Source organism: Proteus sp. G2618, from assembly GCF_009915995.1.
GTDB lineage: Bacteria > Pseudomonadota > Gammaproteobacteria > Enterobacterales > Enterobacteriaceae > Proteus > Proteus terrae.
Genome location: NZ_JAABNI010000005.1, coordinates 115,343 through 173,013, shown reverse-complemented (window position 1 = coordinate 173,013; position 57,671 = coordinate 115,343). Strand labels below are relative to the sequence as shown.

57 protein-coding genes and 2 tRNA genes (2 of these 59 running past the window's edge) are annotated in these 57,671 nt (G+C 39.9%); 42 read left to right on the top strand and 17 right to left on the bottom strand.

Annotated elements, in window-relative coordinates; all coding sequences use genetic code 11:
- The 6 genes from rnr to rplI all read left to right on the top strand — a co-directional run.
- Nucleotides 1-1,233, top strand: partial view of a ribonuclease R gene (gene rnr / locus GWJ01_RS02060; RefSeq protein ID WP_161710633.1) — the end only. It extends 1,260 nt beyond the left edge of the window; only the last 1,233 of its 2,493 coding nucleotides appear in the window; its start codon lies beyond the left edge, outside the window; it ends in the stop codon at nt 1,231-1,233.
- A 102-nt stretch (nt 1,234-1,335) separates the two neighbouring features.
- Complete coding sequence (gene rlmB / locus GWJ01_RS02055) at nt 1,336-2,067, top strand: 23S rRNA (guanosine(2251)-2'-O)-methyltransferase RlmB (RefSeq protein ID WP_161710649.1); 732 nt, start codon at nt 1,336-1,338, stop codon at nt 2,065-2,067.
- 163 nt (nt 2,068-2,230) lie between these two features.
- Nucleotides 2,231-2,629, top strand: a complete 399-nt coding sequence (gene rpsF / locus GWJ01_RS02050) for a 30S ribosomal protein S6 (RefSeq protein WP_023583607.1) — start codon at nt 2,231-2,233, stop codon at nt 2,627-2,629.
- Between the two features lie 8 nt (nt 2,630-2,637).
- Nucleotides 2,638-2,958, top strand: coding sequence for a primosomal replication protein N (priB, locus tag GWJ01_RS02045; protein ID WP_109394705.1), 321 nt, complete (start codon nt 2,638-2,640; stop codon nt 2,956-2,958).
- 4 nt (nt 2,959-2,962) lie between these two features.
- On the top strand, nt 2,963-3,190 hold the full coding sequence (rpsR, locus tag GWJ01_RS02040) for a 30S ribosomal protein S18 (protein WP_000135199.1): 228 nt from the start codon (nt 2,963-2,965) through the stop codon (nt 3,188-3,190).
- Nucleotides 3,191-3,230: 40 nt separating this feature from the next.
- On the top strand, nt 3,231-3,680 hold the full coding sequence (gene rplI / locus GWJ01_RS02035) for a 50S ribosomal protein L9 (RefSeq protein WP_023583606.1): 450 nt from the start codon (nt 3,231-3,233) through the stop codon (nt 3,678-3,680).
- An 82-nt stretch (nt 3,681-3,762) separates the two neighbouring features.
- Here rplI and GWJ01_RS02030 read toward each other — a convergent pair whose 3' ends face one another.
- Together GWJ01_RS02030 and GWJ01_RS02025 are read right to left on the bottom strand one after the other, a co-directional pair.
- Nucleotides 3,763-4,416, bottom strand: a complete 654-nt coding sequence (locus GWJ01_RS02030; RefSeq protein WP_231135717.1) for a LysM-like peptidoglycan-binding domain-containing protein — start codon at nt 4,414-4,416, stop codon at nt 3,763-3,765.
- A 68-nt stretch (nt 4,417-4,484) separates the two neighbouring features.
- On the bottom strand, nt 4,485-6,179 hold the full coding sequence (locus tag GWJ01_RS02025; RefSeq protein ID WP_109401979.1) for a hypothetical protein: 1,695 nt from the start codon (nt 6,177-6,179) through the stop codon (nt 4,485-4,487).
- A gap of 237 nt (nt 6,180-6,416) precedes the next feature.
- On the opposite strand from GWJ01_RS02025, the gene GWJ01_RS02020 reads away from it, so the two are divergent.
- Genes GWJ01_RS02020 through zinT form a run of 3 tightly spaced genes read left to right on the top strand, consistent with a single transcriptional unit; the run spans nt 6,417 to nt 7,453 of the window.
- Nucleotides 6,417-6,665, top strand: a complete 249-nt coding sequence (locus tag GWJ01_RS02020) for a type B 50S ribosomal protein L31 (protein WP_023583603.1) — start codon at nt 6,417-6,419, stop codon at nt 6,663-6,665.
- A gap of 10 nt (nt 6,666-6,675) precedes the next feature.
- Nucleotides 6,676-6,801 (top strand): type B 50S ribosomal protein L36, encoded by a 126-nt coding sequence (ykgO, locus tag GWJ01_RS02015; protein WP_006535739.1) that lies wholly within the window; start codon nt 6,676-6,678, stop codon nt 6,799-6,801.
- Nucleotides 6,802-6,805: 4 nt separating this feature from the next.
- Nucleotides 6,806-7,453: a metal-binding protein ZinT gene (zinT, locus tag GWJ01_RS02010; RefSeq protein WP_109394699.1), complete on the top strand. Its 648-nt coding sequence runs from the start codon at nt 6,806-6,808 to the stop codon at nt 7,451-7,453.
- A 218-nt stretch (nt 7,454-7,671) separates the two neighbouring features.
- Here zinT and GWJ01_RS02005 read toward each other — a convergent pair whose 3' ends face one another.
- Entirely contained in the window at nt 7,672-9,120 is a 1,449-nt protein-coding gene (locus GWJ01_RS02005; RefSeq protein WP_109394697.1) for an NAD-dependent succinate-semialdehyde dehydrogenase, read from the bottom strand.
- A gap of 260 nt (nt 9,121-9,380) precedes the next feature.
- Here GWJ01_RS02005 and GWJ01_RS02000 point away from each other — a divergent pair, with 260 nt between their 5' ends.
- On the top strand, nt 9,381-10,001 hold the full coding sequence (locus GWJ01_RS02000) for a peptidylprolyl isomerase (protein WP_006535733.1): 621 nt from the start codon (nt 9,381-9,383) through the stop codon (nt 9,999-10,001).
- 141 nt (nt 10,002-10,142) lie between these two features.
- Entirely contained in the window at nt 10,143-10,883 is a 741-nt protein-coding gene (gene cysQ, locus GWJ01_RS01995; RefSeq protein WP_075672801.1) for a 3'(2'),5'-bisphosphate nucleotidase CysQ, read from the top strand.
- 53 nt (nt 10,884-10,936) lie between these two features.
- On the opposite strand, the gene GWJ01_RS01990 is transcribed toward cysQ, so the two are convergent.
- Nucleotides 10,937-11,497 carry a YtfJ family protein gene (locus tag GWJ01_RS01990; protein WP_109394691.1) on the bottom strand — a complete coding sequence of 187 codons (561 nt, stop codon included), beginning with the start codon at nt 11,495-11,497 and terminating at the stop codon, nt 10,937-10,939.
- Between the two features lie 283 nt (nt 11,498-11,780).
- On the opposite strand from GWJ01_RS01990, the gene GWJ01_RS01985 reads away from it, so the two are divergent.
- A complete protein-coding gene (locus GWJ01_RS01985; protein WP_006535730.1) occupies nt 11,781-11,987 on the top strand; it encodes a DUF1107 domain-containing protein in 207 nt (68 codons plus the stop codon).
- A 79-nt stretch (nt 11,988-12,066) separates the two neighbouring features.
- On the opposite strand, the gene GWJ01_RS01980 is transcribed toward GWJ01_RS01985, so the two are convergent.
- Both GWJ01_RS01980 and msrA read right to left on the bottom strand, forming a co-directional pair.
- Complete coding sequence (locus tag GWJ01_RS01980; RefSeq protein WP_109394689.1) at nt 12,067-13,446, bottom strand: hemolysin family protein; 1,380 nt, start codon at nt 13,444-13,446, stop codon at nt 12,067-12,069.
- A 150-nt stretch (nt 13,447-13,596) separates the two neighbouring features.
- Nucleotides 13,597-14,223 carry a peptide-methionine (S)-S-oxide reductase MsrA gene (msrA, locus tag GWJ01_RS01975; protein WP_193528592.1) on the bottom strand — a complete coding sequence of 209 codons (627 nt, stop codon included), beginning with the start codon at nt 14,221-14,223 and terminating at the stop codon, nt 13,597-13,599.
- Nucleotides 14,224-14,361: 138 nt separating this feature from the next.
- On the opposite strand from msrA, the gene tamA reads away from it, so the two are divergent.
- Genes tamA through GWJ01_RS01960 form a run of 3 tightly spaced genes read left to right on the top strand, consistent with a single transcriptional unit; the run spans nt 14,362 to nt 20,281 of the window.
- Entirely contained in the window at nt 14,362-16,104 is a 1,743-nt protein-coding gene (gene tamA / locus GWJ01_RS01970) for an autotransporter assembly complex protein TamA (RefSeq protein WP_109401978.1), read from the top strand.
- Nucleotides 16,101-19,928, top strand: a complete 3,828-nt coding sequence (tamB, locus tag GWJ01_RS01965) for an autotransporter assembly complex protein TamB (RefSeq protein WP_202611067.1) — start codon at nt 16,101-16,103, stop codon at nt 19,926-19,928. Before tamA ends, tamB begins: the two co-directional genes overlap by 4 nt.
- 5 nt (nt 19,929-19,933) lie before the next feature.
- Entirely contained in the window at nt 19,934-20,281 is a 348-nt protein-coding gene (locus GWJ01_RS01960; protein WP_023583593.1) for a gamma-glutamylcyclotransferase family protein, read from the top strand.
- A gap of 88 nt (nt 20,282-20,369) precedes the next feature.
- Here the strand turns inward: GWJ01_RS01960 and GWJ01_RS01955 are convergent, their stop codons facing one another.
- The 3 genes from GWJ01_RS01955 to fbp all read right to left on the bottom strand — a co-directional run bounded on the left by GWJ01_RS01955 (nt 20,370) and on the right by fbp (nt 24,063).
- Nucleotides 20,370-21,998: a sulfatase family protein gene (locus tag GWJ01_RS01955; protein WP_109394683.1), complete on the bottom strand. Its 1,629-nt coding sequence runs from the start codon at nt 21,996-21,998 to the stop codon at nt 20,370-20,372.
- A 330-nt stretch (nt 21,999-22,328) separates the two neighbouring features.
- Nucleotides 22,329-22,856: an inorganic diphosphatase gene (gene ppa, locus GWJ01_RS01950; protein ID WP_098941362.1), complete on the bottom strand. Its 528-nt coding sequence runs from the start codon at nt 22,854-22,856 to the stop codon at nt 22,329-22,331.
- A 199-nt stretch (nt 22,857-23,055) separates the two neighbouring features.
- A complete protein-coding gene (fbp, locus tag GWJ01_RS01945) occupies nt 23,056-24,063 on the bottom strand; it encodes a class 1 fructose-bisphosphatase (protein ID WP_109394679.1) in 1,008 nt (335 codons plus the stop codon).
- Nucleotides 24,064-24,228: 165 nt separating this feature from the next.
- Here fbp and mpl point away from each other — a divergent pair, with 165 nt between their 5' ends.
- Entirely contained in the window at nt 24,229-25,608 is a 1,380-nt protein-coding gene (gene mpl, locus GWJ01_RS01940) for a UDP-N-acetylmuramate:L-alanyl-gamma-D-glutamyl-meso-diaminopimelate ligase (RefSeq protein ID WP_161710632.1), read from the top strand.
- A 58-nt stretch (nt 25,609-25,666) separates the two neighbouring features.
- Here the strand turns inward: mpl and argR are convergent, their stop codons facing one another.
- On the bottom strand, nt 25,667-26,137 hold the full coding sequence (gene argR / locus GWJ01_RS01935) for a transcriptional regulator ArgR (protein WP_006535714.1): 471 nt from the start codon (nt 26,135-26,137) through the stop codon (nt 25,667-25,669).
- 448 nt (nt 26,138-26,585) lie between these two features.
- On the opposite strand from argR, the gene mdh reads away from it, so the two are divergent.
- Entirely contained in the window at nt 26,586-27,524 is a 939-nt protein-coding gene (gene mdh, locus GWJ01_RS01930; protein WP_088493988.1) for a malate dehydrogenase, read from the top strand.
- Nucleotides 27,525-27,626: 102 nt separating this feature from the next.
- On the opposite strand, the gene GWJ01_RS01925 is transcribed toward mdh, so the two are convergent.
- Complete coding sequence (locus tag GWJ01_RS01925) at nt 27,627-27,893, bottom strand: helix-turn-helix domain-containing protein (RefSeq protein WP_075672811.1); 267 nt, start codon at nt 27,891-27,893, stop codon at nt 27,627-27,629.
- A gap of 186 nt (nt 27,894-28,079) precedes the next feature.
- Between GWJ01_RS01925 and GWJ01_RS01920 the strand changes: the two genes are divergently transcribed.
- Together GWJ01_RS01920 and GWJ01_RS01915 are read left to right on the top strand one after the other, a co-directional pair.
- On the top strand, nt 28,080-28,430 hold the full coding sequence (locus GWJ01_RS01920; protein ID WP_098941361.1) for a DNA-binding protein: 351 nt from the start codon (nt 28,080-28,082) through the stop codon (nt 28,428-28,430).
- 82 nt (nt 28,431-28,512) lie between these two features.
- Nucleotides 28,513-28,929, top strand: coding sequence for a DNA-binding protein (locus GWJ01_RS01915; RefSeq protein WP_023583583.1), 417 nt, complete (start codon nt 28,513-28,515; stop codon nt 28,927-28,929).
- A gap of 49 nt (nt 28,930-28,978) precedes the next feature.
- On the opposite strand, the gene ispB is transcribed toward GWJ01_RS01915, so the two are convergent.
- Entirely contained in the window at nt 28,979-29,950 is a 972-nt protein-coding gene (gene ispB, locus GWJ01_RS01910) for an octaprenyl diphosphate synthase (RefSeq protein ID WP_075672813.1), read from the bottom strand.
- A 262-nt stretch (nt 29,951-30,212) separates the two neighbouring features.
- On the opposite strand from ispB, the gene rplU reads away from it, so the two are divergent.
- The 3 genes from rplU to cgtA all read left to right on the top strand — a co-directional run bounded on the left by rplU (nt 30,213) and on the right by cgtA (nt 32,101).
- Nucleotides 30,213-30,521 (top strand): 50S ribosomal protein L21, encoded by a 309-nt coding sequence (rplU, locus tag GWJ01_RS01905; protein WP_006535707.1) that lies wholly within the window; start codon nt 30,213-30,215, stop codon nt 30,519-30,521.
- A 19-nt stretch (nt 30,522-30,540) separates the two neighbouring features.
- On the top strand, nt 30,541-30,798 hold the full coding sequence (rpmA, locus tag GWJ01_RS01900) for a 50S ribosomal protein L27 (RefSeq protein WP_006535706.1): 258 nt from the start codon (nt 30,541-30,543) through the stop codon (nt 30,796-30,798).
- 130 nt (nt 30,799-30,928) lie between these two features.
- Nucleotides 30,929-32,101, top strand: a complete 1,173-nt coding sequence (gene cgtA, locus GWJ01_RS01895) for an Obg family GTPase CgtA (protein WP_109401976.1) — start codon at nt 30,929-30,931, stop codon at nt 32,099-32,101.
- 86 nt (nt 32,102-32,187) lie between these two features.
- Here the strand turns inward: cgtA and dacB are convergent, their stop codons facing one another.
- Nucleotides 32,188-33,630: a serine-type D-Ala-D-Ala carboxypeptidase gene (gene dacB, locus GWJ01_RS01890; protein WP_161710631.1), complete on the bottom strand. Its 1,443-nt coding sequence runs from the start codon at nt 33,628-33,630 to the stop codon at nt 32,188-32,190.
- A 409-nt stretch (nt 33,631-34,039) separates the two neighbouring features.
- Here dacB and greA point away from each other — a divergent pair, with 409 nt between their 5' ends.
- Complete coding sequence (gene greA, locus GWJ01_RS01885; RefSeq protein WP_069369849.1) at nt 34,040-34,516, top strand: transcription elongation factor GreA; 477 nt, start codon at nt 34,040-34,042, stop codon at nt 34,514-34,516.
- Nucleotides 34,517-34,637: 121 nt separating this feature from the next.
- On the opposite strand, the gene yhbY is transcribed toward greA, so the two are convergent.
- Complete coding sequence (gene yhbY / locus GWJ01_RS01880) at nt 34,638-34,931, bottom strand: ribosome assembly RNA-binding protein YhbY (RefSeq protein WP_036914752.1); 294 nt, start codon at nt 34,929-34,931, stop codon at nt 34,638-34,640.
- 145 nt (nt 34,932-35,076) lie between these two features.
- Between yhbY and rlmE the strand changes: the two genes are divergently transcribed.
- From rlmE to GWJ01_RS01800, 16 genes are all read left to right on the top strand, one after another.
- On the top strand, nt 35,077-35,706 hold the full coding sequence (rlmE, locus tag GWJ01_RS01875) for a 23S rRNA (uridine(2552)-2'-O)-methyltransferase RlmE (RefSeq protein ID WP_098941358.1): 630 nt from the start codon (nt 35,077-35,079) through the stop codon (nt 35,704-35,706).
- A gap of 47 nt (nt 35,707-35,753) precedes the next feature.
- A complete protein-coding gene (ftsH, locus tag GWJ01_RS01870) occupies nt 35,754-37,700 on the top strand; it encodes an ATP-dependent zinc metalloprotease FtsH (RefSeq protein ID WP_075673624.1) in 1,947 nt (648 codons plus the stop codon).
- Nucleotides 37,701-37,782: 82 nt separating this feature from the next.
- The gene (folP, locus tag GWJ01_RS01865) at nt 37,783-38,625 is read left to right on the top strand and encodes a dihydropteroate synthase (RefSeq protein ID WP_109394671.1); all 843 of its coding nucleotides are present in this window, start codon (nt 37,783-37,785) and stop codon (nt 38,623-38,625) included.
- A complete protein-coding gene (gene glmM / locus GWJ01_RS01860) occupies nt 38,622-39,959 on the top strand; it encodes a phosphoglucosamine mutase (protein WP_075673622.1) in 1,338 nt (445 codons plus the stop codon). The genes folP and glmM overlap by 4 nt, the downstream gene beginning before the upstream one ends.
- Before the next feature lie 165 nt (nt 39,960-40,124).
- Complete coding sequence (gene secG, locus GWJ01_RS01855) at nt 40,125-40,469, top strand: preprotein translocase subunit SecG (RefSeq protein ID WP_036939352.1); 345 nt, start codon at nt 40,125-40,127, stop codon at nt 40,467-40,469.
- A 58-nt stretch (nt 40,470-40,527) separates the two neighbouring features.
- Nucleotides 40,528-40,617: transfer RNA gene (locus GWJ01_RS01850), tRNA-Leu, on the top strand.
- 60 nt (nt 40,618-40,677) lie between these two features.
- Nucleotides 40,678-40,754, top strand: a tRNA-Met gene (locus GWJ01_RS01845).
- A 202-nt stretch (nt 40,755-40,956) separates the two neighbouring features.
- Nucleotides 40,957-41,409 carry a ribosome maturation factor RimP gene (gene rimP / locus GWJ01_RS01840; protein ID WP_036914691.1) on the top strand — a complete coding sequence of 151 codons (453 nt, stop codon included), beginning with the start codon at nt 40,957-40,959 and terminating at the stop codon, nt 41,407-41,409.
- Between the two features lie 20 nt (nt 41,410-41,429).
- A complete protein-coding gene (gene nusA / locus GWJ01_RS01835; RefSeq protein WP_006535691.1) occupies nt 41,430-42,938 on the top strand; it encodes a transcription termination factor NusA in 1,509 nt (502 codons plus the stop codon).
- Between the two features lie 22 nt (nt 42,939-42,960).
- Nucleotides 42,961-45,717: a translation initiation factor IF-2 gene (gene infB / locus GWJ01_RS01830; protein WP_109394669.1), complete on the top strand. Its 2,757-nt coding sequence runs from the start codon at nt 42,961-42,963 to the stop codon at nt 45,715-45,717.
- Nucleotides 45,718-46,019: 302 nt separating this feature from the next.
- Nucleotides 46,020-46,421: a 30S ribosome-binding factor RbfA gene (rbfA, locus tag GWJ01_RS01825; RefSeq protein ID WP_006535687.1), complete on the top strand. Its 402-nt coding sequence runs from the start codon at nt 46,020-46,022 to the stop codon at nt 46,419-46,421.
- Complete coding sequence (truB, locus tag GWJ01_RS01820) at nt 46,421-47,374, top strand: tRNA pseudouridine(55) synthase TruB (RefSeq protein ID WP_109394667.1); 954 nt, start codon at nt 46,421-46,423, stop codon at nt 47,372-47,374. The genes rbfA and truB overlap by 1 nt, the downstream gene beginning before the upstream one ends.
- 123 nt (nt 47,375-47,497) lie before the next feature.
- Entirely contained in the window at nt 47,498-47,767 is a 270-nt protein-coding gene (rpsO, locus tag GWJ01_RS01815; RefSeq protein WP_023583571.1) for a 30S ribosomal protein S15, read from the top strand.
- Between the two features lie 250 nt (nt 47,768-48,017).
- Entirely contained in the window at nt 48,018-50,147 is a 2,130-nt protein-coding gene (gene pnp / locus GWJ01_RS01810; protein WP_075673619.1) for a polyribonucleotide nucleotidyltransferase, read from the top strand.
- Between the two features lie 112 nt (nt 50,148-50,259).
- On the top strand, nt 50,260-51,147 hold the full coding sequence (gene nlpI / locus GWJ01_RS01805; protein ID WP_109394665.1) for a lipoprotein NlpI: 888 nt from the start codon (nt 50,260-50,262) through the stop codon (nt 51,145-51,147).
- A 171-nt stretch (nt 51,148-51,318) separates the two neighbouring features.
- Nucleotides 51,319-53,175 (top strand): DEAD/DEAH family ATP-dependent RNA helicase, encoded by a 1,857-nt coding sequence (locus tag GWJ01_RS01800; RefSeq protein ID WP_075673617.1) that lies wholly within the window; start codon nt 51,319-51,321, stop codon nt 53,173-53,175.
- 212 nt (nt 53,176-53,387) lie between these two features.
- Here the strand turns inward: GWJ01_RS01800 and GWJ01_RS01795 are convergent, their stop codons facing one another.
- Nucleotides 53,388-54,038: a helix-turn-helix transcriptional regulator gene (locus GWJ01_RS01795; RefSeq protein ID WP_036939330.1), complete on the bottom strand. Its 651-nt coding sequence runs from the start codon at nt 54,036-54,038 to the stop codon at nt 53,388-53,390.
- 187 nt (nt 54,039-54,225) lie between these two features.
- Here GWJ01_RS01795 and GWJ01_RS01790 point away from each other — a divergent pair, with 187 nt between their 5' ends.
- The 3 genes from GWJ01_RS01790 to GWJ01_RS01780 are packed head-to-tail and all read left to right on the top strand — an operon-like array spanning nt 54,226 to nt 56,849.
- Nucleotides 54,226-55,188: a sugar phosphate isomerase/epimerase family protein gene (locus tag GWJ01_RS01790; protein WP_109394659.1), complete on the top strand. Its 963-nt coding sequence runs from the start codon at nt 54,226-54,228 to the stop codon at nt 55,186-55,188.
- A 36-nt stretch (nt 55,189-55,224) separates the two neighbouring features.
- Complete coding sequence (locus tag GWJ01_RS01785) at nt 55,225-55,602, top strand: RidA family protein (protein WP_109394657.1); 378 nt, start codon at nt 55,225-55,227, stop codon at nt 55,600-55,602.
- Between the two features lie 11 nt (nt 55,603-55,613).
- The gene (locus GWJ01_RS01780; protein WP_109394655.1) at nt 55,614-56,849 is read left to right on the top strand and encodes an MFS transporter; all 1,236 of its coding nucleotides are present in this window, start codon (nt 55,614-55,616) and stop codon (nt 56,847-56,849) included.
- A gap of 137 nt (nt 56,850-56,986) precedes the next feature.
- On the opposite strand, the gene GWJ01_RS01775 is transcribed toward GWJ01_RS01780, so the two are convergent.
- Together GWJ01_RS01775 and btsR are read right to left on the bottom strand one after the other, a co-directional pair.
- The gene (locus tag GWJ01_RS01775) at nt 56,987-57,361 is read right to left on the bottom strand and encodes a YjaA family stress response protein (RefSeq protein ID WP_109401973.1); all 375 of its coding nucleotides are present in this window, start codon (nt 57,359-57,361) and stop codon (nt 56,987-56,989) included.
- Nucleotides 57,362-57,384: 23 nt separating this feature from the next.
- Nucleotides 57,385-57,671 carry the end of a two-component system response regulator BtsR gene (gene btsR / locus GWJ01_RS01770; RefSeq protein WP_023583566.1) on the bottom strand. 430 nt of this gene lie beyond the right edge of the window, so 287 of the gene's 717 nt are visible here — the last part of the coding sequence; its start codon lies beyond the right edge, outside the window — the gene reads right to left on this strand; its stop codon occupies nt 57,385-57,387.

Sequence of the window (57,671 nt, the reverse complement as noted above, 5' to 3'; positions counted from 1 at the left end):
CGCGAACAGCGCGGCGCAATTGGTTTTGAATCAGAAGAAGCGAAGTTTATCTTTAATGCCGAGCGTCGTATTGAGCGTATCGAGCCAGTTGTTCGTAACGATGCACATAAATTGATTGAAGAGTGCATGATCCTTGCTAATATCGCAGCCGCTCGTTTTGTTGAGAAAAATGAAGAACCTGCACTTTACCGTATTCATGATAAACCAAAAGAAGACAGCGTATTGAATCTACGCTCTGTCTTTAATGAATTAGGTTTAACGCTGCCTGGCGGCTTAACACCAGAGCCAGCAGATTATGCGCGTGTCATGAAAGAGGTTGAAGACAGACCAGATCGTGAAATGCTACAAACCATGATTTTGCGCTCAATGAAACAGGCGATTTACGATCCTGAAAATCGTGGGCACTTTGGTTTAGCATTAAAATCTTACGCACACTTTACTTCACCAATTCGTCGTTACCCTGATTTAGCCTTGCATCGTGCAATTAAATATCAGATTGCGAAGGAAGAAGGTCACGGCTCACAACGTTGGACACCAACGGGTGGCTACCATAGTGATATGGACACCATGTTGCAATTAGGCGAGCACTGTTCTTTAACTGAGCGTCGTGCTGATGAAGCAACACGAGATGTTGCTGATTGGCTGAAATGTGACTTTATGTTGGACCAAATTGGTCAACAATTTACGGGTATTATCACCAGCGTAACGGGCTTTGGTTTCTTTGTTCGCTTAAATGATCTGTTTATTGATGGTCTGGTGCATGTTTCTACATTAAATAATGATTACTATCAGTATGATAATGTAGGGCAACGCTTAATTGGTGAGTCTTCAGGACAAGTCTATCGCCTTGGTGATGAAGTTGAAGTGAAAGTTGAAGCAGTTAGTATGGATGAACGTACTATCGACTTCTCTTTAATTTCAACAACACGCACCGCGCGTAATCCGGGTAAAACAGCCCGTGTTCGTGGTTTAAAAGGTGAAAAAGACAAGAAAAACGCAAGTTCGAGTAAGTCTCGCCGTCGTGATGCAAGCAAAGATAAAAACTTTGAGCCAGATAGTGCCTTTAAAAAAGGTAAATCATCAGGTCGAGGTAATGCGAGCAAAGACAAAGCCGTAAAAGACCAAGTTGCGAAAGATAAAGCAAGTAGCAAACGTAAGAAAGCATCATCACAAACCAAAAAGATAGAGGCAAAACTTAAAGCTAAACGCGCAGCCAAACGCGATAACGCATAACGTTTTATTCTTCTGATTCTTTTTTAAAAGGCGGAGACTCCGCCTTTTATCTGTTTTGTGCCTTTTATTTTTTAATGAGTAAGCACCGCTATGAGCGAAGAAATTATTTATGGTATTCACGCAGTAACCGCATTACTTGAGCGTGATCCTGCACGTTTTAAAGAAGTTTATGTATTAAAAGGGCGTGAAGATCGCCGTTTAACACCGGTTATTCATGAATTAGAAGCACAAGGTATTCTGGTTCAAATCGCTAATCGCCAATGGTTAGATAGCCAAACTGAAGGTGCTGTTCACCAAGGTATTATTGCTAAAGTAAAACCAGGTCGTCAGTATCAAGAACAAGATTTACCAGACTTATTAGCTAAAGTCGGTACACCTTTTTTATTAGTACTCGATGGCGTGACGGATCCCCATAATTTAGGGGCTTGTTTACGTAGCGCAGATGCAGCCGGTGTGCATGCTGTTATCGTTCCGAAAGATCGCTCCGCACAATTAAATGCAACAGCCAAAAAAGTGGCTTGTGGTGCAGCAGAAAGTGTTCCTTTAATTAAAGTGACTAACCTTGCTCGTACACTACGTTTTCTGCAAGAAGAGAATATTTGGATTGTTGGCACAGCAGGTGAAGCAGACCACACTTTATATCAAAGTAAACTAACAGGCCCAATGGCATTAGTAATGGGTGCTGAAGGTGAAGGTATGCGTCGCTTAACGCGAGAGCATTGTGATGAGCTGATTAGTATCCCAATGGCGGGTACGGTATCATCACTTAACGTTTCTGTGGCAACCGGCGTTTGCTTATTTGAAGCGATGCGCCAGCGTATAATGGTGAAATAATCGCTTAGTTTATTTTATTATCTATACTCCCTTGAGTTTTATTGGCCGCGGGGGTATAGTTACGCGTCAATTTTTTCAGTCACAACTTAAACAAGTTCCTTGCCTCCATGGGTGGTGACTGACCCTGACAGGAGGCTGATAAATCCGTAAGGAGCAATATCAAATGCGTCATTACGAAATCGTTTTTATGGTTCATCCTGACCAGAGCGAACAAGTTCCGGGCATGATCGAGCGTTATAAAACCGCTATCACTAATGCAAATGGTCAGATCCACCGTCTAGAAGACTGGGGTCGTCGTCAATTAGCTTATCCAATCAATAAACTGCACAAAGCACACTACGTTCTGATGAACGTTGAAGCTCCGCAGGAAGTGATTGATGAACTGGAAACTACTTTCCGTTTCAACGATGCCGTTCTCCGCAACATGATTATGCGTACTAAACACGCAGTAACTGAAGCTTCTCCAATGGTTAAAGCAAAAGACGAACGCCGTCGTGATATCGCTGATGACCTAGATGATGAAGATGAAGTTGATGATGTAGCAGAGGATTCTGAAGAGTAATTAGTGCTGTGACGGCTAATAATCATTTGGTGCTAACTGGCACAGTGTGCAAAGCATTAATTCGAAAAGTTAGCCCCGCTGGGATCCCGCACTGTCAATTTGTTATTGAACATCGTTCAGTACAAGAAGAGGCGGGATTAAAAAGACAATCATGGTGCCGAATGCCCATTATTGCTAGCGGGAAAGCGTTACAAGCAGTTACTCACAGTATAACGGTCGGCAGCCAAATCACCGTTTCTGGATTCATTAGTAGCCATCAGGCGCGAAATGGATTGTTTAAATTGGTGCTTCATGCCGAGCAGATTGAATTGATAGATTCTGGAGACTAGCCATATGGCACGTTATTTCCGTCGTCGTAAGTTCTGCCGTTTCACAGCAGAAGGCGTACAAGAGATCGATTATAAAGATATCGCTACGCTGAAAAACTATATCACTGAAAGTGGTAAAATTGTACCAAGTCGTATCACCGGTACTCGTGCAAAATACCAGCGTCAGCTGGCTCGTGCTATCAAGCGCGCACGCTACCTGTCTTTATTACCTTATACTGATCGTCATCAGTAATAGGTATATAGTCCATTAATGACTTGTAGAGGATAAGGTAATGCAAATTATTCTGCTTGATAAAGTAGCGAATCTGGGTAGCCTGGGTGATCAGGTTAACGTAAAATCGGGCTATGCTCGTAACTATTTAATCCCACAGGGTAAAGCTGTTTCTGCGACTAAGAAAAACATCGAGTTTTTCGAAGCGCGTCGTGCTGAGTTAGAAGCTAAATTAGCTGAAACTTTAGCAGCAGCTGAAGCTCGTGCAGCGAAGATCAATGCACTGGGTTCTGTCACTATCAGCTCTAAAGCGGGTGACGAAGGTAAACTGTTTGGTTCAATCGGTACTCGTGACATCGCTGATGCAGTAACTGCAGCTGGCGTTGAAATGTGTAAGAGCGAAGTTCGCCTGCCAAATGGCGTTCTGCGTACTACTGGTGACCACGAAGTTCACTTCCAAGTTCACAGTGACGTATTCGCTGAACTGAATGTTATTATCGTTGCTGAATAATCTCTGATTAAACAGTTAATGTTGATAAAGAAAAACGCCAGCTTAGCTGGCGTTTTTTTTGGATAAATTAAATCTCTTCTTACTATGGAGTACGGTAATAACTTCCATCACTCAAACGAGTGTAAGTGATAACAGTACCGGCGGTATTTGTCACTTCTAGCATACTGACATCACCTTGTGGGTTACGCTGTAAACGAATAGTTTGCCCTGTGCGTAATTGACTTAATGACTTCTGTTGGTCTTCTGATTTCGCCATAGAGAATGCATCATTGACAGGAAGTTGATTGTCTCTAAACAGTTGCGCTAAGGTTTGTCCCTCTTTAATGGTATAAGTTTGCCATGTTTGCGCTGGTGTTGATTGAGTATCTTGTTGTGGTGTTGTTTGAACAACATTTCCTTCTGGATCATTTGCCGTTGGCTCCTCTATTGATGGAGAAGCTTCGGGATCGGCATTTAAGCTATCTTGCGCTTGAGGGATCGAGGTTTGATAAGTCGGATCATTTGTTGATACTGATGGTGAAATAGGCACAGGAAGGTCATGCGTCGATGATGACGGTTGAGGTGGTTCACCATTATTTTCACTTGTTGGCCAAAAAAATATGACCAATAAAACAACAGCAATAACCAGTATTGCCCGACGATGTAAGCCAGGGAATTTGCCCATATTCACCTCATTATTGATCTGTGAATCAGTATTATGAATTGCTGTAACATCTTTTTTATTCCTTGTAGCCATACTAGCACGAACCATGATCCTAACCTGCTCCCTGAATTCTTTTCAGAATTATCTATTCGCTCTAACCGTTAATGTTCTTTATTTCCTTGATGGTTAACTAAAAATAGTTTCATGCGTTGATTCACATTTTTATCAGTTTCTATGGTTAAAGCCTGCGCTAATTCACCATAAAGATCATGAGGCAATAATGTGTCAGACCATGTTGAAAGAACATTCAGCGCCATATTTCTATCACGCAATGTCGGACTACGTAACTGCCTTTTGATAAGTGACCAGCCGATACCGGGAAAACCACCAAGATCTTGCATAATATATTCAACGGCATGATGGGGCTGATATTCAGAGTGGGTAGTTATTAATGGATCATCTGTGCTATCTAATGCTGTTAATTCAATTTGTTGTTCTGCAAGTTTAACTACTCTTTCTATTTTGTGAGAGGCATCCGTTTGCATTAATTGGTGCCACCAATCTGCATTGGGATTATCTTTTTGTAGTGAGAAGAGTAACTCCCAGATATCAAGGCGAAGAGATTTAGCAACAAGACTCGCTTGGTAATTTTTTGAGCGAGAAGGGTTTTGTAATGCTTCAATAATAAGTGTCGACCATTCTGGTTTTTGAATAATATTTTGCGAAGCAGAAATAATTTGTTGTTGGCAATGATCGTTCCAGCCGAGAGACTCAAGTAATAACCAATCTTCACCACTATTTTGCACAAAGTCAGTAATTTCACAGACACAATAGAGGAGCTTTAATTCTTTTGGAGGCAAAGTATCAACTTGTGAAATAAAAGCATTGCATGCTTGCGGGCCCTCTACATAATCATAAATATCTTTTGCGGGACCGCCATTAAGCAGTGCACGTAAAAGATCGCTACAACCAAGCAATAGTTCATTATCTAAAGGATGCGTATTCAGCATCTCTAATAGTGTCCCTTTTGTGACACAGTCATAGGCGACGTACTCTGTCATTACATTATTTTTATACCCTTCAGTCAGTAGCCAATAGCGATTATTAACAGACAGTGTTGAAGGCAAATGCTCGATAAACTGAATGCGTCCCCAGCCTTTAGTTCGTTGGCCTAGGGAGTGTAAAAAAGGCTCAAACTCTTCACAAGAAAGGCGCTGTTTTAGCGAACGAATAGCATAAAGGGTAAATTCAGGATGCAGGGCGAACAATAAGAGTAAACGCTGAGAGGCACTATCATTAAATGATCCTAATAGCCTTAAAGCTATTTTGATAGGATTCTTATCAGGACTTAACTTTAAGATCCATAAGATCAATTGAAAATAGATCTCATGATTAATCAGTGTTTCATCTTGTTCTATTTTATCTATCAAATAAGAAAGATAGGTAATAGGAGCGAGTTTATCTTGGCAGGCAAGTGAATAAAAAGAAGCGATATGTCCTTTATCCGGTAAAAGAACGACATGCTTTATTGCATGGTAGAGGGATAGCGCAAATTCTTCACATGCCTTTTGAGAAGGCTGTTGTTCAATTGCTCGACCTATTCGTTGGTGCAAAATAATACCTTCACGAGCGCCAGCCGACCAACTAAAAGGTATTGAATCATCATTAGGTTTTGTTTTTAAGTGAGCGTCTGACAATAGATTTAATTCATCAGGTAAAGGTGTATCACCTATTTCATAAGGTGCTAACAGCGAAAGAATTGAAGGAACAGAAGAAGGACAAACGTTAGGAAAGTCTATTGTAAGGTCGATAGACAGAGGTGACTTACTGAAAAGCTTATCGCGCCAATTAGTCATAATAAATCCTATTTGTTTTGCCGTCTTAGTATAACTTTAGCGGAAAATAGGAAAGCTGGACAAAAAAAGCCAGAAAATCCACTTATATCACTTAAAAGAGACTTATCCCAAACATACTTCCTCTCTTGAGATAGAAAAACAAATCAAAAAAAAACTGGTCAATAAAATTAAAAAGCGTTACATTAATTCAACTATAAAATGTTACATTATAACATTACAAATAAAATGGGGTTTATTATGAAACTAGGTATTCATCCTCAATATCGAACAGTGATTTTCCATGACACCAGTGCAGATGCTTATTTTAAAGTGGGTTCAACCATCCAAACGGAAAAAACGATAGAGTATGAAGGGCAAACATACCCTTATGTGACATTAGATGTCTCCTCTCAATCACACCCATTTTATACCGGTAAGCAAAAGACACATTCTCAAGAAGGTAATGTGGCACGTTTTAATAAACGTTTTGGTCAATTTATTAAGTAAGGAAGAGATAATGCAGGTATTAAGTTCATTAAAAAGCGCTAAACAACGCCATCCAGATTGCAAAGTGGTGCGTCGCCGTGGTCGCCTTTACGTGATTTGTAAGTCAAACCCACGTTTTAAAGCCGTTCAGGGGTAAGATTATGCAAAAGCCAGTCCTTTCTTGTATTTTTATTATGGGACTATTGGGTAGTGCTATGTCTGTTTTAGCACATGGGCACCATCATGAAAAAGTACAAACACAAGCTCAACGAGATGCCGCTAATGGAATTTTTGAAGATAAGGATGTTCTTGATCGCCAACTCAGTGATTGGGATGGTGTATGGCAATCTGTAGAGCCTTATCTTCTTAGTGGTGAGTTAGATGAGGTTTTACAAAAGAAAGCGGAAACAAAAAAAGATAAAACGGTTGAAGAGTACCGAACTTACTATACACAAGGCTATAAAACTGATGTGGATATGATTGGTATTGAAAACAATATTATCGAGTTCCATCGTGGAGAGAAAGTCGATAGCTGTGAATATCATTATGATGGTTATCGTATTCTACATTATGAGTCTGGTAAAAAAGGGGTACGCTATCTTTTCCGCTGTGATGATGCCAAAAGCCAAGCACCTAAGTTTATTCAATTTAGCGACCACATAATTGCACCAGAGAAAGCAGGGCACTTCCATTTATATATGGGCAATACATCACAAGATAAGTTACTCAAAGAATTAAGTAATTGGCCAACATATTACCCTTATTCAATGAAAGCAGATGATATTGTTCACGAAATGCTTTATCACTGATTTAAGTAAAATAAAGAGAAAATAAAATAATAAAAATCTTTAGCAAAGGAATGCTAAGGATTTTTCATAAAAAGTTAGCTTAAAAAATAAAGGAATATTAGTTACATATCTCCTTTGATATAGCATATTAAATATTTCCTTTCCCTTTTAATAAAAAAGCCAGAAAAAAGCAGTAGCATCCATGCTGACTTACTTTTATAAATTGGGTTAAAGGTTATTTATAACCCTTGGCAGACATATTTCATCTCCATATAGTCTTCAATGCCGTGTTCAGAGCCCTCACGACCTAAACCTGATTGTTTAATACCACCAAATGGTGCAACTTCATTGGAAATTAAACCGGTGTTAATCCCCACCATGCCGTATTCTAAATTTTCAGCAACACGCCAAATACGTTGTGGATTTCCACTATAAAAATAAGCAGCTAAGCCATAAATGGTGTTATTAGCTAAATGCACCACTTCATCTTCATTTTCAAAAATAACTAAAGGTGCAACAGGGCCAAATATTTCTTCTTCAAGGATATGGCTATCAGCGGGAACATTGCCAACAACGGTTGGTTGGAAGAAGTTCTCACCTGCTTTATCATTATCCCCACCACAAAGCAGTGTTGCACCGCGTTTTAATGTATCAGCAAGCAATGATTGTGATTTCTCAACAGCTTTACGGTTAATAAGAGGTCCAATAGTGACACCTTCTTCAAAACCATTCCCCACTTTGAGCTTTTTAACGGCGGCAACAAAACGTTCGCTAAATTGTTGATAAATATCTTTATGAATATAAAAACGGTTAGCGCAAACACAGGTTTGTCCTGCATTACGGAATTTAGCCCCGATAGCACCTTCAACCGCTTTATCAATATCGGCATCGTTAAACACGATAAATGGTGCATTGCCACCTAATTCTAAAGAGACTTTTTTTACGCTATCTGAACACTGACGCATTAATAAACGTCCAACACCCGTAGAGCCTGTGAAACTTAATTTGCGAACACGGTTGTCAGAGGTAAAGACTTCGCCAATTTTAATGGCATCTCCGGTTACAATATTAATAACACCAGCGGGAATACCGGCTTGAGCCGCTAATTCAGCTAAAGCCAATGCGGTATAAGGTGTTTCATTGGCAGGTTTAATCACCATAGTACAACCTGCCGCTAATGCAGGAGCTGCTTTACGGGTGATCATAGCAGCCGGGAAGTTCCAAGGTGTAATAGCAGCGCAAACACCGATACCTTGTTTAATCACCATCAAGCGTTTATCAGCAGAAGGTGAGGGAATAATTTCACCGTTGGTTCTCTTACCTTGTTCTGCAAACCATTCAATAAAAGAGGCTGCATAAGCAATTTCACCTTCAGCTTCAGCAACAGGTTTACCTTGCTCAAATGTCATTAATTCAGCAAGTTTTCTTTTATTTTCAGTGATTAATCTAAACCAATTTTGCAATAATGCTCCGCGCTGATGTGCTGTGAGTGCACGCCATTTGGGTAATGCTTTTTGTGCAGCATCAACAGCCATTATTGCTTCTTGTGTTGCCATATTGGGTACAGTACCAAGTAAAATACCCGTGGCAGGATCGACAACATCAACAGTTTCGTTATTTTTAGCATTACACCAAAGACCATCAATATAGCCTTGTTCGCGGAAATAGGGATTCGTCGTTATCTTCACTTAATACCTCTCTGAACACATATATATTGATATTTATAAGGCTAGGCAGTTTTGTGCCTGTTTATAATTATATGCCTGTGTTGCGATGTTGTGAAAATAAGTATGACAAATGCCAATAAAAAAGCGTCAAAAAGACGATAAATAAGGTCAATTGCTTATGTTTTTAATGAATAATTCCCATTACTCAAGACTCAAGGTTTACGCTGTACCTTACCACTGTTATTCTTGGATCTAACTTTCATAAAAAACAGGTATTTTTCATGTCAAAACCATCATTTGATTCTATCGAATCACAGGCAAGTTACGGTATTGGTCTGCAAGTCGGTCAACAACTGACTGAATCAGGTCTTCAAGGATTAGAGCCCGCAGCACTGTTAGCTGGCTTGACCGATGCATTAGAAGGTAATGCGCCTTCTGTACCTGTTGAAACATTACACAATGCCTTACGTACTATGCACGAGCGTGCTGAAGCTGTTCGTCAAGAACGCCAAGCAGAGCTGGCTGATGCTGGTAAAGTCTTCTTAGAAGAAAATGTGAAAAATGAGGGCGTTCAAGTTACAGAATCTGGCTTACAGTACAAAGTACTGACTGCCGGTGAAGGCGCAATTCCAGCGCGAACAGATCATGTTCGTGTTCACTACACTGGTCGTTTAATTGATGGCACTGTGTTTGATAGCTCTGTTCAACGTGGCCAACCAGCCGAATTCCCAGTAAATGGCGTTATCGCAGGCTGGATTGAAGCATTAACATTAATGCCAGTAGGTTCAAAATGGGAATTATATATTCCTTACCAATTAGCTTATGGCGAACGTGGAGCTGGTGCGGCTATTCCTCCATTCGCAACATTAGTATTTGAAGTAGAATTATTAGAAATTTTATAATTTCTTATTCTGCGGTAAATCAGAGTAAAAAATAGCCGGTTTTGCCGGCTATTTTCGTCTCTGTACTAAAATAAAGAGACAGTAGGGTAATTAATTTTTATAAGAGAAGTTATCTGCTTATAGAAATAAGAGAGGTGCATTATGTTAGAACAAGTCAGCAAATTAGCTCGCCAAGCAGGTACGGCGATAATGCAGATCTATCAGCAATCAGAGCCTATCCAAGTACAGGAAAAAAGTGATAATTCACCTGTTACAGAGGCTGATTTGGCTGCTCACCAAGTTATCAAACAAGGACTTGCTTCTATTGCTCCAGATATACCTCAATTATCTGAAGAAGATCCCCCTGAATGGGAAGTTCGTCGTCATTGGGATCGTTATTGGCTGATTGACCCTCTAGATGGAACTAAAGAATTTATCAGTAAGAATGGTGAGTTTACGGTAAATATCGCTTTAATTGAAAAGGGTATTCCTGTTTTAGGGGTTGTTTATGCTCCTGTTCAAAATGTGTTATATGCAGCAGCAAATAAACAGGCGTGGAAAGAAGCGTGTGGGCAACGATTGCCTATTCATGCAAGTCGTGCGGAGCCACCCGTGATTGTGATTAGTCGTTCTCATCAAGATGATGAATTAAAAGAATACCTCTCACAACTTGGCGCACATCAAACCGTTGCTGTTGGTTCATCTTTGAAGTTTTGTTTAGTCGCTGAAGGTAAAGCACAGCTTTATCCTCGCTTTGGGCCTACACATACATGGGATACCGCGGCAGGTCATGCTATTGCGATTGCGGCGGGCGCACATGTCACGGATTGGAAAGGAGTAACGCTAGATTATTCCCCAAAAGAGTCGCTGATAAACCCAGGATTTAGAGTTTCTATCTTTTAGTACCACTTTACAAAATCGGAGCCCTTTGTTTTATAAGGGCTCTGACACAGGAATTATTCTTTAATTAAATCGTTGATAAGATTGATTGCAGTCGTGATTTCTGCACCACTTAATACACCTTCTTTGACGAAACGAACTTTGCCTTGTTTATCTAAAACAACAATAGCTGAACTCTCTTTTTCTAATCCCCAGCCTTTTAATGCTACACCATCAGCATCAACAATAAATTGTGACCAAGGAAATTCTTTTTTACTGTCTTCAACACTGCCACGAACAAATGGGCCTGTACCAAACACAGCATCATCAGTATTAATAATTGTTGTAGTTTGATAACTGCTATGTGGGAATTTAGCCAGTTTTACGGCTTCAATAAACGGCGCATTCATCTCCTTAGCTTTGCTACGTCCTGCTATATGCTGAACAGTACGTACTTTTCCACTGAGCAGACCACTATTCCAATTTTGGTAGCTAAACTTATCTTTGGTTGTGTCATAAAGTAGCTCACCTTTGTCATTGATTGTGACAGCGGGAAGTACTGTATTTTCAGTGATGTTATGTGCAAATGCCCATGTGGATGTGCTGAGTAAAAGAGCAGCTAAGGTTATTTTGTGCATAGCCATGATCCTATTATTGAAATCGACATTAGATTCTATTTAAGCATAGAAGCTAATGAAGAATAATACCTCATCATTGATACATTTATTTAACATTGAGTGGGTAAAATAACGCACAGGCTATCTTTATTTATATTCTTTACTGTCAATAAATGTAAAAACAGATAAGAAAATCAAATAAGTTGAACCTAGTACTTATAATTAGGTCTTTAAATTTGATATACAAAGATAAGTCTTTATGACTTATTAAACTCAACAACGAGCATGGGAGACTAACTGAAAGATGAAAATCTTCAATCGCTATAACCCTGAAAAAATTGCTCTCTACGTTAAGACATTATTTCGTGGACGGTTTTACATCAAAGGAATGGGTGCATTTGAATTCGATTACGGTAAAATTTTATTACCTAAAATAAGAGATAAGCTACATTTTAATGTCATGAGTGAAGTGAACCAGCAGGTCGTTTTACTGAAAGCAGAAATGGGCTAACTTTTATCTGATAGATAACTGAGTCTTTCTCGTAAATATCTTCGATAAGACTCAGTTATTAATTTCGGCTTGTTACTTGTTAGCTTACCGTTTTATTCTCATTTGTCTTGATATCGACTTCTGTTGTTGTCTGTATAACAGGAACATGTTCTTGTAAAATCGGCTTAACAGGTGGAATATCATCTACTTTTGTTACAAGTAATTGATCTATTTTGTAATTATCAATATCGACAACTTCAAATTTGTATCCTGAAAACTTCACATAATCAGTGCGTTTGGGAATTTTACGTAAGCGATACATCATAAAACCTGCGATGGTTTCATAGTTACTTGAATCTGGGAAATCGTCGATATCAAGTGCACGCATTACATCATCAATTGGTGTACCACCTTCAACTAACCATGAGTGCTCATCACGACTCACAATTTGCTCTTCTTGCCCCGGTCCAATTAAATCGCCCATTAAAGTTGTCATCACATCATTTAGTGTAATAACACCCATCACCATAGCGTATTCATTAAGGATGATGGCAAAGTCTTCACCGGATGTTTTAAAGCTTTCCAACATATCTGAAAGCGTTAATGTATCAGGAATAATCAGAGCCTTACGGATATGAACACCTTCATTGAGATTTAAGCTTTGCCCGTTAATAACGCGATTAAGTAACTCTTTAGAATCAACATAACCAATAATATGGTCGATATCACCTTCGCAAACGAGAAACTTAGAGTGAGGTTGAGTGGCAATTTTTTCTTTGATGTCGCTTTCAGTTTCTTCACGATCAAAATAGACCACATCTTCTCGAGGAGTCATTGCTGATGGTACGGTACGTGACTCTAATTCAAAAACATTCTCTATCAGCTCATGCTCTTGTTTACGTAAAACCCCAGCAACAGCACCAGCTTCTACGATGGCAAAAATATCATCAGAAGTAATATCTTCATTTCTTACCATTGGGATTTTAAATAATTTGAAGATGAGATCTGCCATACCATTAAATAACCAAACCAGAGGGCGGAAAAAGGCAAGGCAGAAACGCATTGGGTTCACAATTCTTAATGCGATAGCTTCAGGTTTTATCATACCAATGCGTTTTGGCGTTAAGTCAGCCAATAAAATAAACATGGATGTGACAATAATAAAAGAACAAATAGATCCAAGCTGTTGCGCTAATGGCTCTTCAAAAAATTGGAGATAAAAGCTTTTTAACGAAGGAGAGAATGCAGATTCACCAACAATACCCGCTAGGATAGCGACGGCATTTAATCCAATTTGTACAACGGTAAAAAACATGCCTGGCATTTCTTGCATTTTTAATACACGCGCGGCGTTAATATTACCCTCATCAACAAGTTGTTTGAGTTTAATTCGACGAGAAGCAGCAAGAGAGATTTCAGACAGCGAAAAAAAAGCGCTGATAGCACAAAGCAAAAGCACAATGAGTAAACTATTAAGCATATAAGGCTCACACCACCCCAAGTATTTAATCCAAAGGGGAATACTAGAGTGTTAAAAATAGAAGATAAATCAATATATTGTGATGAAATTATTCACAAAGATAGATAAGAGGGCGTAATTATATCATCGCCCTGCTATTTTCTGCTAGTTTTACTTTTCAGGGGGATAGCAGATGCCTATTCCACCTAATCCACAGTAACCTTGTGGGTTTTTATGTAAATATTGCTGGTGGTAATCTTCAGCAAAATAGAAAGGACCCACAGGCTGAATTTCAGTCGTGATTGCTTCAGTAGCACCTTGAGTATTCATTGCTTGTTGATAACGTTTTTTTGACTCAATAGCTTGAGCATATTGCTCTTCATTAACAGTGTAAATGGCAGAACGGTATTGGCTGCCAATATCATTACCTTGGCGCATCCCTTGTGATGGATTGTGATTTTCCCAAAAAAGAGCCAAAAGTTGTGAATAGCTAATCACTGAGGGATCAAAAACAATTCTTACCACTTCACTATGGCCTGTTAAACCTTGGCAAACTTGTTGGTAAGTTGGGTTTTCTGTTACACCACCACTATAACCTGCACTCGTTGAATAAACGCCCTGTTGTTGCCAAAACAGACGTTCAACTCCCCAAAAACAGCCCATCGCAAAATAAGCAATGTCCATATTGGTTGGAATATCATTAATAGAATGCCCATTTACAGCATGATTAGCAGATATTTCTAATGGTATCGAAGTACCCCTTAAGGCATTCTCTGGTTGGTAAGCTTTATGTTGCAAGGTAGACTCCAATTTTTATATTTGTAAACGCTTTACTATGGTAAAGGCTTAATATTGTTATAAACTAAATCTACAATAAAGCTTAAAACAGTTTGTCGTCAATTTATCACATGGATTAAATAATATTGAGGAGAAAACGTGCCGAGATACTCCGTTATCTACGTTCTCTGTCTGTCTTTTATCGCGCCTGTTGTTTATGGGGCAAATTTGCGTTTAAAAGTAGAAGGTTTAGAAGGGCAGCTCGAAAAAAATGCGCGAGTCCAGCTATCAAACATTACAACAGAAGAAGTTGCACCTGACGGGCGTTTTCGTGCGCGTGTTGAAAAAGCAATTCAAGAAGGACTTCGCCCTTTAGGTTATTATCAGCCCAAAGTGACATTTTCTTATGAAGAAAATACACCGCCTGCACGATCTGTATTAACCGCTAAAGTTGAACTGGGTATTCCTATTTTACTGAAAGGCGTTGATGTAGTTCTTGAAGGTGGTGCTAAAACAGATAGCCAATATGCAAAAGTCATTAAAGAAAATACGCCTCCTCTTGATAGTGTTTTAAACCATGCAGATTACGAGAAACTCAAAGGTTCATTAACAGGGCTTGCAATTCGCCGTGGTTATTTTGATGCAGAAATGCAAAAAAGCCAGTTGGGTGTCTCTTTAGATAATCATGCTTCATATTGGGATTTTGTTTTTGATAGTGGGGAACGCTATCGTTTTGGAAAAGTGAATTATACGGGCTCCCAAATCCGTGAAGACTATTTACAAAATATTGTTCCTTTTAAAGAGGGGCAATATTACGCCTCAGAAGATCTGGCTGAATTTAATCGCCGTTTAGCAGCAACTGGGTGGTTTAATTCTGCGGTTGTGACGCCTGATATTGCTAAAGCGCGCGCTGATGGTACTCACCTGTTACCGATGAGTGCTGTTGTAACACCTCGCTCTCGCAACTATGTTGAGCTTGGTGGGGGCTATGCTACTGATGTGGGCCCTCGTCTTAATATGCAGTGGGATAAGCCTTGGATGAACTCACGAGGACACAGCTTAACCTCTAATATCAGTGTTTCTCAGCCTGAACAGTCTATTGGTGCCAACTATAAAATTCCTCTGAAGGTCAATCCATTAGAGCAATACTATGGAGTTCAGGGCGGTTTTAAACGTACCGATCTGAATGACACCCGCTCTGATACCACAACGCTAAATGTGTCTCGTAACTGGGATATGTCAACAGGTTGGCAATACAGTGTGAATACACGTTGGAGCCTCAGCCACTTTACCCAAGGTGAAGTTACGAATACCACTATGTTGCTTTATCCGGGGGTTACAGCAAGTCGAGTTCGTCAACGAGGCGGTATGATGCCTTCTTGGGGGGATAGCCAACGTTATACATTAGACTACTCCAATAAAATATGGGGCTCTGATGTCGAGTTTGCTGCATTTCAAGCGCAACATGTTTGGATACGTACACCATGGGATGGACACCGTTTTGTGGTAAGAGGTAACTTTGGTTGGATTGAAACCAACGCGTTTGAGCAAGTACCGCCTGAATTACGTTTCTTTGCTGGTGGTGATAGAAGTGTCCGTGGTTTTAAATATCAAAGTATTTCACCAGAAGATAGTAAAGGTAATTTAACGGGGGCATCAAGAATGCTTGTGGGATCGTTAGAATATCAATATAACATCACGGGTAACTGGTGGAGTGCTGTCTTTATTGATAGTGGTGAAGCAGTTAATGATTTTACGCGCAGTGATTTTAAAACAGGTGCGGGTGCAGGTGTTCGTTGGGCATCCCCAGTTGGTCCAATTAAATTTGATTTAGCTTTACCTGTGAGTGACGTTGATAAACGTAGACTCCAGTTTTATATCGGGTTAGGAGCAGAGTTATGATAAAAAAGTGGTTGAAATGGATTGCGCTAACACTCCTTATCATTATTTTGCTTACATTCGGTGCTGTCGCTTGGATTTTGGGAACACAATCGGGATTGCATTTTGCTATTAATAGCGCAGCTCGTTGGGTTCCTGGCTTAGTTATCAAAGATGTTAGTGGTGGCTGGCAAGACCTGCGTTTAACGGGTGTTGAATATCAAATGCCTGGAGTTGACGTGAACGTGGGTGAATTATCATTAGGATTACGTTTAGCGTGCTTGACGGATAAACAAGTTTGTGTCGATACATTAGGCACACGAGATGTTGTTGTTAATGTTGATACTAGCGCTTTCCCTCCTTCTGAAGAAACACCTCCATCAGAGCCTCTAACAGAGCTTAATGCGCCATTACCTATCTATTTAAATTCACTCTCATTAGAAAATACGCATGTGAAGATTGACGATATGGCAATCTCGTTAGGCGAATTTAAAACTGGTGCGCAGTGGGAAGGTCGCCAAGTTACATTAAATCCAACACTTATTAATGATTTGCTGGTGGCATTACCAAAGACACCAGAAGAAGGGAGTGTTGAAGCAACGGCTCAAGATGTAAAAGAAATCGCAACTGCAAAACCTCAAACTGAGCCCACAACACAAGAAGAAAAAGAACAGGCGTTAGCCGAGACAATTAAAGCGATTTTTGCTAAACCATTATTAGCCGAATTACCTGAAATTATTATTCCCGTTGATATTAATATTGAAGGAATTGAAGGTAAGCAATTACAGGTTAGTGGTGATACACCTGTTACGATTAACCAATTATTGTTTGTAGCAAAGACTCAAGGTAAGCAGGTTAATCTCACTAAATTAAATATTGATGCACCAGAAGGTGAAGTGAGTTTAAATGGGGGAATTACCCTAGATAAACAGTGGCCTGTTAATTTAGATGTGAATGCGACTGTCCGTGATGTCGCAGGGCTTGAAGATTTTAAAGATCAAAAAGCGACGCTTTCTTTACAAGGAGCATTACTGGAAGAGCTTAAATTAGCACTTTCTTTAACAGGAACAGTTACAGCAACTTTGGATGCTCAAGCTGAACTGGCAAAACCACACCTTCCTTTAAAACTGACTCTTGAAAGCCAAAAAGTTCGTTGGCCATTAACAGGCGATATACAGTATCAACTTAACGATACTCGATTACGCTTAAATGGTCAGACAGATAACTATGATCTCTCATTACGTTCTGATATTGAAGGTCAGGAGATCCCGCCCGCCAAATTAATGCTGGATGCAAAAGGAAATGAAGAGAAAATAGAGCTGACACGTTTACGTTTAGCTGCCTTGCAAGGTCATGCTGATATTACGGGTGTTGCTGATTGGAGTAAGGCAATTAGCTGGAATGCATTGCTCTCTATTTCAGGAATTAATACGGCAAAACAGTACCCTGATATGCCAGCGAAATTAGATGGACGCATTGCCACAACAGGTAGCCTGTATGGTGGAAGTTGGCAATTACGTGTGCCTGAAATTACCTTAGATGGCAATATCAAAAACAATCTTATCAAAGCGAGAGGTAATGCTTATGGTAATGATTCTGGCCAATGGAATATTCCCCAGTTAAAACTGATCTTGGGTAAAAATAACCTCGATATTGAAGGGCATTTAGGTGATAAATGGGCATTAGATGCCAATATCAACGCTCCAGGATTAAATGGTTTAGTACCTGGATTAGCGGGTGTTATTAAAGGCAAAGTTAATGTTCGGGGTGATATTAATACACCTAAGATTATTGCTGATATCAACGCTCACGGCATTAAATGGCAAGATCAAGTCGGTGTCGAATCCATCACCATCAAAGGTGATGTTCAAGCGGATAAAGAAATTGGTGGTAAACTCGCTATTACTGCTCGTCAGTTAAAACAAGCCGATTTAGTTATTCGCAATTTAACGTTGGATGCTGCTGGTACAGAAAAACAGCATAAACTGACACTAAAAATGGATGGTGAGCCAGTTTCTGGTGGGCTGACATTAGCGGGTTCATTCGATAAAGAAAAACAGCAATGGAAAGGAACGCTAAATAATACGGCATTTGATACTCCAGTGGGTGAATGGCGTTTAAATAAAGCCATGGCGTTGAATTTGTTGGTAGAAAAGCAAGAAGTCACCATTGGCTCTCACTGTTGGGTAAACCCAAATGCACAAGTTTGTGTTCCTAAAGCGATAACTGTGGGTGAAAGCGGATCTGCGGCAATTACATTGACGCGTTTTGATCTTGCTATGATCAAACCTTTCTTACCACCAGAGACTTCTGTCCGAGGTGTATTTACTGGTGATGCCACCGCAACATGGAACTCAAAAGGTGGATTACCGAAAGCATCGGTAAATCTAAAAGGGCAAGGTGTTGCAGTAAAACAAAATATTGAAGGCACTGTTTTACCTATTGATTTTGATGCTATCTCCTTAAACGCAGGCGTTAACAACGGCAAAGCAACATTACAATGGCTGATTAGTATTGCAGGCAATGGTGATATTAAAGGGAATGTGCATGTTGCAGATCTCGAGAAAAAGCGCCAGCTATCAGGTACGGTGGATATTGATAATCTGACATTAGATTTAATCAAACCGTTCTTAGGTAAAGGTGAAATAGCTGAAGGTCGTGTTGGTGCGCAATTACGTTTAGGCGGAAATGCTCAATCACCACTGCTATTTGGTCAATTTGGTATCAATCAATTAAAAGTGGTTGGGCACTGGATCCCGTTTGATATTACGAAAGGGAATGTTGATGTTCAATTTAATGGTGCGACGTCTGATTTAAGCGGTCGAATCGAAACCCCTGAAGGTTACTTAAATCTTACTGGTAATGCCGATTGGCGTAAATTAGATGCATGGCACGCAGTAGTAGCTGCAAATGGCAATAAGCTACGTGTTGCATTACCTCCGATGGTACGTATTGATGTTAATCCTGATTTAGTGTTTGAGGCTCGCCCTGATTTACTAAAACTAGATGGACGTATTGATATTCCTTGGGCACGTATCGTTGTTCAAGACTTACCAGAGTCAGCAGTATCCGCTTCTTCTGATGAAGTGATGCTGGATAAAAACTTGCAGCCGATTGTACCAAAAGAGACATCGATTCCAATTCAAAGTAATTTAGCCATTAATATTGGCGATGATGTGACACTGGACGCATTTGGGCTTAAAGCTAGATTGACGGGAGCGCTTAAAGTCAATCAGAGTAAACAAGGACTAGGTTTAAACGGTCAGATAGATATTCCAAAAGGCGAATTCAAAGCTTATGGGCAAGATCTGCAAGTTCGTAAGGGACAAATCTTGTTCTCAGGGCCAGTTGATCAACCTTACTTAAATATTGAAGCTATTCGTAATCCTGAAAATACGGCAAATAATGTGATTGCTGGTGTTCGGGTGACAGGGCTTGCAGATAAACCTAAAGTTGAAATTTTCTCTGAACCCGCTTTTACACAGCAAGAAGCGTTATCCTACTTGCTAAGAGGTGAAGGGTTAGATAAAAGTGGTGATGCGGATTCATCACAAATGACGGCAATGCTGATAGGATTAGGTGTTGGTCAAAGTGGTCAGCTTGTAGGACGTATTGGTGAAACCTTTGGTGTTTCTGATTTAGCGCTTGATACACAAGGTGTAGGGGATAACTCACAAGTTGTGGTCAGCGGTAAGATCACAAACGATCTACAAGTGAAGTATGGAGTGGGTATATTTGATTCGCTAGCGACGTTAACTTTACGTTATCGCTTGATGCCCAGGTTGTATTTACAAGCAGTGTCTGGTATGAATCAGGCAATAGATCTGCTTTATCAATTTGAGTTTTAAATTATATGCGAATTATTGTTTATGGTAGTTTACGGCAAAACCAAGGTAACCATCACTGGATGACCTATGCACAGCTTTTAGGTGAGCATAAGTTAGTGGGATATAAACTCTATGATTTAGGGTTTTATCCTGCAGTTATTGAAGGTGAAGGGGAGATAGAGTGCGAAGTCTATCGAATAACGCCTTCTATCTTGACAGAGCTCGATGAATTGAAAAAGAACGATCAGGATTACAAGCGCCAACTGATTTCAACGCCTTATGGTAGTGCTTGGATCTATCTTTATCAAAAGCCTGTTGATGGTTTACGTGAAATAAAATGCGGTGACTGGCTAAAACGTCACGAAGAAGAGTAATCGGTTAAATTTACCTCTTACTGAAAGGTGTCTGAAAACGGCTTGATAGTGATATCGAGCCGTTTTTATATGAGAAATAACTAAATGTTTATTTTTCACAGATATAAGAGAGGCGTGCTTCTTTATATAAATTAAGTCGCATTCGTCTCGCTTTATCTATTTCATTTTCAGCCAATAATGGTCTAATTTTTTTCTGATAAACTTGAATACTTGTTTCACCTGTATGGTGTTGATATCCCACTTCATGGCTACGCCATTTTTTATTAATAATTACTTCTTGAATATAAAAAGGATCTGAATTATTTCGGATTTCATTGTCTAATTTGATCCGTAATTCTTTTTTTATTTGTTGATAATCAGGATGGTGACTGAGGTTTTGGGTTTCACCTCGATCATTAACCATATCGTAGAGTTCTTCTTCTTCATCTTCTTTGTAAATAATATATTTAAAGTTTTCTGTTCTTAACATTCTAGCTGGTTGGACATCGACATTTCGGTCAGTATTCCAGTGACAAATGACACTATTTCTCCATTCTTTCACTGTCTTTCCGGTTAATAATGGGTACAGAGAGCGACCATAAATATTTTTAGGGTAATCAATTCCGATATAATCACAGAGAGTGGGTAATAAATCACAAAGGGATGTTAATTCATGTTTTAAAGCGCCAGATTGAATACCCGGGCCTGAAAATGCAAAAGGCACATTTGTCGATTCTTCATAAAACCAATTCATTTTAGCGACTAATCGATGTGCTCCCATTGCATCACCATGGTCAGAGAAGAAGACAATAAGCGTATCTTCCCAATACCCACTCTCTTTTAATGCATTGATAACTTGTCCTATATAACTATCTACCAATTCAGTAAAATAGTAATAGGCTTTGAGATATTGCTGGAAATTTCTCTCATTCCATTTCCCTGATTGCATAACTCTGTTATGTGTACAGCAAGCGTATTGAATAGCTTTAGGTCTATTTTTAAGGTCATCGGCAGTGTCAAAGTTATCAAGTAAAGGTGGCAATTGTCCGATATTTTCGATGTCACCATGCTCACCCGCAAAATTTCCTGTCCATCCATTTATATTGTGTGGATTATTAAATTCAACGGCTAATAAAAATGGCTTTTTTTCCTCTCTTTTGGGGAGTGAATTGATATATTTCAGGCTTTCTTCTAAACAATACACATCTTCTTTCGTATCATAATCAACAGGAAAGGCGGGGTGAGCATTAAATTCTTTTTCTATTTGAGGTGCACAATCAAATCCTTCTAATGAGCCATAATCATGCTGTTTTCCAAAATGTTTACACTCATATCCCACTTGTGAAAACAACGTTCCTAATGTGGACATTGTTTCTGGTATGTTTGGACTGTCATTGGAAATAATGCCTGTCTGGTGTGGTAATTTTCCAGTCCAAAAACAAGCCCTTGAAGGAGCACATAAGGGATAAGCACAATACGCATTATGGAAACTTGTTCCCGTATTTAAAATCGAGTCGATAACGGGAGTTTTTACCTCTTTGTTGCCATAAGCAGAGATACCTCGCTTTGCTAATTGGTCTGCGGTAATAATTAAAATATTCTTAGGGTTTTTAGGTGTATTTAATGGGGTTATATACTCTTTTGTTGATGAGGATAATGCAGACAGTGGTGAAACCAGTGATAATCCTGTCGCACCCACGGCAGCACCCTTTAACAAATCTCGACGTGTTATAGACATTTTAACCTCTCTTATTCATTAGATATGGTAGTAACATAGATTAAAAAATCTTCAATTTCTTTTGAATTGATCACATGAAACCAATCGAAGGTGTTTTTGAAAGTATGCGAAAGTTAATATTTGTGATTTAAAGAGGGTAATTTATCTATGATGAACAAAAGAGAACATAAGATGTGAGAACAAGTAGGGAAGAAAGTGGATTTTAATTTATTAAATTTAAAGGCACACTTTTTAACTGAAAATAGGGAGCTAAAAGATGAAGAAATAAAAGGCAAATAAACCTAATACTAGGGTGTTATTTGCCTTGTAATATCTTGATTTACTAAAGGATTATTTTTTAGCGCGTTCGAAAGAAGACAGAATTTCAGCTTTAGCGGCTTCTACGCCTTCCCAACCGTCAACTTTAACCCATTTGCCAGCTTCTAAATCTTTGTAGTGTTCAAAGAAATGTTTGATCTGTGCTTTTAACAGTTCTGGCAGATCGTTCACATCTTTAATGTGATCGTATTCTTTGCTCAGTTTAGTGTGTGGTACTGCAACTAGTTTCGCATCTTCACCTGATTCGTCAGTCATTTTCAGTACGCCAACAGGGCGGCAACGGATAACTGAACCTGGTTGTAATGGATATGGAGTTGGAACCAGAACGTCTACTGGGTCACCATCTAAAGATAACGTGTTGTTGATGTAACCGTAGTTGCATGGGTAGAACATTGCAGTTGACATAAAACGGTCAACAAACAGTGCGCCACTTTCTTTATCAACTTCGTATTTGATAGGATCAGCATTTGCTGGGATTTCAATAACAACATAGATATCTTCTGGTAGTTCTTTACCAGCAGGAACATGATTCAGGCTCATAAAAAATTTCCTATAAAAAAATTAATTTTACGTGGCCTGTAGTATAGCGAAAAGTTTTTAACAATACCCGTTTTTTGCCGAACATGTTGAGTTCTGACGTAAAAATAAGCAGTAAATAAAAGGAAGCACTATTTTCAAAGATGAAAAAACCGGACGAATAAGAAGTCCGGTTTATCTATGTTAGTGCCAAACGAATGGATTATTCTTCGTCTGGATATTGCGCCATAAAGCTTTCAGCTTGTTCAACCATCGATTTAGTGCCTACGAAGAAAGGCATACGTTGGTGAAGTTCTGTTGGTTCGATATCTAGAATACGCTCTTTACCGTTACTTGCTTTACCGCCAGCTTGTTCGGCTAAGAACGCCATTGGATTGCATTCATAGAGTAAACGTAATTTACCAGTAGGGTGACTTGCAGTACTTGGATAAATATAAATCCCCCCCTTCAGTAAGTTGCGGTGAAAATCAGCAACTAAAGAACCAATATAGCGTGTGGTATAAGGGCGATTTGTTGCTGCGTCTTGTTCTTGGCAATACTTAATATATTTTTTTACGCCTAATGGGAATTTGATGTAGTTACCTTCATTGATTGAGTACATATTTCCTGTTGGTGGAAAATGTACGCTTTCATGAGATAAACAGAATACACCTAAAGATGGATCGTAAGTAAAGGCATGAACACCACAACCTGTTGTATAAACTAACATGGTTGATGAGCCATAAACAACATAGCCTGCTGCTACTTGACGATGACCTGGTTGTAAGAAGTCATCTAAAGTGACAGATTGACCAATTGGTGTAATACGGTGGTAAATAGAGAAAATTGTTCCGACGGAAACGTTTACATCAATATTCGACGAACCGTCTAAAGGATCCATTAGTACAACATACTTAGCATTTTCAGCACGATCACCTTCAAAGATAACAATATCATCTTCTTCTTCTGATCCGATACCCGCAACTTCACCACGCGCTTTTAATGCAGCTTTTAGTTTCTCATTCGCGTAAAGATCCAGTTTCATCTGGGCTTCACCTTGAACATTAGAAACACCGTTAGTACCAAGAATATCGACTAACCCAGCTTTGTTAATATCACGGTGGATAATTTTAGCCCCAAGCTTAATTGCTGAAAGCAATGCAGTAAGTTCACCAGTTGCATGGGGAAAATCTTGTTGTTTCTCGACGATAAATTCGCCTAATGTTTTCATGACGCAGGTCCTGAATGTGAGTGGGTAAAGTAAAAAAGGAGAGAAAATCTCCTTGGTGGTGGCAAGTTTAGCCAAAGAATCGGATGATTCAAAGGTTAATCCGTTTCTTATCTGCTTTTTGATCGTTAGAATAGTGACCAACTTCATGCTATTGGACAGAAATTCATGCACATTCATATTCTTGGTATTTGTGGCACCTTTATGGGAAGTCTTGCCATTCTCGCTAGAGCAAAGGGACATAAAGTCACAGGCTCAGACGCTAATGTCTATCCACCCATGAGTACTTTATTAGAAAATCAGGGAATTGAACTGATTGAGGGATATGACCCAAAACAATTAGAACCTGCCCCTGACATGGTGATTATTGGTAATGCGATGACACGAGGAAATCCTTGTGTTGAAGCTGTACTTGAAAAAGGTTTGCCTTATACCTCTGGCCCTCAGTGGTTACATGATTATATTTTACCTGAACGCTGGGTGTTAGCCGTTGCCGGAACTCATGGCAAGACAACAACAGCGGGTATGCTGGCTTGGGTTTTAGAAGACTGTGGTTATAAACCGGGATTTTTAATTGGTGGTGTACCGGGTAACTTCCAAGTATCTGCACAGTTAGGTGAAAGCCCTTTCTTTGTGATTGAAGCAGATGAATATGACAGTGCTTTTTTTGATAAACGCTCTAAATTTGTTCATTACTCTCCACGCACATTGATTTTAAATAATCTTGAATTCGATCACGCTGATATTTTTGATGATTTAGCGGCAATTCAAAAACAATTTCATCATTTAGTTCGTATCGTCCCGGGTACTGGAAAAATCATCATGCCTGATAACGATATGAATTTAAAACAGACCATTGGAATGGGATGTTGGAGTGAACAAGAATTCACAGGTGAAACTGGAGATTGGCAAGCTAAAAAACTCAGTAATGACAGTAGTCATTTTGAGGTATTCCACAAAGGTGAGCGAGTCGGAGAGGTGTGTTGGGGACTTTCTGGTGAACACAACATGCAAAATGGCTTAATGGCGATTGTTGCAGCGCACCACGTTGGTGTTTTACCTGCGGATGCTTGTGAATCATTAGATAAATTTATTAATGCGCGTCGTCGCTTAGAGTTACGTGGTGAAGTTAATCAAGTCAGTGTTTATGATGACTTTGCACATCATCCCACAGCGATTTTGGCAACGCTTGAAGCGTTACGCAGTAAAGTCGGTGGAACAGCTCGTATTATTGCAGTGCTAGAGCCTCGTTCAAATACCATGAAAATGGGAATTAGCAAGGATGATATCGCACCTGCATTAGGCCGTGCTGATGAAGTCTTTTTATTCCAGCCACCTAATATTCAATGGTTAGTAAGTGATATCGCAGAGCATTGTGTGCAACCTGCTCGCTGGAGTACAGATCTGGATACATTAGTCGATATGATTGCGAAAGAAGCTCAAGCGGGCGATCATATTTTGATTATGAGCAATGGTGGTTTTGGGGGTATTCATGGAAAACTGCTCGCAAAATTAGCACAGCCTAAAGATTCTGATAGTCAGTATTAAAAATAAATAAGCCACTGAATTTTCAGTGGCTTATTTTTTGAAGCTGTAGAAAGGCTAATTATAATTCTTGATCAAAAAGATTCAGAATAGCGTCTCGTAATTCTTCCGTAGAAAATCCCGGTGCCGGTGTTGAAAAAATAGTGTCATCACCTGCAATACTGCCAAGGATACCTTCTGCTTTGCCTAATGAGTCTAATAAACGTGCAATAAGTTGTGCCGCACCTGGACTCGTTCTTATCACCACAACAGAATGGTTATGATCGATATCGAGTACCAGATTTTTTAATGGGCTGCTTGCTGTTGGTACGCCAAGCTCAGTAGGAAGGCAATAGACCATTTCCATTTTGGCGTTACGGGTTCTTACTGCACCAAATTTTGTTAGCATACGAGAGATTTTGGACTGATTAATATTATCAAATCCAGCCTCTTGTAATGCAGTCACAATCTCGCCTTGTGAACTGAATTTTTCTTCTTTCAGCAGGGCTTTAAACGCTTTAACCAAGTCTTCTTGCTTAGAAGGAACGCGCATAGTTCACCTTTAGTGAGTTATCAATAACCTGTGTATTATGCAGAGAAGTGAATTTTTATGCAACATAAGACGAAGAAATGCGAGTGATAGCCTCCTCAAAATTGTAAAGTAGAATGTACTGCAAAAAAATTTTATTTACAGCACGTGAATGTGATAGCTTAAAGAAAGTAAAGTATTTGTTAAATAAATGATAAGCTTAAATGATTATCATAAGGATGATGGTGTACTTAACACTTTGCCATATTTATTGAAATTATTTATCAAAAGGGTGTCCACTATCTCATTAACAGATAAGCAATTTGTTTAGAATAACCAAAGTATTATTTTTCACTAAAAATGCCTTATTATGCAATGTTGCTGTTAAATAATTGTTTTTTTAAAAAGTGAATTGCGTAATAGTGAGTATCTCGAAGGCGTTCCACTATCTCGTAAACTAAGGAGTATCAGAATGAAAGTAGCAGTTCTCGGTGCAGCAGGTGGTATTGGTCAGGCACTGGCACTTCTTCTTAAAAATCAGCTTCCAGCTGGTAGTGAACTCTCTTTATATGATATCGCTCCCGTCACACCGGGTGTCGCAGCTGACTTAAGTCATATCCCAACTCAAGTTACTGTAAAAGGTTTTGCGGGTGAAGATCCTTCTCCTGCGCTAAAAGGCGCTGACGTTGTTCTGATTTCTGCGGGCGTTGCTCGTAAACCAGGCATGGATCGTTCAGATCTTTTCAATGTTAACGCAGGTATCGTGCGTAACTTAATTGAAAAGGTTGCACAAAATTGTCCGAAAGCACTTATCGGTATCATTACTAACCCAGTGAATACAACCGTCGCTATCGCAGCAGAAGTGCTTAAAAAAGCAGGCGTTTACGATAAAAAACGTCTTTTCGGTATCACCACTCTCGACATTATTCGCGCCAATACCTTTGTTGCTGAACTAAAAGGTAAAGATCCACAAAAAACTAACGTTCCTGTGATTGGTGGACACTCTGGTGTGACTATTCTTCCTCTATTATCTCAAGTTGACGGCGTTTCATTTACTGATGACGAAGTTGCAGCACTGACTAAACGCATTCAAAACGCAGGTACTGAGGTTGTTGAAGCAAAAGCAGGTGGTGGATCCGCAACATTATCTATGGGCCAAGCTGCCGCTCGTTTTGGTCTTTCATTAATTCGCGCTCTAAATGGCGAGAAAAATGTTATTGAATGCACCTATACAGAAGGCGACGGAGAATATGCCCGTTTCTTTGCCCAACCTATTCTTTTAGGTAAAAACGGTGTAGAGGAATATTTATCTATTGGTAAATTAAGTGATTTTGAAAAGCAATCTCTTAATGGCATGTTAGATGTATTGAAAAAAGATATAATTCTTGGTGAAGAATTTATTAATAAATAAAGAAATACTTTTTTTTCTATAAAAATAATGCAAATTTAAATAAAAACCGCTGATACTATATCAGCGGTTTTTTTTATTAATTATAATATCTGTAATTATTAGTTAATTATTAGTTTTGGTACGAATCTTTCGTTCAAGTAATTCTCCTGTTTCAGGATGAAAATAACGGCTAGGCCAAATTTCACTAGGAGCTACACCAAGATAATCAGCAATGATTTTCTCTCCTTTAGGCCAAGGGCGTGACAGCGCATTAGCGAGTGTTGAAGAGCTTAACCCTGCTTGGCGAGAGATGGCAGCAAGTGTTGTTCCTCGTTTTCTAAGTGCGGCAATAATATCGGCAGGATGCCAATCAGATTTCCTTGAAATCATTTTTAATCCTTTTTCTATAAAATTGATTGCTGTGTTAGTGGTATAAATAACAGTTTATTAGAAATGTCCTAAAGCATTTAAACTGATTATTTAGAAAATAAAATAACATTATTTTTCTAAAAAGATTTCTGATTTTTTTCTTAATAATTTCTTTTTTGAAGTTGATAACAATTTTAGAGAAACATAATGAAAAAAGAGTGGTATACGGCAAAGGAATTGACGGGTATAGGTGGATTACCTAAATCACCACAAGGTGTAAATTCGAAAGCGAGACGAGAGTCTTGGCAAAAACAAAATGTAAAAAATAAGCAAGGTAGTGGTGTTGAATATCATTATTCTTGTTTACCAGAAAAAACTTTAATTGCTCTAGAACTTTATGAGCCATTAGCACATTACAAACTAAATAAAAAAGAGGAGCCACTCGTTATCTGGGTGAAAGCATTCCAACAACTAAATGATGGTGAACAAAAAACATTAACAGAGCTGATATTGCGGGATGGTATTAGAAGTTTTTTAGAAAAAGTCGTCAATGATTAAGCGATTTTAAAGAATCTATTATTGGGTTATCCGCAACAGATATCTATCTGACTAACCTCTTAGTTGAATGTGAGATGAGATCATGAAAAAAGAATGGTATACAGCGAAAGAATTAGTGGGGCTTGCGGGGTTACCTAACTCACCGCAGGGAGTTAACTTGATGGCGCGTCGTGAAGGATGGGAAAACCGTCGTAAACGTGGCGTGCAGGGAAAAGCTGTCGAGTATTCCGTAAAAAGTCTACCTGATGAGGTGATTAGTGTGCTTGCTGCACATGAACCTCCGGCTGAGTATTTATCAAAACGTCAGGATGCTTTTTTGATTTGGGTTGAAGCTTATTATCAACTGACAAAATCGGAACGAGAAAAGATTGTGAAATTCGTACTACGTGAAGGGCTGGCAAAGCTCATTAGCTATATTGATGCGGATAATCAGGATGCTATCGAACGAGAAAACGAAGAAGTGCTCAATAAATTAAAAAGCCCACCAGAATCGACGTAGTCGCTCTAGCGGGCTTCTTTACATAACTACGAGGGTTTATACATCAAAGTTATGATTGACGTTGTACAGCGACGTGAGCAAGCCCAATAAGCGCATCTTTATACGGTGAGTCAGGTATAATTGATAAAGCTTCAATCGCTTTGTCTGCTTCTTCTTCTGCTTTTTGACGGGTATATTCCAAAGAGCCACACTGTTTCATAGTATTTAAAACAGTATCCAATAAATGGCGGCCATTACCTTGTTCAATGGCTTGGCGAATTAATTGGGATTCTTCTTCATTGCCATTATGCATAGCATGAAGTAATGGCAACGTTGGTTTACCTTCATCAAGGTCATCACCAGTATTTTTACCCAGCTGGTTGTTATCTGCATCATAATCAAGCAAATCGTCAATGAGCTGGAAAGCAGTCCCAAGATAACGACCATAATCTTGGAATGCTTTTTCTTGCTCAGGTGTCGCACCAGAAAGAATGGCTGATGCATGAGAAGCCGCTTCAAACAGACGAGCTGTTTTGCTGTAGATAACTTGCATATAGTCATCTTCAGAAATGTCAGGATCGTTACAATTCATTAATTGTAAAACTTCACCTTCAGCGATCACATTGGTGGCGCTAGACATTAATTTTAATACACGCATTGAATCAAGATCCGTCATCATCTGGAAGGATCGTGTATAAATAAAGTCGCCAACAAGGACACTGGCTGCATTTCCGAAGACAGCATTTGCCGTTTGTTTTCCTCTGCGCATATCAGATTCATCAACAACATCATCATGTAACAACGTTGCAGTATGAATAAACTCGATAAGCGCTGCGACCGAGATATGTTTGTCACCTTGATAGTCCAATGCTCGTCCAGTGAGCACTGCGATCATTGGTCGGATCCTTTTACCACCACCACTAATGATGTAGTAACCAAGTTGGTTTATCAAAGAAACATCTGAATTAAGCTGGTAAAGGATTGCCTCATTTACCGCAGCCATATCAGCGGATGTTAGTTTTATAATAGATTCTAAATTCATGTTTTTTCGACTTTGGCTCGCCAATGAGCGCGTTATTATTAATAAAAATGATCATGCCACAGATTTTACTCTCTTATAATTTAGATTGTACTTTAAAAATGGCTGAAATAAATATCGTGTAAAAAACTCTTTTTTTTAACGCTAGTTTGCGATCTGTACTTGTCATCGGCACTAAATTTGCGTAGAATTCGCGCCCTATGTGAATATTTTAATTGTGCACTCAAATTATACATATTGGGAGTGTGCGGAAAGCGGAGTTTATATGTACGCGGTTTTCCAAAGTGGTGGTAAACAACACCGAGTCAGCGAAGGTCAAACTATTCGTTTAGAGAAGCTGGAAGTAGCTACTGGCGAAACAATCGAGTTTGATACTGTAATGATGGTCGCTAATGGCGATGACATTCAAATTGGCGCTCCAATCCTTGCGGGCGTTAAAGTTAAAGCGGAAGTGGTTGCTCACGGTCGCGGCGATAAAGTTAAGATTGTTAAGTTCCGTCGTCGTAAACACAGCCGTAAACAACAGGGCCACCGTCAGTGGTTTACTGATGTTAAAATCACTGGTATCGCTTAAGGTTTAGGAGAGTAGTTCAATGGCACATAAAAAGGCTGGCGGCTCGACTCGTAACGGTCGTGATTCCGAAGCAAAACGTCTGGGTGTTAAACGTTTCGGTGGTGAAGCTGTATTAGCAGGTAGCATCATCGTTCGTCAACGTGGTACTAAGTTCCATGCAGGTACTAACGTTGGTTGTGGTCGTGACCACACCCTGTTTGCATTAGCTGACGGAAAAATTAAGTTCGAAGTTAAAGGTCCAAACAACCGTAAATTTATCAGCATCGAAGCTGAATAATTACTGGTCCTTTAAGCACCGAGTCAAAAGCCCTGCAAATATGTTGCGGGGCTTTTTATATTTAAAAAAGGCCATCTCTGGGTAATTTCGGCCATCCAGCACGTTAATGGCTACTATACGGAGTAAAATCATGAAATTTGTTGATGAGGCCAAGATCCTAATCGTCGCGGGCGATGGTGGTAACGGCTGTGTAAGCTTTCGTCGCGAAAAATATATCCCTAACGGGGGACCAGACGGTGGTGATGGTGGTGATGGTGGTGATGTCTATATGATTGCAGACGAAAACCTTAACACCTTAATTGATTACCGTTTTACAAAGTCCTATCGCGCAGAACGTGGTGAAAATGGTCACAGTCGTGACTGTACTGGTAAGCGTGGTCAAGATATTACTATCAGTGTTCCTGTCGGAACGCGTGTCCGTGATCTAGCAACAAATGAAGTCATTGCTGACTTAACTGCTCACGGCCAAAAGCAGATGGTTGCTAAAGGTGGCTTCCACGGTTTAGGCAATACTCGTTTTAAATCATCGGTTAACCGTGCTCCACGTCAACGTACAATGGGAACGCCAGGTGAATCTCGCGAAGTCCTATTAGAGCTAATGTTATTAGCTGATGTGGGGATGCTTGGTATGCCGAATGCGGGTAAATCCACATTTATTCGCGCTGTATCAGCAGCAAAACCTAAAGTTGCTGATTATCCATTTACAACATTAGTACCAAGCTTAGGCGTGGTGCGCATGGATAATCACCAAAGCTTTGTGGTTGCAGATATTCCCGGATTAATCGAAGGCGCTGCTGATGGTGCAGGTCTTGGGATCCAATTCTTAAAACACTTAGAACGCTGTCGTGTATTATTACACTTGATCGATATTGATCCTATTGATGGATCGGATCCTGTGGAAAATGCAAAAATTATTATCTCTGAATTAGAGAAATACAGCGAAAAATTAGCACAAAAACCACGTTGGTTAGTGTTCAATAAAGTTGATCTTCTCGATGCTGAAGAAGCAAAAGAGAAGGCAAAAGCAATTGTTGAAGCGCTGGGTTGGGATGAAAACTATTACATGATAGCGGCCATCAACCAGGAAGGTGTGAAAAAACTTTGCTGGAATATCATGGAATTCCTGAATGTTACTCCGCGTGAGCAAGATATTGTTGCAACTAAGGCAGAGCCAGGAAAAGTTGACTTTATGTGGGATGATTACCACAAAGAACAGCTTGAAAACCCTGATTTCGAAGAAGAAAATGATGATGATTGGGATGAAGATGACGACGAAGGTATTGAGTTTATCTACCAACGCTAATCATCATTCTAATTGTGATTAAAATAAAAAACGCCTGATTAGTCAGGCGTTTTTCATATCTATTACTTATATTATTAGGTGTAAATCTAGCGGTTGTTATACATATCTTTATACAGATTTGTTTCAAAACGCACTAAATAAGCACGTCCAGCATTACGATTCTGTGTAGGAGGTGAATACGCCGAAACGTATTGTACAAACGCCACTTTTTGTCCGTTTGCCGTGGTCATAAAGCCCGCAAGATTGTAAACCCCTTTTAATGACCCTGTTTTGGCAGAAACTTTGCCATCAACACCCGCTTCATGAAAACCGCCTCGATACTGTAATGTACCGTCATGTCCTGCAAGGGGAAGCATGGTAATAAAATTTAATTCACTTTCATGTTGTCCAATGTATTGAAGGATTTGCATCATGGTTGCAGGTGAAATGAGATTATGACGAGAAAGGCCAGAGCCATCAACCATAACAGTATTTCCTAAATCAATACCGGCTTTTTGTTTTAAAATAGCACGGGTTGCTTCTGCGCCAGAGCGCCAAGTGCCTGCAACGCCATAATACTCACGGCCAATAGTTCTAAATACGGTGTCTGCAATCATATTGTCAGACTCTTTTAGCATGGTAGTCAGTAAGTTATGTAATGGTTTTGATTGTGTCTGTGCTAGTACAGTAACTGGCGCTTTTAGTTGAGATCGACGTTTGACATATCCATCAAGTTCAATATTGGCACGCTGTAACTCTTCTTTTAAAATTGTACCAGACCAATGAGCACCATCTTGGATAGAGAACATTAAAGGGACTGCATCGTCACGTTTAGGAATACAACCTGTGATTACATAGGTATTTAAATCACGAACAGTGACATCTAATTCACAAAAACGGGTACGAGTTGAGCCTTTCTCATAAGTTTCAACTTCACTTAAAACGGTTACAGGATAGAAAGAGGCTTTACGTATTGTGGCAATATCACCTTCTTTTTTGCCACTTTGCAGTAAGACAGAAAAGCAGTTTTTATCAACAATAGCAGCACTAGGTGGGGCACTAAAGCATTGAGTTAGATCATTCCAAACCCAACCGGGTGCTTTGTCATGGCTTGAAAAAGCAGAAGTATCAATAAGCAAATTACCATGCACTTTTGTAACACCTGATTGTTTTAATACGGCAACCATTGCTCTTAATTGTTGGCGAGTTAATGTAGGATCGCCTGTAAAACGAAAGATCAAATCACCAATAAGCTGATTGTCTTTTATCTTACCTTCTGTTTCCATTGTTGTTGTAAATTGATAGTTTCCACCTAATTGAAGTAATGCCGCAAGTGCAGTCACCACTTTTTGAGTACTTGCTGGAAGTGCTAATTGATCGGCATGATAATTAAGGTTAGGAGAAGCAGCGCCAACGGGTTGAGTAATTAAACCTACTTGAGTTCCTTCGGGGAGAAGGGATGTGTAGTTTTCAACAGGTATCGCTTGGGTTGAAAAACTGATGATACTTAATGTGTAGAGTATCCGTCGAAATGTTGATAGTAAGCGCATAATTTCTCTATCCGTGACTATAGCGTGTAACGTTACAGTATTGATTGCCAGAGGCTAATACTAAAGGGCAATGAGGGCAAAAGTAAACGGTAACAAGCAGGATTAGCTCATTATCGGAAAAAGTCTGTTTATCTCTTTATAAAGAGAGATAAGGCGTGAAGCAATGCGTCTGTTGTGTTAGATTTAGTTTTAAGTCTGGGAGGTTTAGTTTACGTCCCAACAGCATGAGTTGGGAATATAATAGCGTCCCCTCATTCACCGAATATATGTAGAGACAGGCCCAATTTAAGGTTGCCTGTGTCTTTTTTTGTCTTGAGAAGAGTAAATAGATCCTTTTCTCTGTGTTGTTAGTATAAAAAATCAGGATGATACCTATTTTTTATTAGGAATAGTATTGAGGTATTAACACATGAATCAGATCCCTATGACAGTTCTAGGTGCAGAAAAATTACGCGAAGAGCTGGAATATTTAAAAGGTGTTCGTCGTCCCGAGATTATTGCCGCTATCGCTGAAGCTCGTGAACACGGAGACTTAAAAGAAAACGCGGAATATCATGCTGCAAGAGAGCAACAAGGTTTCTGTGAAGGTCGTATACAAGAAATTGAAGCAAAATTATCAAATGCTCAAGTCATTGATGTTACAAAGATGAATAACAATGGTCGAATTATTTTTGGTTCAACAGTGACGCTGTTAAATGTTGAAACCGAAGAAGAGCAAACTTACCGCATTGTTGGTGATGATGAAGCTAACATTAAAGAAAACTTAATTTCTGTTAACTCACCGATTGCGCGTGGGTTGATTGGTAAAGAGTTAGATGATGTCGTTGTTATCACTACACCGGGTGGACAAGTCGAATACGAAGTTTTAAACGTAGAATACATTTAATTTATAATTTTACGTTTCTATAGAAAACTAGCCTGCTATCCTGTGGTAATATAAAAAAGGCCTTAAAAGGCCTTTTTTGCCATAGAGTTAGTTATGGCATTTTTATATAAAGATACAAGTTTTATTTCGGTAAAATAATCTTACGTGCTTCTGAAGGACGATAAAGAACAAGAATTTTTCCGATAACTTGTACATTCTGTGCACCGCTTTCGCGTACAATCGCTGCCACGATCAAGTTTTTAACATCTCGATCTTCGCCTGCGATTTTGACTTTGATAAGCTCATGGTGCGCCAGAGCGAGTTCAATTTCTGCAAGAACGCCTTCAGTCAGCCCGTTGTTACCAATCATAACGACTGGATTCAGGTGATGAGCGAGCCCTTTCAGGTGTTGAATTTGTTTTTTGTTAAGAGTCATCATTAATTTTTGCTTTGTTGGGATTGAAAACGATCTATTCTAACGCCATCTCTCACTTATCACCATAAAATGTCGTTAATACGGGGTTAAATGAGTGAAAGAGTAAAAATATTGATAGCTAAGTGTATGATAGTTGGAAAACGCAATGGCCAATAAGAAACGTTCGGCAAGCTCTAGCCGCTGGTTACAAGAACATTTTAGTGATAAATATGTTCAGCAAGCACAGAAAAAAGGGTTTCGCTCTCGTGCTTGGTTTAAACTGGAAGAAATTCAGCAAAGTGACAATATCTTTAAACCAGGTATGACCGTTGTCGATTTAGGAGCAGCCCCAGGAGGGTGGTCTCAATATGTTGTACAGCAGTTAGGAAATAAAGGTCGAATTATCGCATGTGACCTTTTACCTATGGATCCTATAGTTGGAGTCGATTTCCTTCAAGGCGATTTTCGTGATGAACTTGTGTTGAAGGCATTGCTTGATAGAGTAGGTGAAAACAAAGTCCAGGTTGTCATGTCTGACATGGCTCCAAACATGAGCGGTACGCCCGCGGTCGATATCCCTCGATCCATGTATTTAGTAGAGTTAGCGCTTGATATGTGTCGTGATGTACTGGCTCCCGGGGGAAGTTTTATTGTCAAAGTGTTTCAGGGAGAAGGCTTTGATGAATACCTGGGGCAAATACGCTCCCTGTTTACGAAAGTGAAAGTTCGTAAACCAGACGCTTCGCGGTCTCGTTCTCGTGAGGTATATATTGTAGCCACAGGGCGTAAACTTTAGTACCCTAAAGCTATTTGTTAACACAGTTGTAATATGAGGTTAATCCCTTGAGTGACATGGCGAAAAACCTGATCCTCTGGCTAGTTATTGCAGTCGTTTTGATGTCATTATTCCAGAGCTTCGGACCCAGCGATTCGAATAGTCGTAAGGTGGATTACTCTACCTTTATCAATGAGTTAACTAATAACCAATTACGCGAGGTCAGCATAAGTGGTTATGATATTAATGTAACTAAAACAGATAACTCAAAGTACAGCACGTATATGCCTATGCGTGATGACAACCTGCTGACCACTCTAATGAACCGTAATGTAAAAGTAACGGGCGAGCCACTTGAAGGCCAAAGTCTTCTGACTCAAATTTTTGTGTCTTGGTTCCCAATGCTATTACTGATTGGTCTTTGGATTTTCTTTATGCGCCAAATGCAAGGTGGTGGCGGTAAAGGTGCGATGTCTTTCGGTAAAAGTAAGGCGCGCATGTTGACAGAAGACCAAATCAAAACAACCTTTGCTGATGTCGCGGGTTGTGATGAAGCGAAAGAAGAAGTAAGCGAATTAGTTGAGTATTTGCGTGATCCGGGTCGTTTCCAGAAATTAGGGGGTAAAATCCCTAAAGGTATTCTGATGGTAGGGCCTCCAGGTACAGGTAAAACATTATTGGCAAAAGCCATCGCGGGTGAAGCTAAAGTCCCATTCTTTACCATTTCAGGTTCTGATTTCGTTGAAATGTTCGTGGGTGTGGGTGCTTCTCGTGTTCGTGATATGTTTGAACAAGCTAAAAAAGCAGCACCTTGTATCATCTTTATTGATGAAATCGATGCGGTTGGTCGTCAACGTGGTGCTGGTTTAGGTGGTGGTCATGATGAACGTGAACAAACACTGAACCAAATGCTAGTTGAGATGGATGGTTTCGAAGGTAATGAAGGTATTATCGTTATAGCGGCAACTAACCGCCCAGACGTATTAGACCCAGCATTACTTCGCCCAGGTCGTTTTGACCGCCAAGTGGTTGTTGGTTTACCTGATGTACGTGGACGTGAGCAAATCCTTAAAGTCCATATGCGTCGTGTACCTTTATCACCAGACGTTGATCCAGCAATTTTAGCTCGTGGTACGCCAGGTTTCTCTGGTGCTGACTTAGCTAACTTAGTTAACGAAGCAGCTTTATTCGCTGCACGTGGTAATAAACGTGTTGTCTCAATGGTCGAATTTGAGAAAGCGAAAGATAAGATAATGATGGGCGCAGAGCGCCGTTCAATGGTGATGACTGAAGAGCAAAAAGCATCAACCGCTTATCATGAAGCTGGTCACGCAATTATTGGTCGTTTAGTACCTGAACATGATCCTGTGCATAAAGTGACGATTATTCCTCGTGGACGTGCATTAGGTGTGACTTTCTTCTTACCTGAAGGTGACCAAATTAGTGCGAGTCGTCAGAAATTAGAGAGCCAGATTTCGACACTTTACGGTGGTCGTTTAGCTGAAGAAATTATCTATGGTGTAGAGCATGTTTCTACAGGTGCTTCTAATGACATCAAAGTTGCAACCAATATTGCACGTAACATGGTGACACAGTGGGGCTTCTCTGAAAAATTAGGGCCATTACTGTACGCAGAAGAAGAAGGTGAAGTGTTCTTAGGTCGTTCTGTCGCTAAAGCGCAGCATATGTCTGATGAAACAGCGCGTACAATTGACGAAGAAATTAAAGCTATCGTTGATCGTAACTATGTTCGTGCTCGTCAGATCTTAATGGACAACCTTGATATTCTGCACTCAATGAAAGATGCACTGATGACTTATGAAACTATCGATGCGCCTCAAATTGATGATTTAATGAATCGTCGTGATGTTCGTCCACCTGCAGGTTGGGAAGGCAATAATGGCAATAGTGGTACAACGACTACTGCCCAGCCAGCGCAAACGCATGTAGCGAGTGAGCCAAAAGATAAGCCTGAGTCAGAAAGTGATACACCTTCTGATAAAAATACTCACTAATCCTTATTGGGTTATGCATATTGAGTAAGCTATAAATATAAACCCCAGGCTTCTGGGGTTTTTTTATGAAGGTATCAATGAAATGAAATTAATGGCTAGAGGAACAGAACTTAATTTATCAACACCTCAAGTTATGGGGATTTTGAATGTCACTCCAGACTCTTTCTCAGATGGTGGCACTCATAATTCACTTAATGATGCAGTTAACCACGCAGCAAAATTAATCGCTGAAGGGGCTTCTATCATCGATATTGGTGGTGAATCTACTAGACCGGGCGCAAGCGATGTCTCTATTGATGAAGAGTTACAGCGTGTTGTTCCTGTTGTTGAGGCTATTCGTCAACGTTTTGATATTTGGATCTCTGTTGATACATCCAAAGCTCAAGTCATTACTGAATCAGCAAATGCAGGTGCTTCAATTATCAATGATATTCGCTCTTTACAAGAGCCGGGAGCACTTGAAGCGGCGGCTAAAACAGGTTTGCCAGTATGTATTATGCATATGCAGGGTGACCCTAAAACCATGCAACAATCACCACATTATGAGAATGTGGTGATGGATGTTGATCGTTTTTTACAAGAAAATATTCAACGTTGTGTTGATGTTGGGATCGAAAAAAATCAAATTATTCTTGATCCAGGATTCGGCTTTGGTAAAAATTTAGCGCATAATTACCAATTATTAGCACACTTAAGTGAACTTCATCACTTTGGTCTACCCATACTTGCTGGAATGTCACGCAAATCAATGGTAGGACAACTATTGAATGTACCACCACAAGAGCGTGTTGCTGGTAGCGTGGCATGCGCTGTCATTGCAGCGATGCAAGGCGCACAAATTATTCGTGTACACGATGTTAAAGAGACTGTTGATGCGATGAAAGTCGTACAAGCGACTCTTTCTGCAAAGGAAAATAATGAATGAGCGAACGTAAATACTTTGGAACAGATGGTATCCGTGGAAAAGTAGGTGATAGTCCAATTACACCTGATTTTGTATTAAAACTAGGTTGGGCTGCGGGCAAAGTATTAGCACGTCATGGCTCTCGTAAAATCATTATTGGTAAAGATACACGTATTTCAGGTTATATGCTGGAATCTGCATTAGAGGCGGGTTTAGCTGCTGCAGGTTTATCTGCCTCATTTACAGGACCAATGCCAACACCTGCTGTTGCTTATTTAACGCGTACATTCCGTGCTGAAGCCGGGATCGTGATTTCAGCTTCTCATAACCCTTATTACGATAACGGGATCAAATTCTTCTCTATTGATGGCACAAAATTACCAGATGAAGTAGAAGAAGCTATTGAAGCTGAAATGGAAAAACCAATTACTTGTGTGGAATCAGCAGAGCTTGGTCGTGCAAATCGTATTGTGGATGCTGCGGGTCGTTACATTGAATTCTGTAAAGGGACTTTCCCAAATGAAAACAATCTTAACGGTCTAAAAGTGGTTGTCGATTGTGCTCATGGCGCAACATATCATATTGCACCAAACGTATTTCGTGAATTAGGTGCTGAAGTGATCACTATTGGTTGTGAGCCAACTGGTATCAATATCAACGAAGAATGTGGCGCAACAGATGTTCGCATGTTGCAAAAACGTGTATTAGAAGAAGGTGCTGATGTTGGTTTAGCTTTTGATGGTGACGGCGACCGTATCATCATGGTTGATCATCAAGGGCTAAAAGTTGATGGTGACCAAATTCTCTACATTATTGCGAGAGAAGCGTTACGCCAAGGTCAATTACGCGGTGGTGCAGTAGGTACTCTAATGAGCAATATGGGATTAGAGATAGCACTTAAACAACTGGGTATTCCTTTTGTAAGAGCAAAAGTGGGGGACCGCTATGTGCTTGAAAAATTACAAGAGAAAGGCTGGCGTTTAGGTGCTGAAAACTCAGGCCATATTATTTTATTAGATAAAACGACTACAGGTGATGGTATTGTTGCAGGTTTACAAGTTTTAAGTGCAATGGTACGTAATCACATGAGTCTGCATGATTTATGCAGTGGTATGAAACTATTACCACAAATTTTAGTGAATGTTCGTTTTACGGGCAGCCACGATCCACTACAAACACCTGAAGTTCAGAAAGTCGCGAAAGCGGTTGAAGACGAACTGGCAGGTAAAGGTCGTGTATTACTGCGTAAATCAGGAACAGAACCTTTAATTCGTGTCATGGTTGAAGGTGAAAATGAAGAGCAAGTCACTGCGATGGCAAATCGTATTGCTGACGCTGTAAAGCACGTTGGTTAATTGATGATTTTTTCTTCAATCAATCACTTTGTAGAAAAATAACCTTGCTTGTCAGTTCAGCTTTGGTTAGTATTCACACCCGCTTAGTAAGGTCTTGAACTAAAGCGGGTGAAGCAATCGAAGGTTATCGTTAAGACGATAAGTTCCATAGAAAAGGTAACGCAAATGTATACGGCACTCATTGTTATTCTTATCATTGTAGCAACAGGGCTAGTTGGTCTGATCCTGTTACAGCAGGGTAAAGGTGCTGATATGGGCGCTTCTTTTGGTGCAGGTGCTTCCGGTACAGTATTTGGTTCAAGCGGTTCAGCTAACTTTATGACCCGTATGACCGCTGTTTTAGCGACAGCTTTTATTGTACTTGCCCTTATTTTAGGTAATCTAAGTGCCAATAAAACTGTACGTGAAGATAGCAAATGGATGTCTATCGAGCAGACTGCAGAAGAAGCTAAAAAAGCTGAGCAATTAGCAGCGCCTGTAGCGCCAGCAAATACAGATATTCCGCAGTAAACTAAGTAAAGATTTAAATGAGATTGTTAATTTTTACGCAATAACAGTCTCATTAAGTGCCGAGGTGGTGAAATTGGTATACACGCTACCTTGAGGTGGTAGTGCCTATAAAACGGGCGTACGGGTTCAAGTCCCGTTCTCGGCACCATTATTCCAGATAGCTTGCGTTTTGCTTGTTATCAGCGTAAAATTTGCCACGTTTTTCGAACGCGGGGTGGAGCAGCTTGGTAGCTCGTCGGGCTCATAACCCGAAGGTCGTCGGTTCAAATCCGGCCCCCGCAACCACTTCTAACAATACAGCACTTTTCTCATTAATCATCTTGTTAAACCGATTATGATCCTGAGTGGAATGTGCCGTAAGAAGAGGTTATTTTCGAATGGCAAGTTACAGGGTCCAGTTGCATAAAGCCCCGAATTTCGGGGTTTTTTGTTATCAGAGAATAGAATACTGGGCTATAGGCCCTTTTTTTATGCCTTGGGGGTGGGTTTGTCCACATTAGAGCAAAAATTAACAGCGATGGTTTCAGCACCAGTAGAAGCATTAGGCTTTGAATTTGTCGGTCTTGAGTTTATTCGTGGCCGAGAATCAACATTGCGCATCTATATTGATAGTGAAGACGGTATCACTGTTGATGATTGTGCTGATGTTAGCCACCAGGTCAGTGCTGTGCTGGATGTTGAAGATCCAATTCAAACAGTTTATAACCTTGAGATTTCTTCTCCTGGTTTAGAACGACCTTTATTCACTGCAACGCATTATGAGCAATTTATCGGCGAAGAAGCCGCTATCGTATTACGAATTGCAATGCAAAACCGCCGTAAATGGCAGGGCATTATTAAGTCTGTCGCTGGCGAAATGATCACGGTTACTGTGGATGGTAAAGACGAAGTGTTCGCACTGAGCAACATCCAGAAAGCTAACCTGGTACCCCACTTTTAAGTTTTGAAGAGGCAACTAGGATGAACAAAGAGATTCTGGCTGTTGTGGAAGCGGTCTCTAACGAAAAATCTCTTCCTCGTGAAAAGATTTTTGAAGCACTGGAAACCGCACTAGCGACAGCAACTAAGAAAAAATACGAGCAAGAAATTGATGTTCGCGTATGTATCGACCGTAAAACCGGTGATTTTGATACATTCCGTCGTTGGGTTGCCGTTGATGAAGTGACTCAACCAACTCGTGAAATCACACTTGAAGCTGCTCAATATGAAGATCCTAGTATCGAACTAGGTGGTTATATTGAAGATCAAATCGAATCTGTTACTTTCGACCGTATTACAACACAAACTGCTAAACAAGTTATCGTACAAAAAGTACGTGAAGCTGAAAGAGCAATGGTTGTTGATCAATTCCGCGAACAATTAGGCGAAATTATCACGGGTGTTGTGAAGAAAGTGAACCGCGAAAATATCACTTTAGATTTAGGCAATAACGCTGAAGCGGTTATTTTACGTGAAGATATGTTGCCACGTGAAAACTTCCGTCCAGGTGACCGTTTACGCGGTGTTTTATACGATGTACGTACAGAAACTCGTGGTGCACAACTTTTCGTGACACGCTCTCGCCCTGAAATGCTGGTTGAACTTTTCCGTATTGAAGTACCAGAAATTGGCGAAGAAATCATTGAAATTAAAGCTGCAGCGCGTGATCCAGGTTCTCGTGCCAAAATCGCAGTAAAAACTAACGACAAGCGTATTGACCCTGTGGGCGCTTGTGTTGGTATGCGAGGTGCACGTGTACAAGCCGTTTCCAGCGAATTGGGCGGCGAGCGAATTGATATTGTTCTGTGGGATGATAATCCTGCACAATTCGTCATTAATGCAATGGCTCCGGCAGATGTTGCTTCTATTGTTGTCGATGAAGACAAATGTACAATGGATGTTGCAGTTGAAAGCAGTAACCTTGCGCAGGCAATCGGCCGTAATGGTCAGAACGTTCGTCTGGCAGCACAGTTACTGAAAAAACATCGTGGTGATGACAAGTGGGAATTAAACGTCATGACTGCTGATGAACTGAATGCAAAACATCAGGCAGAAGCAAACGCAGCCATTGAAATATTTACTAAGCATCTCGACATTGATGAAGACTTCGCAACTGTTTTAGTTGAAGAAGGTTTCTCTACCCTTGAAGAGTTAGTTTATGTGCCAATCAGTGAACTGCTGGCTATTGACGGACTAGATGAAGATACCGTTGAAGCTCTACGTGAAAGAGCAAAAGCCGCGTTAACAACGATTGAATTGGCCCAAAAAGAAAGCCTAGGCGATAACCAACCAGCCGAGGACTTATTAGCTCTCGAAGGATTGGAGCGCTCTTTAGCATTTGATCTAGCTGCCCGTGGTATCTGCACACTGGAAGATCTTGCCGAACAGGGTATCGACGACCTAACTGATATTGAAGGTTTAAATAGTGAGCGCGCAGGCGAACTCATTATGGCCGCACGTAATATCTGCTGGTTTGGGAATGATGCGTAACAACTGAGCAGGAAGGAACAGAATGACAGATGAAACAGTAAAATCACTGGCAGAAGAGATTCAGACACCGGTTGAACGTTTGGTACAGCAGTTTGCTGATGCCGGTATTAAGAAGACCGTCTCTGATTCTGTCTCCCAAAAAGAGAAAGAAACCTTACTGGCTTGGTTGAATCGTGATAAAGACGTATCAACCAGCCAACCAGAAAAATTAACGTTACAACGCAAAGTGCGTAGTACGTTAAGTGTTCCTGGTACAGGTGGCAAAAGTAAATCAGTAGCCATCGAAGTCCGCAAAAAACGCACTTATGTGAACCGTGACGCCGTTGAAAAAGCGCAAGCGGATGAGCAAGCTCAGCGTGAAGCGGAAGAAAAGGCGCATCGCGAAGCCGAAGAAAAAGCCCAGCGCGAAGCACAAGAGAAAGCACAGCGCGAAGCTGAAGAAAAAGCAAAACGTGAAGCTGAAAAGGCAAAGAAAGACGCCGAAGAAAAAGTGAAACGTGAAGCTGAAGAAGCAAAACGTGAAGCAGCGGAATTAGCTAAGCGCGAAGCAGCGGAAAAAGATAAAGTGAAACAAAACGATAAACCAAAAGCTGATAAAGCAGCAGATCAGGAAAAAGCACGTCGCAATGCTGAACAGGCTGAACTGAAACGTAAAACGGAAGAAGCACAGCGCCGTAAAGCGGAAGAGGAAGCAAAAGTTGCAGCAGAAAAAGCACGTCGCTTAGCTGAAGAGAATGCTGAAAAATGGACTGCTGAACCTAAAGCGCCAGAAACTGAAGGCTCAGACTATCATGTAACCACATCACGTTATGCTCGTGATGCAGAAGATGAAAGTGATGCTGAAGTTGAAGGTGGCCGCGGTCGTGGTCGCAACGCTAAGGCTCCTCGTCCTAAGAAAAATAACCGCCATTCTGAAAAAGCAGATCGTGAAGAAGCACGTGCTGCTGGTCGTACTAACAAGAAAGGTAAACGTAAAGGTAGCTCATTACAGCAAGGCTTCAATAAGCCAGCTGCTGTTGTAAACCGTGATGTTATTATCGGTGAGACTATTTCTGTTGCTGAACTTGCTAACAAAATGGCAGTAAAAGGGTCTGAAGTTATCAAAACTATGATGAAAATGGGTGCTATGGCGACCATTAATCAGGTTTTAGACCAAGAAACTGCACAGCTTGTTGCTGAAGAAATGGGTCACAAAGTTATCTTACGTCGTGAAAACGAGTTAGAAGAACAAGTCATGAGCGATCGTGATACTGGCGAAGAAAGTGCAGTATCTCGTGCACCAGTTGTAACTATCATGGGTCATGTTGACCACGGTAAAACATCATTACTGGACTACATTCGTTCAACGAAAGTAGCATCAGGCGAAGCGGGTGGTATCACCCAGCATATCGGTGCTTACCACGTTAAAACTGACAAAGGTGAAATCACCTTCCTGGATACTCCAGGTCACGCCGCGTTTACTTCAATGCGTGCTCGTGGTGCTCAGGTAACGGATATCGTTGTTCTGGTTGTTGCGGCAGATGATGGTGTAATGCCACAAACTATCGAAGCAATCCAACACGCAAAAGCAGCAAACGTACCTGTTGTTGTTGCTGTGAATAAAATTGATAAACACGAAGCTGATCCAGATCGCGTTAAAACTGAACTGTCTCAATATGGCATCCTGCCAGAAGAGTGGGGCGGTGAAACTCAGTTTATGCATGTATCTGCAAAACAAGGTTTAGGTATTGATGAACTGCTAGATGCTATTCTTTTACAAGCTGAAGTTCTTGAACTGAAAGCAGTTAAAGAAGGTATGGCAAGCGGTGTTGTTATCGAATCTTACCTGGATAAAGGTCGTGGTCCAGTTGCAACTATTCTTGTCCGTGAAGGTACACTGAATAAAGGTGACATCGTTCTGTGTGGTTTCGAATACGGTCGTATTCGTGCAATGCGTAATGAATTAGGCCAAGACGTTCAATCTGCTGGTCCATCAATGCCTGTTGAGATTTTAGGTCTGTCTAACGTTCCTTCTGCAGGTGATGAAGCAACAGTTGTTCGTGATGAGAAGAAAGCGCGTGAAGTTGCATTATACCGTCAAGGTAAATTCCGCGATGTTAAACTGGCTCGTCAGCAGAAGTCTAAACTGGAAAACATGTTTGCTAACATGGAAGAAGGTAAAACTTCTGAACTGAACATCGTTCTGAAAACAGACGTTCAAGGTACTTGTGAAGCGATTACTGATGCATTAGTTAAACTGTCTACTAATGAAGTTAAACTGAAAATCATCGGCTCAGGTGTAGGTGGTATCACCGAAACTGACGCAACATTAGCCGCGGCTTCTAACGCAATCATTCTTGGTTTCAACGTTCGTGCTGATGCATCTGCTCGTCGTATCATTGAACAAGAAAGCGTTGATTTACGTTACTACTCCGTTATCTATAGCCTGATTGATGAAATCAAACTGGCAATGAGCGGTATGTTGGCACCTGAATATAAACAAGAAATCATGGGTCTTGCAGAAGTCCGTGATGTGTTTAAATCACCTAAATTCGGCGCAATTGCGGGCTGTATGGTGGTTGAAGGTAACATCAAGCGTAATAACCCAATTCGTGTTCTGCGTGATAACGTGGTTATCTATGAAGGCGAACTTGAGTCATTGCGCCGCTTTAAAGATGACGTCAACGAAGTGCGTAACGGCATGGAATGTGGTATCGGTGTGAAAAACTACAACGATGTCCGTGTTGGCGACATGATTGAAGTCTTCCAAGTTATCGAAATCAAACGTTCTATTGATTAATTTAGTCCGTCTTGTTTTAAAAGGGAGCTCAAGGGCTCCCTTCTTATTCCTTTCTTTGCTGTATTCCCCTTTTATTTCCTCTCCATTTTTCAACATAACCGAAATAGATTGCCTTTCAGTAATTTATGAAAGTGAAATAACAGGGTAAAATAGCATCAAAGAAACATTTTATTTCTAAAGAAAGAAATCAGAGAAAGCGGTTGTTAAATACCACTTCATGTATACTCTTTAGATATCATTGATTTTAGATTTGAATTAACAATGACAATCAGGGCGATACCCTATTGTCAGGGAGAATTAAAATGGCAAGAGATTTTAGCCGCAGTCAGCGTGTTTCTCAGGAAATGCAAAAAGAAATCGCCATCATTTTACAACGCGAAGTCAAAGATCCCCGTATTGGAATGGCAACGGTATCTGGCGTTGAGATTTCTCGTGATTTGGCTTATGCCAAAGTATTTGTCACCTTTTTAAACTTATCTGGTGGTGAAAAAAGCGAAGAAGAGATGGTTGCAGAGGGTTTAACTGCACTTAATGAAGCCGCTGGTTTTATTCGTTCTTTATTAGGTAAAGCGATGCGTTTACGTATTGTGCCTGAATTGACATTTGCTTATGACAACTCATTAGTTGAAGGTATGCGTATGTCTAACTTAGTTTCTAACGTCGTTAAAAGCGATGAAGAGCGTCGCCATAAAGAGGACAAATAATGGGGCGTCGTCGTAAGGGGCGTGAGATTAACGGCGTATTGCTACTCGATAAACCCCAGGATATTTCCTCTAACGATGCACTCCAAAAAGTCCGCCGTATGTTTAATGCCAGCAAGGCAGGGCATACAGGGGCATTGGATCCTTTAGCAACAGGTATGCTCCCTATTTGTTTAGGTGAAGCAACGAAATTTTCACAGTTTCTATTGGATTCAGATAAGCGTTATCGCGTTATTGCACGTTTAGGGCAACGAACAGATACCTCTGATGCACATGGCGAGGTTATTCAAGAGCGCCCAGTACAATTTACACAGCAAGCTTTAGATGATGCCTTGGATAGCTTTCGCGGTGAAACATTGCAAGTCCCTTCAATGTACTCCGCTTTAAAACATCAAGGTAAACCGCTTTACGAATATGCCCGACAAGGTATTGAAGTAGAGCGTGAAGCAAGACCCATCACCGTTCATGAACTCCAGTTTATTCGCTGGGAAGGTGATGAGTTAGAGCTGGAAATTCATTGTTCTAAAGGTACTTACATTCGAACAATTATTGATGATCTTGGTGAGAAATTACAATGTGGTGCTCACGTTATTTTCTTACGTCGATTAGAAGTCGCTGATTATCCTAAAGAGCGAATGGTAACGTTAGAGCAATTAAGAGCAATGATAGAGGATGCACAAACTGCGCAAGAAGATCCTTTCTTGGCACTTGATGCACTGTTATTGCCTATGGATACCGCTGTTGCACATTTTCCGGTTGTGAATTTAACCACGATTATTGCGGGTTATCTCAAGCTGGGGCAGCCTGTTCGGGTTAATCATGACATCAATGAAGGCGAATGGGTGAGAGTAACTGAAGGCGATGAAAAAAAATTCATCGGCCTTGCTATCATTAAAGATGGCCTAGTTGCTCCGAAAAGAGTCGTTGTAGACTATAGCGTACAAGATAACACTTAATAGCAATCTTGCGCTAAAAGTGTTTGAAGCGTAGAATGATGCGGCTATCTGTTTAGGTGGCTGAGTTGGATAGCTGAATTAGAGATTGGCTATCTGAAAATTTTACTTAATTTGGAGTTTATTATGTCTCTAAGTACTGAAGCGAAAGCACAAATCGTTGCTGAATTTGGTCGTGACGCTAACGATACTGGCTCAAGCGAAGTTCAGATTGCACTGCTGACTGCAGAAATCAACCACCTGCAAGGTCACTTTTCAGAGCACAAAAAAGATCACCACAGCCGTCGTGGTCTGCTACGTAAAGTTTCCAGCCGTCGTAATCTGCTGGACTACCTGAAGCGTAAAGATGTTGCTCGTTACTCTGCACTGATTGAACGCTTAGGTCTGCGTCGCTAATCAAGCGAGTTTCATTGGAAAGGGGCCTGTTGGCCCCTTTTCTACTAGAAAGTGCTATTTTTAATATTAGTCGTTATGTTTTAATGTGGTGATTGTTATTTAGTCTCTCTAGTTACGACAATTCGCGCGGCTAATGAAAGTATTTATCGCTAAATGGTTAATATTTTCATTAGTCGCGAGGGGACGTAGCGGAGAAAAGATCATTCATCGTCGCTAAACATCTGGCGACAATAAGATAAAGGATATTATTTTGTTGAATCCTACAGTTCGTAAATTTCAATACGGTCAACATACTGTTTCATTAGAAACCGGCATGATGGCTCGTCAAGCAACAGCTGCTGTTATGGTTGACATGGACGGCACCGCTGTTTTTGTTACTGTTGTTGCAAAGAAAAAAGTTAAAGCTGGACAAGATTTCTTCCCATTAACTGTTAACTACCAAGAGCGTTCATACGCTGCTGGTCGTATTCCAGGTAGCTTCTTCCGTCGTGAAGGTCGTCCTGGTGAAGGCGAAACGTTAATTGCACGTTTAATTGACCGCCCTTTACGCCCATTATTCCCAGAAGGTTTCTTAAACGAAATTCAAATCGTTGCTACCGTTGTTTCTGTTAACCCACAAGTTAACCCAGATATCGTTGCGATGATTGGTGCTTCTGCAGCATTAGCGCTGTCAGGTGTTCCATTCAATGGCCCTATCGGTGGTGCTCGTGTTGGTTTTATCGATGGACAATATGTTCTAAACCCAACAGTTGATGAGCTGAAAGTTAGTAAATTAGACCTAGTGGTTGCAGGTACTGCAGGCGCGGTATTGATGGTAGAATCAGAAGCTGATTTATTATCAGAAGAAGAAATGTTAGGTGCGGTCGTATTTGGTCATGATCAACAACAAGTTGTGATCGAAAACATCAATGCATTAGTGGCAGAAGTGGGTAAAGAGAAATGGGATTGGGCGCCAGAAGCTATCAACCAAACTTTACACGACCGTATTGCACAATTAGCACAAGCTCGCATTGGTGATGCTTACCGTATCACTGAAAAACAAGAGCGTTATGAACAAATCGAAGCTATTCGTGATGACGTTATTGCGACATTAGTTGCTGAAGATGAAACTTTAGATGAAGCTGAAATCAGTGAAATCTTCTCAGGTCTTGAGAAAAACATCGTTCGTGCTCGCGTATTAGCGGGTGAACCACGTATCGATGGTCGTGAAAAAGACATGGTACGTGCATTAGACATTCACACTGGTTTATTACCACGTACTCACGGTTCAGCACTGTTTACTCGTGGTGAAACTCAGGCACTGGTTACTGCAACATTAGGTACTGCACGTGATGCTCAAACTATTGATGACATCATGGGTGAGCACACAGATACTTTCTTACTGCACTATAACTTCCCTCCATACTCTGTTGGTGAAACAGGCATGATGGGTTCACCAAAACGTCGCGAAATCGGTCATGGCCGTTTAGCAAAACGTGGTGTGTTAGCAGTAATGCCAACAATTGAAGAATTCCCATATACTGTTCGCGTGGTTTCTGAAATCACTGAATCAAATGGTTCATCTTCAATGGCGTCTGTTTGTGGTGCTTCTTTAGCACTGATGGATGCAGGTGTACCAATTAAAGAATCTGTTGCAGGTATTGCAATGGGTCTAGTGAAAGAAGGCGACAACTTTGTTGTTCTTTCCGACATTCTGGGTGATGAAGACCATTTAGGCGATATGGACTTTAAAGTTGCGGGTAGCCGTAACGGTGTCAGCGCATTACAAATGGATATCAAGATCGAAGGTATCACTCGCGAAATTATGCAAGTTGCATTAAACCAAGCGAAAAGCGCACGTCTACACATTTTAGGCGTAATGGAAGATGCAATTAGCCAACCTCGTGCTGATATTTCTGAGTTTGCACCACGCATTCATACTATCAAAATTAATCCAGACAAGATCAAAGACGTTATCGGTAAAGGCGGCTCTGTTATCCGTGCATTAACGGAAGAAACAGGCACAACTATCGAAATCGAAGATGATGGTACAGTGAAGATTGCTGCAACAAGTGGCGACCAAGCAAAACAAGCTATCGCTCGTATCGAAGAGATCACTGCTGAAGTTGAAGTGGGTCGCATCTACAACGGTAAAGTAACTCGTATCGTAGATTTCGGTGCATTCGTTGCCATCGGTGGCGGCAAAGAAGGTCTGGTTCATATTTCTCAAATCGCAGACAAACGCGTTGAGAAAGTGAGTGACTACTTGGAAATGGGTCAAGAAGTTCCAGTTAAAGTACTGGAAATTGACCGTCAAGGCCGTATTCGCTTAAGCATGAAAGAAGCTCAAGCTAATCAGCAGGAAGCAACAGAAACTTCTTCTGAAGATTCTGCAAATTAATGATATTCTACTACCGGTATCTAGACATAGGTATCGGTAGAGACTTATTATGATTGACAAGTAGGACGTCCAGAACGCTTTTTGTTGAAAGGTCTGACTTTGGGAGTGAGAAATGAAAACATTTCTGCGCGGTTGTTCTATTGCTGTTTTCATCTTTATTTCCGGATGCAGCACTAGTCCAGAATGGCGTCAGAATGCGATTTTCGCCACTCCATTACAACCTTCTTTACAACAAGAAGTGATATTGGCTCGTATAGAACAAATTCTTGCGAGTCGCTCATTAACCGAAGATGAATACGCACAGCTTTTATATGAGCGTGGTGTGCTGTATGATAGTCTCGGTTTACGAGCTTTAGCGCGCAATGATTTTTCAATGGCGCTCTCAATAAGACCAGATATGCTGGAAATTTTTAATTTTCTAGGTATCTATTTTACGCAAGCAGCGAACTATGATGCTGCTTATGAAGCGTTTGATTCTGTTTTAGAGCTTGATCCAACTTACAATAATGCGCGTTTTAATCGTGGTATCGCTTTATACTACGGTGGCCGATTGAAATTGGCGCAGGATGATCTGCAGGCGTTTTATCAGGTCGATCCAAATGACCCCATTCGTTCGCTTTGGTTATATCTTGTCGAAAAAGAGATAAACACTGATTTAGCTAAACAACAGTTAAAACAGCGATACCAGCAGGCGGATAAAACGGGGCAATGGGGATGGAATATAGTTGAGTTTTATTTAGGTAACATTAATGAAAAAGCATTAATGTCAAAACTACGTGAAGCCTCAACCGATAACACTTCGCTCGCTGAGCATCTTAGTGAAACTAACTTCTATTTAGGTAAGTATTACCTAAGTCTGGGGGACATGGATAGCGCAGAAGCGTTATTCAAGCTGACGGTTGCCAACAACGCACATAACTTTGTTGAGCACCGCTACGCATTGTTGGAATTAGCACTGTTAGGCCAACAAGAAGACCTAGCGGAATCGGACCAGCAATAGCTGACGAACATTTCTCTGATCAGTTTGAAAGCCATCATCTACATAGGATGAGGGCTTGTTTGTTCGTTTAATAATATAATTTGAGCCAGTTCACATTTTAGATGATAAAGACCGACAAACCATGCGGTATGTTATGTCAACTGGCTGCCATAATGAATGAGGCACAGTGACATGACTACTGAAACCGATATGACTTTTGCTGATCTAGGTTTATCAGCACCTATTTTGACTGCACTGAATGACTTAGGCTACGAGAAGCCTTCTCCAATTCAGCAACAATGTATTCCTTTCCTTTTAAACGGCAATGATGTTTTAGGTATGGCACAGACAGGTAGTGGTAAAACTGCCGCATTTAGCCTGCCACTATTGCACAATCTTGATGAATCATTAAAAGCACCACAAATTTTAGTTTTAGCACCGACTCGTGAACTTGCGGTTCAGGTTGCTGAAGCAATTGAAGATTTCTCTAAGCATTTACCAAAAGTAAATGTTGTTGCACTGTATGGTGGTCAGCGTTACGACGTTCAATTACGTGCGTTACGTCAAGGACCACAAGTTGTTGTGGGTACACCGGGTCGTTTATTAGACCATTTAAACCGTGGCACATTAGATTTATCTAAACTGAAAGGTTTAGTATTAGATGAAGCTGATGAAATGTTACGTATGGGCTTTATTGAAGATGTTGAAAACATTTTAAGTAAGATCCCAGCAGAACACCAAACAGCACTGTTCTCTGCAACAATGCCAGAAGCTATTCGTCGTATTACTCGTCGTTTCATGAATGATCCGAAAGAAGTACGCATTCAAAGTAGCGTAACAACACGTCCAGACATTAGTCAAAGCTATTGGATGACATTCGGCGCACGTAAAAATGAAGCATTAATTCGTTTTTTAGAAGCTGAAGATTTTGATGCAGCGATTATTTTCGTTCGTACTAAGAATGCAACATTAGAAGTTGCTGAAGCTTTAGAGCGTAATGGTTATAACAGTGCGGCGTTAAATGGTGATATGAACCAATCACTGCGTGAGCAAACATTAGAGCGTCTGAAAAATGGTCGTTTAGACATTTTAATCGCAACTGACGTTGCGGCTCGTGGTCTTGACGTTGACCGTATCAGCCTTGTTGTGAACTATGATATCCCAATGGATTCAGAATCTTATGTTCACCGTATTGGTCGTACAGGTCGTGCGGGTCGTGCCGGCCGTGCAATTTTATTCGTTGATAACCGTGAGCGTCGTTTACTGCGCAATATCGAACGTACAATGAAGATGACTATTCCTGAAGTAGAACTGCCAAATGCAGAACTTATCAGCCAACGTCGTCAGGAAAAATTTGCACAGCAAATCGCGCAACAATTAGAAACTAGCAACCTTGATCAGTACCGTGCTCTGTTACCTAAATTAGCTCCACAAGGTGAAGAAGCGCTGGATATGGAAACACTGGCTGCGGTATTACTGAAAATGGCTCAAGGTGAGCGTGCGCTTATCCTGCCACCAGATCCAGTTCGTCGTCCTCGTCGTGAATTTAACGATCGTGATGATCGTCGTCGTGATAACGATCGTGAGCGTTCTCCTCGTCGTGAACGTCGTGATGCTGGCGAAATGGATTTATACCGTATCGAAGTGGGTCGTGATGATGGTGTTGAAGTTCGTCATATCGTTGGTGCGATTGCTAACGAAGGCGATATCAGCAGCCGTTACATTGGTAATATCAAACTGTATGGTTCTCACTCAACCATCGAATTACCAAAAGGGATGCCAACAGACTTATTAAGCCATTTCACACGTACACGTATTATGAACAAACCACTGAATATGCAATTAGTGGGTGATGCTCAATCTCAGCCTTTCCGTGAGCGTCGTAATAACAGTCGTCGTGATGGTCAGCCACAAGGTGGTCGTCGTTTTAACAATGGTGATCAACCACAACGTCGTGGTAATAACGATCGTGGTGGCGAACGCGGTAACTTCCGTAGTCGTAGTAACGAAGGTACGCCTCGTCGTCGTAGCAGTTCTCATAACCAATAAGGAACTTGAGATTCATGTGATTTCAAGTTGAATTGATAAAAGCCAGCCCACAAAAAGTGGACTGGCTTTTTTTATAGTAATGACCAGTCTTATCGACGGTTGACGTGATGAGGGGATTTAGTCACCACTAAAAATAGTGGGTTATCACCTCGATGACAACATGAAAAAAGTTATCAACCTATATCAGAAGCAGTCATGATAAGGAAATTTTATTATTTCTTATTTAGATTTCTTAAATGCTTATAAATTGTTGCTGAACTTATACCTAACTCGGTAGACACTATTTTATGTGTTGCTGAAAATTCAAAAAGTCCACTTTCATCTAATTCTTTAATTATCTCTAAGTTTTTATATTTACTTGGAATATTTTTATTTCCATAAACTCTTTTCTTAATTGGCTCTAGATGGTTTTGTACAAGATTATTCACATCTTGTGAGAAATTTTCATGTTTTAAATTATTCGTGTCAGTAAAACTATCTATTAATGCATTTAATGGCATGTCAAGAGCAAAATTCATACAAATCATACCAATGGGTGTACCTGCATTATTAACAATTAAGGTTGATGATGATTTAAAGGGGCGAACACTTTTGGTATTGAAATAAACCTCCCACATTTGATCTGTTCGATTGAATTTTGAGAGTTTCTCTAAGGCAATGTTAGTAACAGGGGCGCCTAAGCTACGGCCAGTAACATGCCCATTAACTATATGGATAACAGAGTGGCGTAAATCCTCAAAACTATGTAGCACTATTTCACAATAATCACCTAAAAATTGCCCCAGATTATCAAGAAAAGGAATATAAGAATGAAGTAAATACCGATCTTCTTCAGTAATTTTTTGGTTTGTAGGAAGGTCCATAATAAATTTTACCCATCATTACAGTTAAGTAATTCTAACGTTAAAAGTTATCTAAATCCATACTTTGTATACTTTTATTACACTGAGTAAAATATTTTTATACTTAGTTAAGTTTTATGATCCTAAGCACATACTTTATTCCCCTAATATGGCTAAATACACGGCATAGAAATTCGAGGAAAAGATTATGAAGCTAGGTATTGAAACAGAGTCATACCACCTATTTTTTCAACAAGGTGTAATGGATGTTTTTGATTTTATAAATAAAGCAGCTGAATTAGGGTTAGATGGGGTCGAATTAAACATCATACCTGATGAAGGGTTACATCCAGAATTTGGTGTACTAACAAGTGATAATCCTGAGTATTTGGCCAAAATACGCCAGGCAATTGAAGATAAAAATCTTTACTGTGAATTAGACACTCGCTTTACAACACCAGAAGCTTTAACAAAAGCAATTGATATTGCTCGAGGTATTGGAGCTGATGTTATACGTACTTATATGTTCCGCCGTGGACAATATAATCCGAAACAATATCCTAAAATTATTCAAGATATTAAGTCTATTGTTCCATTATTAAAAAAATATCGTGTACGTCTTGCAATAGAAAATCATGAAGATGAGACCGCTGATGAAATAGTGAATATTGTAAAGAATATTGATTCTACTTGGGTGGGTGCACATTGTGATATTGGTAATGGCATGATGGCGTGGGAAGATCCCATTGTAACAGTGAGTAAGTTGGCACCTTATACATATAGTACCCATTTTAAAGATCATATTGTTACATACCATGATGAAACGCCAGTGATTACAGGAATGCCTCTTGGTGAAGGGAGCATTAATATCGATGAATGTTTTCGCTTATTAGTTGAACATTCGCCTGTAACACGTATTAACTTAGAAAACTGTTTTCCATATACATCTCATTTTGCTAGGGATAAAGGGACGGGAGGAGTATTTGAATTCAGTGGAAGTTTTGAAGTTAAACCACCTCCTTTTGATTCTAAGCTAATTAAACCATTGGAATATTATTATCCAGAAAAAATTTCTCGCATGGCATTAGAAACATTAATGGAGGCACAAGATCGTTGTGTGCAAGTTTCTGTTAATGAATTAAAGAAATTAAGAAAAAAATATTGTTATTAATATATAAACATCTTTATAAAATATTGGAGTTATTTCATGATTATTAATACTACATCAGCACCAGAAGCCATTGGCCCTTATTCACAAGCAATTAAAATTGAGAATCATATTTATATTTCAGGTTGTTGCCCATTTAATCCTAATGATGGTTCTGTTATGGGAAATGATATTGAAACTCAAACACTTAGAGCTATGAATAATTTAAAAGCTATTTTAGAAGAAGCTGGTGCAACAATGAATGATGTCGTTAAAACGACATGTTTTATTAAAAATATAGAAAGTTTCCCTGTTTTTAATAATATTTATTCTTCTTTTTTCTCGTCAGGAAGATATCCAGCTCGTTCATGTGTTGAGGTTTCTCGCTTACCTAAAGATGTTCTAATTGAAATAGAAGCCATTGCTTATAAAAAATAGGAAATATTATTATGAACAAGTGGACTAAATTATGTTTTCTTATTTTGGGTGGTGGAACTATATTCAAACTATCCAGTATGAAAGATGTATTTTATGTACCAATGCAACATGATTGGGGATTATCTAATACCCAGATTGGTTTTGGCTTCACTGTTTATGCAATTATTCAAACAATCGGATTATTTTCATCATTATATATTGCCGATCGTTTCTCTAAGAAAATTTTATTGCCTGCAGGATTAATTGGTGTAGGTCTATGTGGTGCTTATTTAAGTACCTTGCCTCCTTTTACTGGCTATTTAATTGCATTTGGAGTCATGGCATTTTTCGGTGAAGTTATTTATTGGCCGGTTTTATTAAAATCGGTACGATTATTAGGAAATAAAGAAGAACAAGGACGCATGTTTGGCTTTTTAGAAGCAGGGCGTGGGGTTGTTGATGTTCTCGTCGCTTCGGGGGCTCTTTATATATTTGTTTTATTTGGTGAAGGTAAAACAGGTATGCAAGCGGGATTAATTTACTATACTCTTGCTACAATAATGGTAGGCATAATTACATATTTTATTGTGGATAATGATGATAGGAAGGAAACATCTTCAGCAAGCGAGGCTAATCGCCAAGTTTTGGAAGGGATTAAAAATGTCATAAAATGTCCCAATTTATGGTTAGCATCAATGAGTATCTTTTTTGTCTATTCCGCTTATTGTGGGTTAACTTATTTTATTCCTTTTTTAAAAGACATTTACGCACTACCAATAGCCCTCATTGGTGCCTACGGTATTATTAATCAATATGCACTAAAAATGGTAGGGGGACCATTAGGCGGATTTTTAGCTGATAAAGTTGCAAAATCACCAACAATATATTTGAAGTGGACATTCTTATTATCTGCGATTGCAATGAGCATTTTCATTATGTTGCCTCATGATTCAATGAATGTATATTTGGGAATGGCTGCAACATTAGGTTTTGGTGCCATTATTTTTTCACAAAGAGCTATTTTCTTTGCACCCATGGATGAAATTGGAACTCCAAGACAATACGCAGGTTCTGCAATGGCCTTTGGGTGTATTATTGGTTATATGCCTTCCATGTTCGCTTATGCCCTTTATGGCTCATTATTAGATAATTTTGAGGGTATTCAGGGATATAATTATGTATTTAGTATTATGGTTGCTTTTAGTTTTCTCGGTTTTATTTGTGCAACAATATTAGCTAAGCGTATTCAGATGATAAGTAACAGTTAGAATATCGTTTAAAAATAAGATTCTTTATAATAAATGCAGATAATAGAAGGATGTCATTATCTGCATTTTATGTAATGAAGGTTGATTAAAAAACGATCGTCATTAATGGTGTTATTCTATTTATGGCATTTTTATTATTAGGCTTTATTAATTAACTCAATTACCTCTGCATCCATAAGTGGAGTGAGTTTTGCACTAATCACAATTTTTTTGTATTTGTTATTAAACCCACCTGCAATGACCTCATTAAATAAGCGGATTTCCACTTTTGATAATCCATCTTCTATTTTTTCCAAAGGATGGATAACCACATTTCTTTTTTTACAAAACAAAGAGAATGGATTAATACCGAGATCTTTAAGCGCGATATGAATGGCTTCAATAGCAGGATAGAAATCCCCAATTAACATTCTACTATGAGAGAAATCACGCTGTACTGATGCTTTTTTTTGGCTGTGAGTATCACGAATTTCAATGCAGTTTTTATAAACTTTAATATAAATAGGTTCCATCCACTTTCTCCTTCCATAAAGACTTAGCTTAAACCAATCGCCTCTTTTAACGGTTTAAGATATCGGCGGCTAACAGGAATTTGGCTGTTATTATGTAATATCAGTTCAGCTTGTCCATTATCACCAAAAATAATCTCATTAACATAATCCATGTTCACTAAATATTGACGATGGCAACGTACTAATTGTGTTCGTGTTTCTAAAGTCCGTAATGTCAATTCTGTAAAGCCTTCTTGGCCTTGATTATTTGTTACATAGACACCACTGAGCCTTGATGTTGCGAATACAGCCTCATCAATTGGCATTAACC

Excerpts from the sequence above, each read along its gene's own strand:
- infB (WP_109394669.1), top strand. The coding sequence starts at position 42,961 with ATGACAGATGAAACAGTAAAATCACTGGCAGAAGAGATTCAGACACCG.
- GWJ01_RS02020 (WP_023583603.1), top strand. The coding sequence starts at position 6,417 with ATGAAACTAGGTATTCATCCTCAATATCGAACAGTGATTTTCCATGAC.
- ykgO (WP_006535739.1), top strand. The coding sequence starts at position 6,676 with ATGCAGGTATTAAGTTCATTAAAAAGCGCTAAACAACGCCATCCAGAT.
- rbfA (WP_006535687.1), top strand. The coding sequence starts at position 46,020 with ATGGCAAGAGATTTTAGCCGCAGTCAGCGTGTTTCTCAGGAAATGCAA.
- tamB (WP_202611067.1), top strand. The coding sequence starts at position 16,101 with ATGATAAAAAAGTGGTTGAAATGGATTGCGCTAACACTCCTTATCATT.
- rpmA (WP_006535706.1), top strand. The coding sequence starts at position 30,541 with ATGGCACATAAAAAGGCTGGCGGCTCGACTCGTAACGGTCGTGATTCC.
- secG (WP_036939352.1), top strand. The coding sequence starts at position 40,125 with ATGTATACGGCACTCATTGTTATTCTTATCATTGTAGCAACAGGGCTA.
- GWJ01_RS01925 (WP_075672811.1), bottom strand. The coding sequence starts at position 27,893 with ATGATTTCAAGGAAATCTGATTGGCATCCTGCCGATATTATTGCCGCA.
- cgtA (WP_109401976.1), top strand. The coding sequence starts at position 30,929 with ATGAAATTTGTTGATGAGGCCAAGATCCTAATCGTCGCGGGCGATGGT.
- greA (WP_069369849.1), top strand. The coding sequence starts at position 34,040 with ATGAATCAGATCCCTATGACAGTTCTAGGTGCAGAAAAATTACGCGAA.
- GWJ01_RS02025 (WP_109401979.1), bottom strand. The coding sequence starts at position 6,179 with ATGACTAATTGGCGCGATAAGCTTTTCAGTAAGTCACCTCTGTCTATC.
- folP (WP_109394671.1), top strand. The coding sequence starts at position 37,783 with ATGAAATTAATGGCTAGAGGAACAGAACTTAATTTATCAACACCTCAA.
- GWJ01_RS01960 (WP_023583593.1), top strand. The coding sequence starts at position 19,934 with ATGCGAATTATTGTTTATGGTAGTTTACGGCAAAACCAAGGTAACCAT.
- GWJ01_RS01915 (WP_023583583.1), top strand. The coding sequence starts at position 28,513 with ATGAAAAAAGAATGGTATACAGCGAAAGAATTAGTGGGGCTTGCGGGG.
- rpsR (WP_000135199.1), top strand. The coding sequence starts at position 2,963 with ATGGCACGTTATTTCCGTCGTCGTAAGTTCTGCCGTTTCACAGCAGAA.
- glmM (WP_075673622.1), top strand. The coding sequence starts at position 38,622 with ATGAGCGAACGTAAATACTTTGGAACAGATGGTATCCGTGGAAAAGTA.
- GWJ01_RS01785 (WP_109394657.1), top strand. The coding sequence starts at position 55,225 with ATGATTATTAATACTACATCAGCACCAGAAGCCATTGGCCCTTATTCA.
- yhbY (WP_036914752.1), bottom strand. The coding sequence starts at position 34,931 with ATGACTCTTAACAAAAAACAAATTCAACACCTGAAAGGGCTCGCTCAT.
- GWJ01_RS01795 (WP_036939330.1), bottom strand. The coding sequence starts at position 54,038 with ATGGACCTTCCTACAAACCAAAAAATTACTGAAGAAGATCGGTATTTA.
- ispB (WP_075672813.1), bottom strand. The coding sequence starts at position 29,950 with ATGAATTTAGAATCTATTATAAAACTAACATCCGCTGATATGGCTGCG.
- GWJ01_RS01990 (WP_109394691.1), bottom strand. The coding sequence starts at position 11,497 with ATGCACAAAATAACCTTAGCTGCTCTTTTACTCAGCACATCCACATGG.
- dacB (WP_161710631.1), bottom strand. The coding sequence starts at position 33,630 with ATGCGCTTACTATCAACATTTCGACGGATACTCTACACATTAAGTATC.
- GWJ01_RS01790 (WP_109394659.1), top strand. The coding sequence starts at position 54,226 with ATGAAGCTAGGTATTGAAACAGAGTCATACCACCTATTTTTTCAACAA.
- rlmE (WP_098941358.1), top strand. The coding sequence starts at position 35,077 with ATGGCCAATAAGAAACGTTCGGCAAGCTCTAGCCGCTGGTTACAAGAA.
- argR (WP_006535714.1), bottom strand. The coding sequence starts at position 26,137 with ATGCGCGTTCCTTCTAAGCAAGAAGACTTGGTTAAAGCGTTTAAAGCC.
- rplI (WP_023583606.1), top strand. The coding sequence starts at position 3,231 with ATGCAAATTATTCTGCTTGATAAAGTAGCGAATCTGGGTAGCCTGGGT.
- GWJ01_RS01955 (WP_109394683.1), bottom strand. The coding sequence starts at position 21,998 with ATGTCTATAACACGTCGAGATTTGTTAAAGGGTGCTGCCGTGGGTGCG.
- truB (WP_109394667.1), top strand. The coding sequence starts at position 46,421 with ATGGGGCGTCGTCGTAAGGGGCGTGAGATTAACGGCGTATTGCTACTC.
- rpsO (WP_023583571.1), top strand. The coding sequence starts at position 47,498 with ATGTCTCTAAGTACTGAAGCGAAAGCACAAATCGTTGCTGAATTTGGT.
- GWJ01_RS01775 (WP_109401973.1), bottom strand. The coding sequence starts at position 57,361 with ATGGAACCTATTTATATTAAAGTTTATAAAAACTGCATTGAAATTCGT.
- mpl (WP_161710632.1), top strand. The coding sequence starts at position 24,229 with ATGCACATTCATATTCTTGGTATTTGTGGCACCTTTATGGGAAGTCTT.
- rplU (WP_006535707.1), top strand. The coding sequence starts at position 30,213 with ATGTACGCGGTTTTCCAAAGTGGTGGTAAACAACACCGAGTCAGCGAA.
- fbp (WP_109394679.1), bottom strand. The coding sequence starts at position 24,063 with ATGAAAACATTAGGCGAATTTATCGTCGAGAAACAACAAGATTTTCCC.
- GWJ01_RS01980 (WP_109394689.1), bottom strand. The coding sequence starts at position 13,446 with ATGCTTAATAGTTTACTCATTGTGCTTTTGCTTTGTGCTATCAGCGCT.
- GWJ01_RS01985 (WP_006535730.1), top strand. The coding sequence starts at position 11,781 with ATGAAAATCTTCAATCGCTATAACCCTGAAAAAATTGCTCTCTACGTT.
- mdh (WP_088493988.1), top strand. The coding sequence starts at position 26,586 with ATGAAAGTAGCAGTTCTCGGTGCAGCAGGTGGTATTGGTCAGGCACTG.
- GWJ01_RS01780 (WP_109394655.1), top strand. The coding sequence starts at position 55,614 with ATGAACAAGTGGACTAAATTATGTTTTCTTATTTTGGGTGGTGGAACT.
- GWJ01_RS02030 (WP_231135717.1), bottom strand. The coding sequence starts at position 4,416 with ATGGCTACAAGGAATAAAAAAGATGTTACAGCAATTCATAATACTGAT.
- nusA (WP_006535691.1), top strand. The coding sequence starts at position 41,430 with ATGAACAAAGAGATTCTGGCTGTTGTGGAAGCGGTCTCTAACGAAAAA.
- cysQ (WP_075672801.1), top strand. The coding sequence starts at position 10,143 with ATGTTAGAACAAGTCAGCAAATTAGCTCGCCAAGCAGGTACGGCGATA.
- GWJ01_RS02000 (WP_006535733.1), top strand. The coding sequence starts at position 9,381 with ATGTCAAAACCATCATTTGATTCTATCGAATCACAGGCAAGTTACGGT.
- ppa (WP_098941362.1), bottom strand. The coding sequence starts at position 22,856 with ATGAGCCTGAATCATGTTCCTGCTGGTAAAGAACTACCAGAAGATATC.
- GWJ01_RS01920 (WP_098941361.1), top strand. The coding sequence starts at position 28,080 with ATGAAAAAAGAGTGGTATACGGCAAAGGAATTGACGGGTATAGGTGGA.
- GWJ01_RS01800 (WP_075673617.1), top strand. The coding sequence starts at position 51,319 with ATGACTACTGAAACCGATATGACTTTTGCTGATCTAGGTTTATCAGCA.
- nlpI (WP_109394665.1), top strand. The coding sequence starts at position 50,260 with ATGAAAACATTTCTGCGCGGTTGTTCTATTGCTGTTTTCATCTTTATT.
- rpsF (WP_023583607.1), top strand. The coding sequence starts at position 2,231 with ATGCGTCATTACGAAATCGTTTTTATGGTTCATCCTGACCAGAGCGAA.
- zinT (WP_109394699.1), top strand. The coding sequence starts at position 6,806 with ATGCAAAAGCCAGTCCTTTCTTGTATTTTTATTATGGGACTATTGGGT.